Source organism: Ruegeria sp. HKCCD4315 (genome assembly GCF_013112245.1).
GTDB lineage: Bacteria > Pseudomonadota > Alphaproteobacteria > Rhodobacterales > Rhodobacteraceae > Ruegeria.
Genome location: NZ_WVRN01000001.1, coordinates 619,356 through 672,186, shown reverse-complemented (window position 1 = coordinate 672,186; position 52,831 = coordinate 619,356). Strand labels below are relative to the sequence as shown.

The 52,831-nt window shown below is 58.0% G+C and carries 70 protein-coding genes (2 of these 70 only partly in view); 33 read left to right on the top strand and 37 right to left on the bottom strand.

All coding sequences use genetic code 11. The annotated features are described in order from the left end of the window. A protein-coding gene (locus GS646_RS03345; protein ID WP_171188938.1) for a multicopper oxidase family protein crosses the window boundary here: on the top strand, window positions 1-1,067 show its 3' portion. 316 nt of this gene lie to the left of the window's left edge; 1,067 of the gene's 1,383 nt are visible here — the last part of the coding sequence; its start codon lies beyond the left edge, outside the window; the stop codon is at window positions 1,065-1,067. 121 nt (window positions 1,068-1,188) lie between these two features. Here GS646_RS03345 and rnc read toward each other — a convergent pair whose 3' ends face one another. From rnc to folK, 9 genes are all read right to left on the bottom strand, one after another. After that, a complete protein-coding gene (gene rnc / locus GS646_RS03340) occupies window positions 1,189-1,869 on the bottom strand; it encodes a ribonuclease III (RefSeq protein ID WP_171096099.1) in 681 nt (226 codons plus the stop codon). Further along, window positions 1,866-2,705: a signal peptidase I gene (gene lepB, locus GS646_RS03335; protein WP_171188936.1), complete on the bottom strand. Its 840-nt coding sequence runs from the start codon at window positions 2,703-2,705 to the stop codon at window positions 1,866-1,868. Before lepB ends, rnc begins: the two co-directional genes overlap by 4 nt. Before the next feature lie 65 nt (window positions 2,706-2,770). Then, a complete protein-coding gene (acpS, locus tag GS646_RS03330; protein ID WP_171188934.1) occupies window positions 2,771-3,184 on the bottom strand; it encodes a holo-ACP synthase in 414 nt (137 codons plus the stop codon). After that, a complete protein-coding gene (locus GS646_RS03325; protein WP_171188932.1) occupies window positions 3,181-3,804 on the bottom strand; it encodes a LysE family translocator in 624 nt (207 codons plus the stop codon). Before GS646_RS03325 ends, acpS begins: the two co-directional genes overlap by 4 nt. Beyond that, window positions 3,801-4,547 carry a pyridoxine 5'-phosphate synthase gene (locus tag GS646_RS03320; RefSeq protein WP_171188930.1) on the bottom strand — a complete coding sequence of 249 codons (747 nt, stop codon included), beginning with the start codon at window positions 4,545-4,547 and terminating at the stop codon, window positions 3,801-3,803. Before GS646_RS03320 ends, GS646_RS03325 begins: the two co-directional genes overlap by 4 nt. Continuing rightward, window positions 4,540-5,238, bottom strand: a complete 699-nt coding sequence (locus GS646_RS03315; protein ID WP_171096108.1) for a DUF2062 domain-containing protein — start codon at window positions 5,236-5,238, stop codon at window positions 4,540-4,542. The genes GS646_RS03320 and GS646_RS03315 overlap by 8 nt, the downstream gene beginning before the upstream one ends. 16 nt (window positions 5,239-5,254) lie before the next feature. Further along, on the bottom strand, window positions 5,255-7,387 hold the full coding sequence (locus tag GS646_RS03310) for a bifunctional (p)ppGpp synthetase/guanosine-3',5'-bis(diphosphate) 3'-pyrophosphohydrolase (protein ID WP_171188928.1): 2,133 nt from the start codon (window positions 7,385-7,387) through the stop codon (window positions 5,255-5,257). Between the two features lie 26 nt (window positions 7,388-7,413). Beyond that, entirely contained in the window at window positions 7,414-7,767 is a 354-nt protein-coding gene (gene rpoZ, locus GS646_RS03305; protein ID WP_171096112.1) for a DNA-directed RNA polymerase subunit omega, read from the bottom strand. Between the two features lie 94 nt (window positions 7,768-7,861). Continuing rightward, window positions 7,862-8,431, bottom strand: a complete 570-nt coding sequence (folK, locus tag GS646_RS03300) for a 2-amino-4-hydroxy-6-hydroxymethyldihydropteridine diphosphokinase (RefSeq protein WP_171188927.1) — start codon at window positions 8,429-8,431, stop codon at window positions 7,862-7,864. Between the two features lie 138 nt (window positions 8,432-8,569). Between folK and GS646_RS03295 the strand changes: the two genes are divergently transcribed. The 7 genes from GS646_RS03295 (at window position 8,570) to GS646_RS03265 (ending at window position 13,070) form a co-directional block, all read left to right on the top strand. After that, on the top strand, window positions 8,570-9,145 hold the full coding sequence (locus GS646_RS03295; RefSeq protein WP_171096116.1) for an NYN domain-containing protein: 576 nt from the start codon (window positions 8,570-8,572) through the stop codon (window positions 9,143-9,145). Window positions 9,146-9,335: 190 nt separating this feature from the next. Continuing rightward, window positions 9,336-10,286: a 4-hydroxy-3-methylbut-2-enyl diphosphate reductase gene (gene ispH / locus GS646_RS03290; RefSeq protein ID WP_171188925.1), complete on the top strand. Its 951-nt coding sequence runs from the start codon at window positions 9,336-9,338 to the stop codon at window positions 10,284-10,286. Next, on the top strand, window positions 10,283-10,735 hold the full coding sequence (locus tag GS646_RS03285) for a DUF3429 domain-containing protein (protein ID WP_171188923.1): 453 nt from the start codon (window positions 10,283-10,285) through the stop codon (window positions 10,733-10,735). Before ispH ends, GS646_RS03285 begins: the two co-directional genes overlap by 4 nt. Next, the gene (locus GS646_RS03280) at window positions 10,732-11,319 is read left to right on the top strand and encodes a methyltransferase domain-containing protein (RefSeq protein WP_171648468.1); all 588 of its coding nucleotides are present in this window, start codon (window positions 10,732-10,734) and stop codon (window positions 11,317-11,319) included. Before GS646_RS03285 ends, GS646_RS03280 begins: the two co-directional genes overlap by 4 nt. After that, a complete protein-coding gene (gene rnhA, locus GS646_RS03275; protein WP_171648471.1) occupies window positions 11,312-11,779 on the top strand; it encodes a ribonuclease HI in 468 nt (155 codons plus the stop codon). Before GS646_RS03280 ends, rnhA begins: the two co-directional genes overlap by 8 nt. After that, entirely contained in the window at window positions 11,776-12,399 is a 624-nt protein-coding gene (locus GS646_RS03270) for a trimeric intracellular cation channel family protein (RefSeq protein WP_171096126.1), read from the top strand. The genes rnhA and GS646_RS03270 overlap by 4 nt, the downstream gene beginning before the upstream one ends. A 68-nt stretch (window positions 12,400-12,467) precedes the next feature. Then, window positions 12,468-13,070: an alpha/beta hydrolase gene (locus tag GS646_RS03265; RefSeq protein WP_171648473.1), complete on the top strand. Its 603-nt coding sequence runs from the start codon at window positions 12,468-12,470 to the stop codon at window positions 13,068-13,070. Between the two features lies 1 nt (window position 13,071). Here GS646_RS03265 and speB read toward each other — a convergent pair whose 3' ends face one another. From speB to def (GS646_RS03235), 6 genes are all read right to left on the bottom strand, one after another. Continuing rightward, window positions 13,072-13,893: an agmatinase gene (gene speB, locus GS646_RS03260; protein WP_171648475.1), complete on the bottom strand. Its 822-nt coding sequence runs from the start codon at window positions 13,891-13,893 to the stop codon at window positions 13,072-13,074. Window positions 13,894-13,954: 61 nt separating this feature from the next. Continuing rightward, window positions 13,955-14,191 (bottom strand): GlsB/YeaQ/YmgE family stress response membrane protein, encoded by a 237-nt coding sequence (locus tag GS646_RS03255; protein WP_171096132.1) that lies wholly within the window; start codon window positions 14,189-14,191, stop codon window positions 13,955-13,957. 1 nt (window position 14,192) lies between these two features. Beyond that, window positions 14,193-14,429, bottom strand: coding sequence for a hypothetical protein (locus GS646_RS03250; RefSeq protein ID WP_171096133.1), 237 nt, complete (start codon window positions 14,427-14,429; stop codon window positions 14,193-14,195). A 6-nt stretch (window positions 14,430-14,435) separates the two neighbouring features. After that, window positions 14,436-15,350, bottom strand: coding sequence for a methionyl-tRNA formyltransferase (gene fmt / locus GS646_RS03245; protein WP_171188913.1), 915 nt, complete (start codon window positions 15,348-15,350; stop codon window positions 14,436-14,438). A gap of 42 nt (window positions 15,351-15,392) precedes the next feature. Then, entirely contained in the window at window positions 15,393-15,887 is a 495-nt protein-coding gene (gene def / locus GS646_RS03240; RefSeq protein WP_171648477.1) for a peptide deformylase, read from the bottom strand. Continuing rightward, window positions 15,884-16,402, bottom strand: a complete 519-nt coding sequence (gene def, locus GS646_RS03235; RefSeq protein WP_171096140.1) for a peptide deformylase — start codon at window positions 16,400-16,402, stop codon at window positions 15,884-15,886. Before def (GS646_RS03235) ends, def (GS646_RS03240) begins: the two co-directional genes overlap by 4 nt. 94 nt (window positions 16,403-16,496) lie before the next feature. On the opposite strand from def (GS646_RS03235), the gene GS646_RS03230 reads away from it, so the two are divergent. Then, window positions 16,497-17,669, top strand: coding sequence for a MalY/PatB family protein (locus tag GS646_RS03230; protein ID WP_171188910.1), 1,173 nt, complete (start codon window positions 16,497-16,499; stop codon window positions 17,667-17,669). A 3-nt stretch (window positions 17,670-17,672) separates the two neighbouring features. Continuing rightward, complete coding sequence (locus GS646_RS03225; protein ID WP_171188908.1) at window positions 17,673-18,200, top strand: murein L,D-transpeptidase family protein; 528 nt, start codon at window positions 17,673-17,675, stop codon at window positions 18,198-18,200. On the opposite strand, the gene GS646_RS03220 is transcribed toward GS646_RS03225, so the two are convergent. Continuing rightward, window positions 18,197-18,550, bottom strand: coding sequence for a hypothetical protein (locus GS646_RS03220; RefSeq protein ID WP_171648479.1), 354 nt, complete (start codon window positions 18,548-18,550; stop codon window positions 18,197-18,199). The genes GS646_RS03225 and GS646_RS03220 overlap by 4 nt on opposite strands. Before the next feature lie 212 nt (window positions 18,551-18,762). Here GS646_RS03220 and GS646_RS03215 point away from each other — a divergent pair, with 212 nt between their 5' ends. Beyond that, window positions 18,763-19,752: a glutathione S-transferase family protein gene (locus tag GS646_RS03215; protein WP_171188904.1), complete on the top strand. Its 990-nt coding sequence runs from the start codon at window positions 18,763-18,765 to the stop codon at window positions 19,750-19,752. Here GS646_RS03215 and GS646_RS03210 read toward each other — a convergent pair. After that, a complete protein-coding gene (locus GS646_RS03210) occupies window positions 19,734-20,096 on the bottom strand; it encodes a response regulator transcription factor (RefSeq protein ID WP_171096153.1) in 363 nt (120 codons plus the stop codon). The genes GS646_RS03215 and GS646_RS03210 overlap by 19 nt on opposite strands. Window positions 20,097-20,281: 185 nt before the next feature. Here GS646_RS03210 and GS646_RS03205 point away from each other — a divergent pair, with 185 nt between their 5' ends. The 3 genes from GS646_RS03205 to GS646_RS03195 are packed head-to-tail and all read left to right on the top strand — an operon-like array spanning window position 20,282 to window position 23,339. Beyond that, window positions 20,282-21,247 carry a threonine-phosphate decarboxylase gene (locus GS646_RS03205; RefSeq protein ID WP_171648481.1) on the top strand — a complete coding sequence of 322 codons (966 nt, stop codon included), beginning with the start codon at window positions 20,282-20,284 and terminating at the stop codon, window positions 21,245-21,247. Then, window positions 21,244-22,164: an adenosylcobinamide-phosphate synthase CbiB gene (gene cbiB, locus GS646_RS03200; RefSeq protein ID WP_171188900.1), complete on the top strand. Its 921-nt coding sequence runs from the start codon at window positions 21,244-21,246 to the stop codon at window positions 22,162-22,164. The genes GS646_RS03205 and cbiB overlap by 4 nt, the downstream gene beginning before the upstream one ends. An 11-nt stretch (window positions 22,165-22,175) precedes the next feature. Further along, window positions 22,176-23,339, top strand: a complete 1,164-nt coding sequence (locus tag GS646_RS03195; protein WP_171188898.1) for a lytic murein transglycosylase — start codon at window positions 22,176-22,178, stop codon at window positions 23,337-23,339. 15 nt (window positions 23,340-23,354) lie between these two features. Here the strand turns inward: GS646_RS03195 and GS646_RS03190 are convergent, their stop codons facing one another. The 5 genes from GS646_RS03190 to GS646_RS03170 form a co-directional block, all read right to left on the bottom strand. Beyond that, entirely contained in the window at window positions 23,355-23,693 is a 339-nt protein-coding gene (locus GS646_RS03190; protein ID WP_171188978.1) for an acyl-CoA thioesterase, read from the bottom strand. A gap of 223 nt (window positions 23,694-23,916) precedes the next feature. Continuing rightward, window positions 23,917-24,267 carry a hypothetical protein gene (locus GS646_RS03185; RefSeq protein ID WP_171188896.1) on the bottom strand — a complete coding sequence of 117 codons (351 nt, stop codon included), beginning with the start codon at window positions 24,265-24,267 and terminating at the stop codon, window positions 23,917-23,919. A 53-nt stretch (window positions 24,268-24,320) separates the two neighbouring features. Continuing rightward, window positions 24,321-27,776, bottom strand: a complete 3,456-nt coding sequence (locus GS646_RS03180; protein WP_171648483.1) for a chromosome segregation SMC family protein — start codon at window positions 27,774-27,776, stop codon at window positions 24,321-24,323. Between the two features lie 140 nt (window positions 27,777-27,916). Continuing rightward, complete coding sequence (locus GS646_RS03175; protein WP_253746761.1) at window positions 27,917-28,342, bottom strand: hypothetical protein; 426 nt, start codon at window positions 28,340-28,342, stop codon at window positions 27,917-27,919. Window positions 28,343-28,368: 26 nt separating this feature from the next. Next, window positions 28,369-29,562: a PLP-dependent aminotransferase family protein gene (locus GS646_RS03170; RefSeq protein WP_171188893.1), complete on the bottom strand. Its 1,194-nt coding sequence runs from the start codon at window positions 29,560-29,562 to the stop codon at window positions 28,369-28,371. Between the two features lie 149 nt (window positions 29,563-29,711). Here GS646_RS03170 and GS646_RS03165 point away from each other — a divergent pair, with 149 nt between their 5' ends. Then, window positions 29,712-30,482 carry a FadR/GntR family transcriptional regulator gene (locus GS646_RS03165; protein ID WP_171096168.1) on the top strand — a complete coding sequence of 257 codons (771 nt, stop codon included), beginning with the start codon at window positions 29,712-29,714 and terminating at the stop codon, window positions 30,480-30,482. Between the two features lie 42 nt (window positions 30,483-30,524). Here GS646_RS03165 and GS646_RS03160 read toward each other — a convergent pair whose 3' ends face one another. From GS646_RS03160 to GS646_RS03130, 7 genes are all read right to left on the bottom strand, one after another. After that, window positions 30,525-31,379 carry a hypothetical protein gene (locus GS646_RS03160; RefSeq protein WP_171188891.1) on the bottom strand — a complete coding sequence of 285 codons (855 nt, stop codon included), beginning with the start codon at window positions 31,377-31,379 and terminating at the stop codon, window positions 30,525-30,527. Between the two features lie 176 nt (window positions 31,380-31,555). Beyond that, window positions 31,556-32,116 (bottom strand): F0F1 ATP synthase subunit B, encoded by a 561-nt coding sequence (locus GS646_RS03155; protein ID WP_171096173.1) that lies wholly within the window; start codon window positions 32,114-32,116, stop codon window positions 31,556-31,558. A gap of 5 nt (window positions 32,117-32,121) precedes the next feature. After that, a complete protein-coding gene (locus GS646_RS03150; protein WP_171188889.1) occupies window positions 32,122-32,673 on the bottom strand; it encodes a F0F1 ATP synthase subunit B' in 552 nt (183 codons plus the stop codon). Window positions 32,674-32,759: 86 nt separating this feature from the next. Next, the gene (locus GS646_RS03145; RefSeq protein WP_005981269.1) at window positions 32,760-32,984 is read right to left on the bottom strand and encodes a F0F1 ATP synthase subunit C; all 225 of its coding nucleotides are present in this window, start codon (window positions 32,982-32,984) and stop codon (window positions 32,760-32,762) included. A gap of 48 nt (window positions 32,985-33,032) precedes the next feature. Beyond that, window positions 33,033-33,791, bottom strand: a complete 759-nt coding sequence (locus tag GS646_RS03140) for a F0F1 ATP synthase subunit A (RefSeq protein ID WP_171188887.1) — start codon at window positions 33,789-33,791, stop codon at window positions 33,033-33,035. Window positions 33,792-33,793: 2 nt separating this feature from the next. After that, window positions 33,794-34,126 (bottom strand): AtpZ/AtpI family protein, encoded by a 333-nt coding sequence (locus tag GS646_RS03135; protein ID WP_152457046.1) that lies wholly within the window; start codon window positions 34,124-34,126, stop codon window positions 33,794-33,796. Window positions 34,127-34,326: 200 nt separating this feature from the next. Further along, the gene (locus tag GS646_RS03130) at window positions 34,327-35,226 is read right to left on the bottom strand and encodes a LysR substrate-binding domain-containing protein (protein WP_171188885.1); all 900 of its coding nucleotides are present in this window, start codon (window positions 35,224-35,226) and stop codon (window positions 34,327-34,329) included. 357 nt (window positions 35,227-35,583) lie between these two features. Between GS646_RS03130 and GS646_RS03125 the strand changes: the two genes are divergently transcribed. Further along, a complete protein-coding gene (locus GS646_RS03125; RefSeq protein WP_171188883.1) occupies window positions 35,584-35,919 on the top strand; it encodes a metalloregulator ArsR/SmtB family transcription factor in 336 nt (111 codons plus the stop codon). Here GS646_RS03125 and GS646_RS03120 read toward each other — a convergent pair. The 3 genes from GS646_RS03120 to GS646_RS03110 form a co-directional block, all read right to left on the bottom strand. Continuing rightward, window positions 35,916-36,329: a universal stress protein gene (locus GS646_RS03120; RefSeq protein WP_171096183.1), complete on the bottom strand. Its 414-nt coding sequence runs from the start codon at window positions 36,327-36,329 to the stop codon at window positions 35,916-35,918. The genes GS646_RS03125 and GS646_RS03120 overlap by 4 nt on opposite strands. 126 nt (window positions 36,330-36,455) lie before the next feature. After that, window positions 36,456-37,370, bottom strand: coding sequence for a DMT family transporter (locus GS646_RS03115; protein ID WP_171648487.1), 915 nt, complete (start codon window positions 37,368-37,370; stop codon window positions 36,456-36,458). Further along, entirely contained in the window at window positions 37,367-38,245 is an 879-nt protein-coding gene (locus tag GS646_RS03110) for a LysR family transcriptional regulator (protein WP_171096187.1), read from the bottom strand. Before GS646_RS03110 ends, GS646_RS03115 begins: the two co-directional genes overlap by 4 nt. 120 nt (window positions 38,246-38,365) lie before the next feature. On the opposite strand from GS646_RS03110, the gene GS646_RS03105 reads away from it, so the two are divergent. Continuing rightward, entirely contained in the window at window positions 38,366-38,947 is a 582-nt protein-coding gene (locus GS646_RS03105; protein ID WP_171188879.1) for an FMN-dependent NADH-azoreductase, read from the top strand. A 71-nt stretch (window positions 38,948-39,018) separates the two neighbouring features. Then, entirely contained in the window at window positions 39,019-39,756 is a 738-nt protein-coding gene (locus GS646_RS03100) for an aspartate/glutamate racemase family protein (RefSeq protein WP_171648489.1), read from the top strand. Here the strand turns inward: GS646_RS03100 and GS646_RS03095 are convergent, their stop codons facing one another. Beyond that, the gene (locus tag GS646_RS03095; RefSeq protein ID WP_171188875.1) at window positions 39,757-40,287 is read right to left on the bottom strand and encodes a prolyl-tRNA synthetase associated domain-containing protein; all 531 of its coding nucleotides are present in this window, start codon (window positions 40,285-40,287) and stop codon (window positions 39,757-39,759) included. It abuts the gene before it with no gap. A gap of 185 nt (window positions 40,288-40,472) precedes the next feature. On the opposite strand from GS646_RS03095, the gene GS646_RS03090 reads away from it, so the two are divergent. Next, a complete protein-coding gene (locus tag GS646_RS03090) occupies window positions 40,473-40,994 on the top strand; it encodes a hypothetical protein (RefSeq protein WP_171648491.1) in 522 nt (173 codons plus the stop codon). Here GS646_RS03090 and GS646_RS03085 read toward each other — a convergent pair. Next, window positions 40,981-41,877, bottom strand: coding sequence for a sulfotransferase domain-containing protein (locus tag GS646_RS03085; RefSeq protein WP_171648493.1), 897 nt, complete (start codon window positions 41,875-41,877; stop codon window positions 40,981-40,983). The two genes, GS646_RS03090 and GS646_RS03085, sit on opposite strands and share 14 nt — an antisense overlap. Before the next feature lie 252 nt (window positions 41,878-42,129). Here GS646_RS03085 and ffh point away from each other — a divergent pair, with 252 nt between their 5' ends. The 11 genes from ffh to GS646_RS03030 all read left to right on the top strand — a co-directional run bounded on the left by ffh (window position 42,130) and on the right by GS646_RS03030 (window position 48,947). Continuing rightward, window positions 42,130-43,638: a signal recognition particle protein gene (gene ffh / locus GS646_RS03080; protein WP_171188870.1), complete on the top strand. Its 1,509-nt coding sequence runs from the start codon at window positions 42,130-42,132 to the stop codon at window positions 43,636-43,638. After that, the gene (locus tag GS646_RS03075) at window positions 43,639-44,175 is read left to right on the top strand and encodes a GNAT family N-acetyltransferase (RefSeq protein WP_171188868.1); all 537 of its coding nucleotides are present in this window, start codon (window positions 43,639-43,641) and stop codon (window positions 44,173-44,175) included. Then, complete coding sequence (locus GS646_RS03070) at window positions 44,172-44,711, top strand: GNAT family N-acetyltransferase (protein ID WP_171188866.1); 540 nt, start codon at window positions 44,172-44,174, stop codon at window positions 44,709-44,711. The genes GS646_RS03075 and GS646_RS03070 overlap by 4 nt, the downstream gene beginning before the upstream one ends. Further along, window positions 44,708-45,004: a chorismate mutase gene (locus tag GS646_RS03065; RefSeq protein WP_050605269.1), complete on the top strand. Its 297-nt coding sequence runs from the start codon at window positions 44,708-44,710 to the stop codon at window positions 45,002-45,004. Before GS646_RS03070 ends, GS646_RS03065 begins: the two co-directional genes overlap by 4 nt. Before the next feature lie 67 nt (window positions 45,005-45,071). After that, the gene (gene rpsP / locus GS646_RS03060) at window positions 45,072-45,461 is read left to right on the top strand and encodes a 30S ribosomal protein S16 (RefSeq protein ID WP_170388164.1); all 390 of its coding nucleotides are present in this window, start codon (window positions 45,072-45,074) and stop codon (window positions 45,459-45,461) included. Between the two features lie 12 nt (window positions 45,462-45,473). Further along, the gene (gene bluB / locus GS646_RS03055) at window positions 45,474-46,109 is read left to right on the top strand and encodes a 5,6-dimethylbenzimidazole synthase (RefSeq protein ID WP_171188864.1); all 636 of its coding nucleotides are present in this window, start codon (window positions 45,474-45,476) and stop codon (window positions 46,107-46,109) included. A 6-nt stretch (window positions 46,110-46,115) separates the two neighbouring features. Next, entirely contained in the window at window positions 46,116-46,265 is a 150-nt protein-coding gene (locus GS646_RS03050) for a hypothetical protein (protein ID WP_171096206.1), read from the top strand. Then, complete coding sequence (rimM, locus tag GS646_RS03045; protein WP_171096208.1) at window positions 46,258-46,761, top strand: ribosome maturation factor RimM; 504 nt, start codon at window positions 46,258-46,260, stop codon at window positions 46,759-46,761. The genes GS646_RS03050 and rimM overlap by 8 nt, the downstream gene beginning before the upstream one ends. Next, complete coding sequence (locus GS646_RS03040; protein ID WP_171648495.1) at window positions 46,761-47,576, top strand: hypothetical protein; 816 nt, start codon at window positions 46,761-46,763, stop codon at window positions 47,574-47,576. The genes rimM and GS646_RS03040 overlap by 1 nt, the downstream gene beginning before the upstream one ends. Further along, window positions 47,573-48,382 carry a tRNA (guanosine(37)-N1)-methyltransferase TrmD gene (gene trmD / locus GS646_RS03035; RefSeq protein WP_171188860.1) on the top strand — a complete coding sequence of 270 codons (810 nt, stop codon included), beginning with the start codon at window positions 47,573-47,575 and terminating at the stop codon, window positions 48,380-48,382. Before GS646_RS03040 ends, trmD begins: the two co-directional genes overlap by 4 nt. 139 nt (window positions 48,383-48,521) lie before the next feature. After that, window positions 48,522-48,947: a hypothetical protein gene (locus tag GS646_RS03030; protein ID WP_171188858.1), complete on the top strand. Its 426-nt coding sequence runs from the start codon at window positions 48,522-48,524 to the stop codon at window positions 48,945-48,947. Here GS646_RS03030 and GS646_RS03025 read toward each other — a convergent pair. Next, window positions 48,944-49,744 carry a GH25 family lysozyme gene (locus GS646_RS03025; RefSeq protein ID WP_171188856.1) on the bottom strand — a complete coding sequence of 267 codons (801 nt, stop codon included), beginning with the start codon at window positions 49,742-49,744 and terminating at the stop codon, window positions 48,944-48,946. The two genes, GS646_RS03030 and GS646_RS03025, sit on opposite strands and share 4 nt — an antisense overlap. 381 nt (window positions 49,745-50,125) lie before the next feature. Here GS646_RS03025 and rplS point away from each other — a divergent pair, with 381 nt between their 5' ends. Beyond that, window positions 50,126-50,509: a 50S ribosomal protein L19 gene (gene rplS / locus GS646_RS03020; protein WP_152457026.1), complete on the top strand. Its 384-nt coding sequence runs from the start codon at window positions 50,126-50,128 to the stop codon at window positions 50,507-50,509. 11 nt (window positions 50,510-50,520) lie between these two features. Continuing rightward, on the top strand, window positions 50,521-50,742 hold the full coding sequence (gene rpmE, locus GS646_RS03015; RefSeq protein WP_170428949.1) for a 50S ribosomal protein L31: 222 nt from the start codon (window positions 50,521-50,523) through the stop codon (window positions 50,740-50,742). Between the two features lie 72 nt (window positions 50,743-50,814). Here the strand turns inward: rpmE and GS646_RS03010 are convergent, their stop codons facing one another. Both GS646_RS03010 and GS646_RS03005 read right to left on the bottom strand, forming a co-directional pair. Beyond that, a complete protein-coding gene (locus GS646_RS03010) occupies window positions 50,815-51,186 on the bottom strand; it encodes a VOC family protein (protein WP_171188854.1) in 372 nt (123 codons plus the stop codon). 92 nt (window positions 51,187-51,278) lie between these two features. Continuing rightward, window positions 51,279-52,166: an AEC family transporter gene (locus tag GS646_RS03005; RefSeq protein WP_171188852.1), complete on the bottom strand. Its 888-nt coding sequence runs from the start codon at window positions 52,164-52,166 to the stop codon at window positions 51,279-51,281. 218 nt (window positions 52,167-52,384) lie between these two features. Here GS646_RS03005 and GS646_RS03000 point away from each other — a divergent pair, with 218 nt between their 5' ends. Further along, window positions 52,385-52,831: the 5' portion of a division plane positioning ATPase MipZ gene (locus tag GS646_RS03000; protein WP_171096222.1), read on the top strand. Its footprint extends 363 nt past the window's final position; only the first 447 of its 810 coding nucleotides appear in the window; its start codon is at window positions 52,385-52,387; its stop codon lies beyond the right edge, outside the window.

Below are 52,831 nucleotides of genomic sequence, written 5' to 3'. Positions count from 1 at the left end.
TCGGCGAGGGCGAGAACTTTGCCTATGAATTCACGCCACCGGATGCCGGGACATACTGGTATCACCCCCATTGCATGACGATGGACCAGATGGCCCACGGCCTGACCGGTGTCATGGTGATTGCCGAGCCCGAAAACCCCGGCTTTGACAGTGAGCAAGTGATCAATCTGCGCGATTTCCGGCTGGATGAAGAGGATGCGTTTCTGCCCGCTTACACCGCGCGCGGCGCGGCGCGTAGCGGTACGTTTGGCAATATACAGACTGCAAACTGGCTGACCGAAGCCGTGTATGATCATACGGCGGGCAGTCTTGTGCGGCTGCGCGTGGTCAACACTGACACGACCCGCATCTATAAACTGCATCTTGAAGGTGCCGAGGTCCGGATCATCGCATGGGACGGGCATCCGGTTGAGGTTGACCTGGCTCTACCCACAGCGGACGCGCCCCTTTGGATGGGGCCCGGACAGCGTGTGGATCTAGCGGTTCGGATGCCTGATGGAGAAGGTCGATCTGCAGCCTTGATGGCGAAGTTTCCCGGACAAAAACCCCGAGCCATGGCGCGTTTGCGGGCAACAGGGCAATCAGAAGCCCGCACCTTGAAGGAGCTGCATCCTTTGCCTGTAAACCCTGTACAACGACCCAATCTGGATCAAGCAGAGCTGCACGAGTTCGTATTCGGTTGGACGCCCGAAGGAGGTGCCCCAAACGACGGGTTTTGCGGGTCGCTGGGTTATAGCTTTTGGTCAATCAACCGCGCACCGTGGCCCGGAGATGCAGCACAGGGGACCGGACCGTTGGCCGTGCTGAAGCAGGGTAAAAGTTATGTTCTGCGAATGCGCAATGAATCACCGAACCTGCATCCGATCCACCTGCACGGGTTGGCGTTTGTGCCGTTGAAGTCGAACCTACGCAAGCTGCCGCCATTGATGACCGATACGTTTCTTCTGTTGAAAGATGAAGTGGTCGAGATTGCGCTGGTTGCCGACAATCTTGGCGACTGGGCGTTTCATTGCCATGTGATCGAGCATCAGAAAACCGGGCTGGCCGGGTTCATCCGGGTGGTTTAAAGACAGGAAAACGTTGCTACTCCGAAAGAAAAGGGGGCCAGCCCCCTCGCCCGGATTTCATCCGGGCTCACCCCTGAGATATTTTTAGCCAGATGAAGTGGATCTGGTCAGGTGCACCAGATCACTGCGGCAGGGAGGACAGCAAAGCCTTTGCCGCCGCCTGCTCGGCTTGTCGTTTGGATCCCGCAGTGGCTTGTGCCTCGGTTCCGTCCTGAAGACGGGCAGCAATGGTGAAGATCGGCGCATGGTCAGGGCCGCTGCGTTTGATCTCGACATATGAGGGCGGTTTTTGACCACGGGCCTGCGCCCATTCCTGCAACGACGTTTTGGCGTCGCGCGCGTCAGCCTCGACCGTGTGGATCCGGTCGCCCCAAAGGGCCAGGATGACATCGCGCGCGGCCTCGAACCCTGCGTCGCGGTAAATTGCGGCAATCACGGCTTCCATTGCGTCGCCCAACAGGGCCTGTTTGCGGCGGCCACCGGATAACATCTCGGACCGGCCCAGCTTCAGCACCCCGCCAAGATCGATCTGGCGGGCCACATCGGCGCAGGCCTCTTTCCGGACCAGCGCGTTGAACCGGGGGGCCAATTGGCCTTCGGATGCCGTTTTGTCGGCCTCAAGCAAAGCCGTTGCCATGACAAGGCCCAGAACGCGGTCGCCCAGAAATTCGAGCCGTTGATTATCGGGCCGAGTGGACGACGAGACCGAACCATGTGTCAGCGCACGTACCAGCAATTCAGGATTGGCGAACTCATACCCCAAACGCTGCTGGAATGCCTTTATTTCAGCCGAAAGCTTCAATTGACCGCCTTGAAGAACCGGTCACCGCGCCAGGTCCAGAAGAACAGCATCGACCGGCCAGCAGATGAGAACATGATGCGATCAGCCCGACCAATCAGGTTTTCGTAAGGCACGTAGCCTACGCCACCCGCAGATTGGGGAAGGCGGCTGTCGGCAGAGTTGTCGCGGTTGTCACCCATAAAGAAGTAGTGGCCTTCGGGCACGTTGTAGATGCCGGTGTTGTCCGACCCCTGATTCCCGATATTCAGCACGTCATACGAGACGCCGTTGGGCAAAGTTTCAATCAGGCGCGATTTTTCGCATGCGCCACCAATGCCAACGGGCCCATTTTCACAGCGCGGACGCAGACGTTGCGGGCCTTGCGGCTCGGCAACTTCAGTGAAGACGCCATCGGGCTGCTGTGGAACCGGAACATCGTTCAGTATGATCTGACCTTCCCGAACCTGGATACGATCACCCGGCAGACCAATCAGACGCTTGATATAGTCGCGGCCCGTGACCGGATGGCGGAAAACGATGACATCGCCGCGCTCGGGCTCACCGCCCCAAATGCGGCTGTCACCGTCACCCTGCATCCAACCGCAGATATCTTCGGCATCCACATTCAGACCCACGCTGGGGATGATCAAGCTGGGACAGGACGCGTAGGAATAACCATAGGTCATTTTGTTGACGAAAAGGAAATCACCGATCAGCAGCGTTTCCTTCATCGAGCCCGAGGGGATCCAGAAAGGTTGAAAGAAGAGGGTGCGGAATACGCCCGCAATCAGCAGAGCATAGACGATGGTTTTAATCGTCTCCCAAACGGGATTTCCGGTTTTGGCTTCCTCGGCCATACTGCTCTCTCCAGTCTATGCGTGGTTGGGGTGCTACATGCGGGTCAGGTGGGGGCAAGTCAAGGCTACGTGGGCGCTTCTTGAAGCGGACGGGCCTCGATCACCACAAAGGCGTGTGCCCAGGGATGGTCATCGGTCAGCGTCACGTGGATGATCGCCTCGTGCCCGTCTGGGGTCATTTCCTTAAGGCGCTCGGCGGCCCAGCCGGTGACATGCATGACCGGCTGGCCGGTACGTAGATTGGTGACAGCCATATCCTTCCATGCGATGCCCATGCGCAGTCCGGTGCCCAGCGCCTTAGAGCACGCCTCTTTCGCCGCCCATCGCTTGGCATAGGTGCCAGCTGTATCGTGGCGGCGCTCGGCTTTGCGCTGTTCGGTATCAGTAAAGACACGATTGCGGAACCGGTCGCCGAAGCGATCAAGCGTGCCCTGGATGCGGTCGATGTTTGCAAGGTCTGTGCCGATGCCGAGGATCATGAAAACCGCACCGTCAATATCTTGTAGCTCGCAACGCCAAAGAACCCGGCAAAGGCGAAATCGAACCAGCGGCGGGCGCGGCGGTAGGTGCGGACCATGCGTTCGGATGAAAACAAAAACGCGTACCCGATGAAAATCAGCAACGATCCGGCATAAAGCATGGCGAAATAGCCCAACAGCATCGACAGGCTGGCATCGTTGGGCGCGACAATGGCATAGATCGAGCCCCAGCTAAGGATCGCTTTGGGATTGGTCAGGTGGATCGCAGCGCCTTTGGCAAAGATCGTCGGCAGTGAACCCGTGACAGGTTTGCCCAGTGCAACCTCGTCCGAGGTCATCGCGCGGCGCAGGGCCTTGAAGGCCAGCCAGCCAAGATAGGCGACACCGATGTACCGGATCACCTCGAACACCCAGACATTGGCCAGCATGATTGCTGACAGTCCCAGCGCTGCGGCAATGCCCCAGGCTGCGGACCCGGCGCAGATGCCCAGCGCAAAGACCAGACCGGCGCGGCGGCCTTCGTTCATCGCAGTTCCGGCAATACCCATCGTGGCAGGCCCCGGAGAGCCGCCAGCCATCAGCCAGGCCAGCCAGATGGCGACAAAGCCGGGCGTGATCACGCCCGGGCCTCGTCCATCAGGCGGCGCATTTCCTGAATGGCAGGGGTGAGGCCCAGAAAGATCGATTCACCAATCAAGAAGTGACCGATATTCAGCTCTTTCACCTCGGGGAAGGCAGCAATCGGTTGTACGGTGTCATAGGTCAGGCCGTGACCCGCATGAACCTCAAGCCCCAGAGAATGGGCAAATGTGGACATTTGGCGCAGCGCATCAAGCTCGCGGGCGGCGTCTTCCATACGGCCTTCTGCATGCGCATCGCAATAAGCGCCTGTGTGCAGCTCAATCACCTCTGCACCAATGCGATGTGCAGCCTCGATCTGACGTTGATCGGCGGCAATAAAGATAGACACGCGGCAGCCGACGTCGCGCAGGGGCGCGATGAAATGGGCGAGTTTGTTTTCCTCGCGCGCAACTTCCAGACCGCCTTCTGTGGTGCGCTCCTCTCGCTTTTCCGGGACGATGCACACTGCATGGGGTTTGTGGCGCAGAGCAATTTTCTGCATCTCGTCTGTTGCGGCCATTTCAAAGTTCAATGGCACCGACAGAACCTCTATCAGCCCGTCGATGTCAGCGTCCGAGATATGGCGACGGTCTTCGCGCAGGTGGGCGGTGATGCCGTCGGCTCCTGCCTCTTCCGCCAGTTTGGCGGCGCGCAGCGGATCGGGATAAGCCCCACCCCGTGCATTTCGCACGGTGGCGACGTGATCGATGTTCACACCCAGACGCAGATCGTTCTCAGACATCTCTCGATTCCTTTTTCAGTTTCGCGGCGGAGCCTAGTGGCTTTGCCTCAGGAACGGCAGTCGATTTTTCAGCCAAACGTTTGATTTCCTCAAACTTCGCTTTGATCCTGGCGCGGCGGCGTTGTTGATAGGTGAGGATCAGCGGCAGGCTGAGGTAATAGCAGATCACACCGGCCACAATGCCGGGAATGATGCCGCCAATCATATAGGGGAAAAAGACGTCGTCGTAGAACTGGTCCAGCCCACGCCAATCAGCCACGCGGTCGGTGAACAAGGCCAGAAAGTTGTTCTTGAGGTCACCGATTGCATCGGCGAACTTCCCCATCAGCCCCTGAGTGTCACCCTCTTCGTATTTGGTGCCCAAAAGAAAATGCCCGGTTTGAAGGCAGATGACACCGATTGGCACGTAAGTGAGTGGATTTCCAAAAAACGTACCGCTGAGCGCGGCCAGGATATTCCCCTTGATCAGGCGCGCACCAATGGCCGCGACCAGAAAATGCAGTCCGTAGAACGGGGTAAAGGCTGCAAAGACTCCCGCGCCGATACCGCGCGCAATTCGGTCAGGGGTGTCCGGCAAACGGCGGACACGATGTTTGACATAGTGAAAAGCGCGGGTCCACCCGCCACGCGGATAGACAAACTCCGACGCGACTTGGACGGCAGAGCGTCGGTCTCGGCGCTTGAATACCACGCGTGATCACCCCTTCTCAGCCAGCCGCGGTTGCGGTCTTGGTCCGGTCTCTGTGCCGTTCGACGGCTGCAACGTCGCTTTCTGCCTCGAGCATCAGCATCAGCGAGTGCAGCTGTTCAAGGTCGCGCAGTTCGACATTGATCAACAGACGGTAAAAATCCGGTTTGCGGTCAACAAATTCCAGGTTCGAAATATTGGCCTTTTTCTCACCGATCAATGTGCAAATTCGCCCCAGAACCCCGGCATCGTTGCCGATGGTCAGATCCAGCGTTGCGCCGTACACGGCTGGGTGGGTGCCCGAATGCCAGTGCAGATCGACCCAGCGGTCGGGTTCACCTTCGAATTCGCTCAGCCGGTCGCAGTCGATGGCATGTACCACCACGCCTTTGCCCCGGTAGGTGATGCCAACGATCCGCTCGCCAGGCAGAGGCTGACAACACGGCGCACGGTCGAATTTCTGCCCCGGCTCAAGGCCGATCACGGCACGACGCAGCGGAATGGCGTCACCGTCGTCCTTGGCCAGTTCTGGATAGACGGCTTCGACCACCTCATGCGCCGTCAATTCCGCGCTGCCCAGACGGGCCAACAGCTCGTGCCGATCTTTCAGACGCAAGTGTTTGGCAGCCGTATCCAGCGCCTTGTCCGTTGCCTTGCGGCCAACATGTTCGAAGCCAGAACGGGCCAGTTCCTTGCCCAGCTTGATGAACCGCTCTCTGTCGACCTCCCGCAGAGCACGGCGGATCGCAGTACGGGCCTTGCCGGTGACAGCGATCTCAAGCCAGGTGACCTGCGGTGTCTGACCATCAGCGGTAATAATGTCCACTGACTGACCGTTCTTTAGCCGTGTCCACAGCGGCACACGAATGCCGTCTACCTTGGCCCCGACACAGGCATGGCCGATCCGGGTGTGGATGGCATAGGCAAAATCAATCGGTGTTGCCCCACGGGGCAGCTTCACCACATCCCCTTTGGGCGTGAAGCAGAACACCTGGTCGGAGTACATTTCCAGCTTGACCGCTTCGAGGAAGTCTTCGTGATCTTCCTCGTTGTCGAACTGCTCAGTCAGGTTCGAAATCCACTTGGCCGGGTCGACCGCAAAAGGGTTCTCGGTCCGTACACCGTCGCGATAGGACCAATGCGCCGCAACGCCGGTTTCAGCCACGTCGTGCATCTGGCGAGTGCGGATCTGAACTTCGACCCGTTTACCATCGCGCCCCGACACAGTGGTGTGAATCGAGCGGTAGCCATTTGATTTTGGCTGACTGATGTAATCCTTGAACCGCCCCGGCACCGCGCGCCAGCGTTGGTGGATGGCACCAAGCGTGCGATAGCAGTCCTCTTCGGTCTGGGTGATGATGCGAAAGCCGTAAATGTCCGACAGGCGTGAAAAGCCCTGATCCTTTTCCTGCATCTTACGCCAGATCGAATATGGCTTCTTGGCGCGGCCAAAGACCTCGGCCTCGATGCCCGCCTTTTCCAGCTCGTGTCGCATGTCGCCGGTGATGCGGTGGATCACGTCACCGGTTTCGCGTTGCAGCGTGATAAAACGCCGGATGATCGACTGGCGGCCTTCGGGGTTCAGCACGCGGAAGGCAAGGTCTTCCAGCTCTTCGCGCATCCATTGCATACCCATTCGGCCAGCGAGTGGAGCGTAGATGTCCATCGTCTCGCGCGCTTTGACCACCTGCTTTTCGGGGCGCATCGCCTTGATCGTGCGCATATTGTGCAGACGGTCCGCCAACTTGACCAAAATGACCCGCAGGTCCTTGGACATGGCCATGAACAACTTGCGGAAGTTTTCAGCCTGCTTGGTTTCGCGGCTGGACAGTTGCAGGTTGGTCAGCTTGGTGACGCCATCGACCAGCTTGGCGACCTCATCCCCAAACAGTTCGGCAACCTTGCCATAGTTGGCTTTGGTATCTTCGATCGTGTCGTGCAGAAGCGCTGTTATGATAGTCGCGTCATCCAAACGCTGTTCGGTCAGGATGGCGGCAACTGCAACGGGGTGGGTAAAATAAGGCTCGCCGGAATGACGGAACTGCCCCTCATGCATCTGCTGGCCGAACTCATAGGCCAGCGTAATGCGATCAGCATTTGTCTTGGGATTGTAGTTGCGGACCAGCGCAATCAGGTCGTCTTCAGAAATCATCCGGTCCGCACCTTCGTTATTAGGGCTTACCCCTGTCCCTGAGCCTCCATCAGAGCGCGCAGGAGTTTTTCTTCGGACATGTCGTCCATGGCTGGCTTGTCCGATTCGGCACCCATCAGCAGCGCCATCTGGTCTTCTTCCGGCTCATCGACCTCGATCTGGGTCTGGTTGGCCTCGATCAGACGCTCGCGCAGGTCATCCGCGCTTTGCGTTTCGTCGGCGATTTCGCGCAGGGATACGACAGGGTTTTTGTCGTTGTCACGGTCAACGGTAATCGCAGCACCAGCGGAGATTTCGCGCGCCCGATGGGCGGCAAGCATCACCAGCTCGAACCGGTTTGGAACCTTATCTACGCAATCTTCAACCGTCACGCGGGCCATGGGGCGCTCTCCGTTTCTGAATCCATGTCAGGAAGAGGTTTATCTAAGCGCGAATCCGCGCCTTGACAAGCAGGAAATGCTGCATTTGCAAGGATCACAGCGGCGTGACCGCCTCAACCTCAGCTAAAGGCAAGTCAGCGACCATCTGCGTAACCGAGCGCTCCAGAACCGGATGGCACCAATCCGGCGCGATATCTGCCATGGGAACCAATACGAAAGCACGGTCCTGCAGGCGTGGATGGGGCAGTATCAGTTGATCGGGCGCCTCATTCTGCTGTGCGTCAGAGGGTAATGTCAGCCAGCGATCAAACACAGCCTGATCTGGCAACACCAGATCGTCAAAGCACACAAGATCCAGATCCAGTGTCCGCATACCCCAGCGTTGGATCCGTTCGCGCCCGAACTCATGCTCAACTGCATGCAACACGCGCAAAAGCTCGGTCGGTGACTTTTCGGTTGCGATCAGAGCCGCCGCATTCACATAGTCAGGACCCGCACCCACGGGGAAACAGGGAGTTGCAAAAAATCGGCTGACTGACCGAATCACCACCTCCTGACGCGCAATAGCGTCAAGTGCATTTCGAAGTGTCATTGCGGGCTCATTTCCTCTCAAGTTGAGATTTGCACCCAGCGCAACAACGGCATTTGACAACGAATTGCTCATCTAGCACCCTATATTCGACACATTGCATACTTGCGATAACCGGCAAAAGTTCTAATTATAGACCGACAGAACGCGCCAATTCATCACTCACTCACTCATCTAGCGGTGCGGTCTGTATTATACCGGAAGGGACTATTTATGTTTTATAAGGACGAACGGCTAGCGCTGTTCATCGACGGCTCGAATCTTTATGCCGCGGCAAAAGCACTCGGTTTCGACATAGACTACAAACTTCTGCGGCAGGAATTCATGCGCCGCGGCAAGTTGCTTCGGGCTTTCTATTACACAGCGCTCCTGGAAAACGACGAGTATTCGCCAATACGCCCATTGGTCGACTGGCTGCATTACAACGGCTTCACCATGGTCACGAAACCGGCCAAGGAATACACCGACAGCATGGGGCGTCGGAAAGTCAAAGGAAACATGGACATCGAACTTACAGTCGATGCCATGGAACTTGCGCCGCGTGTGGATCATATCGTGCTGTTCTCGGGCGATGGGGATTTCCGCCCGTTGATCGCCAGCCTGCAACGCCAAGGCGTGCGTGTTTCCGTTGTGTCGACCATCCGCAGTCAGCCACCGATGATTTCGGACGAACTGCGTCGTCAGGCCGACAACTTCATCGAGCTGGAAGATCTGCGTGACGTGATCGGACGCCCGCCACGTGAAATGCCGGCCGAGCCGCGCAACGTTGCGATGGCTGGCAACAGCTGATCAGGCATACGCCTTTTTTGATGGGGAAAAATTAGCGCGGTCAGGACCAGGGTCCTGGCCGCGCTTCTTTAACAATGAACAGGTGCTGAAACATAACTTGGCTAGCATCGATTCGTGTCAGTTGAATGACGATCTCCTGTCTGGACCAAGGCCGGGAAAAGACTTACCTGTGCCCTAAGGAGACAGCCTAATGACAAAGCCACCACTGACACTTTACCTTGCCGCTCCCCGGGGTTTCTGCGCCGGTGTGGATCGCGCCATCAAAATCGTTGAAATGGCCCTGCAGAAATGGGGCGCTCCGGTTTACGTGCGCCACGAGATTGTCCACAACAAGTTTGTCGTCGACGGGCTGCGGGCAAAAGGGGCCGTTTTTGTCGAAGAACTGCACGAATGCCCCGATGATCGTCCGGTGATCTTTTCCGCCCATGGCGTACCGAAATCGGTTCCTGCCGAGGCCGCCAAGCGCGAAATGATCTATGTCGACGCGACCTGCCCACTGGTCTCTAAAGTGCATGTCGAAGCACAGCGCCATGCGGATGCAGGGTTGCAGATGATCATGATCGGCCACAAGGGTCATCCCGAAACCGTTGGCACTATGGGACAGTTGCCCGAAGGCGATGTTCTGTTGGTTGAAACCGTCGAAGATGTGGCCACGGTTGATGTGCGTGACCCCGAAAAGCTTGCCTTTGTCACCCAGACAACCCTGTCGGTTGATGACACCAAAGACATCATAGCTGCGCTTCAGGCCAGGTTCCCGGCCATTGTCGGGCCGCATAAGGAAGACATCTGCTATGCCACCACGAACCGGCAAGAGGCCGTCAAGGCCGTAGCCCCCAAGGCAGACGCCCTGCTGGTTGTAGGCGCGCCGAACTCATCAAACTCGCGCCGTCTGGTTGAGGTCGCCTCGCGCGAGGGCTGCAAATACGCGCAACTGGTACAGCGCGCCACCGAGATCGACTGGCGTGCGCTCAAGGGCATCTCATCCGTGGCCGTCACCGCCGGCGCATCGGCCCCCGAGCTTTTGGTTGACGAAGTGATCGACGCCTTCCGCGCGCATTACGATGTCACTGTGGAATTGGTTGAAACCGCCACCGAAAACGTCGAGTTCAAAGTGCCGCGTGTCCTGAGGCAACCAGCGTGATCGGAGTACCAAAGGCACCGCTTTATCTGGGGTTGGCAGGGCTGATCCCTTTTGTCTGGGGTGCGTTGACCTATCTGAACGGCGACCTGAACGCTTGGGGCGCACAGAACCTTGGCGCGCGGTTTGTGGGTCCATACGTGCAGCTGTTCTATGGCTCGGTGATCCTGAGTTTCATGTCCGGTGTTCTTTGGGGGTTTGCCACTAAGACCTCGGGCAGCAAGGCAGGTCTGTGTTACACACTGTCGGTCCTGCCCGCGCTTTGGGCCTTTTTCATGACGGGCGGCGGGCCGGTGCAGGCGGGCACAAACCTGATATACGGGTTTGCCGGCCTGTTGGTGCTGGATGCCCTGTTTTCTTATTGGCGGCTGACACCGGTTTGGTGGATGCGGTTACGCGTCCTGCTGACCGCCGTTGTTTTGGCCAGCCTTGCCGTCGGAGTATACCTGTGACCGATAAACGCACGATCGACGCATATACCAACAGGGTGGCCGAGTACCTGAACATTCCCCTGCCCGAAGCACAGCTTGAGGCCAGACAAGCATTTGTAGATGCAGTCGTCGCAGGTGGATATGTTCTGGATCTAGGATCCGGGCCGGGTTCAGATAGCAGTTTCCTGATGCGTCAAGGATTGACGGTAAAGGCGCTGGATGCGACGCCTGCCTTCGTGGATCACGCCCGGCAGAACGGAGTGGACGCGTATCTGGGCACGTTCGATGACGTCACCGAAACCGCTACCTTTGACGGTGTCTACGCCAGCTTTTCCCTGCTGCACGCGCCACGCGCAGATTTCCCGCGACACCTGAAGGCGATTCACTCTGCTCTGAAGCCTAAGGGGCAGCTTTTTCTCGGCATGAAGCTGGGTACAGGTGAGCATAGGGACGAGTTGGATCGGTATTACACCTATTATACCGAAGCCGAGATCGAAGACGCGCTGACCCAAACCGGCTTCACAATTGATCGCTCGGTCAAAGGGATGGGGAAAGGTCTGGCAGGCTCTTACGACGGTTTTATTCTGGTGTTCGCCCATGCCTGACTTGTTTGCCTATACCGATGGTGCCTGTTCCGGCAATCCCGGACCCGGAGGCTGGGGTGTTTTGCTACGCGCGATGGACGGGGGCACCGTTTTGAAAGAGCGTGAGCTGAATGGCGGCGAGGCCGAGACAACCAACAACCGAATGGAACTGCTGGCCGCCATTTCCGCGTTAGAGACGCTGGAGCGCCCGTCGAAAATCACCATCGTGACCGACAGCGCCTATGTGAAGAACGGCGTCACCGGCTGGATCTTTGGCTGGAAGCGTAACGGCTGGAAAACCTCGAACAAGAAGCCGGTCAAGAACGTCGATCTGTGGCAACGCCTGGACGAGGCGCAGGGGCGACATGATGTGACCTGGGAATGGGTCAAGGGTCACGCGGGTCACCCCGAGAATGAAAAGGCCGACGAACTGGCCCGTTCTGGCATGGCCCCATTCAAACCTAAAAAGGCACAGGCGTGACCGCGCTGACGCTGCTGGATTATGCCTCGGTCCTGATCTTTGCACTGACCGGAGCCTTGGTGGCAAGCCGCGCGCAGCTGGATCTGGTAGGGTTTGCCTTCATGGCCTGCCTGACGGCAGTCGGGGGCGGTACTGTGCGTGATCTGTTGTTGGACCGGCACCCAATCTTTTGGGTCGGTCAGCCGGATTACATTCTGATCGCCGTCGCCGCTGCGGTATTGGTTTTCTTTACCGCACATCTGATGGAAAGCCGTTACAACTGGCTGATCTGGCTGGACAGTTTCGCCTTGTCGGTGGCAGTCGCCGCCGGTACCGGCGCGGCACTGTCGTTGGATCAATCCGGCGTCATAGTTGTGTTGATGGGCGTGACGACCGGATGTCTGGGCGGGTTGATGCGCGATGTCGTCTGCAACGAGGTTCCGCTGGTGCTGAAACAGGGCGAGCTTTATGTTTCATGCGCATTTACCGGCGCGCTGACAGCTGTGATTGCTGTCCGGCTAGGGTTGGAACCCGCGCTCTCACTGGCTCTTTGTGCGCTGGTTTGCTGGGCGTTGCGGGCTGGTTCTTTGACGTTTGGATGGCAGCTGCCCGTCTACAAAAGCCGCCCGCCGCGCAGCTAAGCCAGCCGGTGGACGCAACAGAACTGTGCTGATACCTCTTTGGGCAGTACAGTTCGGCGAGGCACGCGATGACCTTCAGATTCACATCCATATCAGCTTGTCTGGCTCTGCTCGCCTCGTGTGGCGAGTACTATACACCTGTCAGTTTCGTTGCACAGGGCGACCAGATCATTGCGTCAGGCACGATTGATGAAACGACGCTATCGGCATTTGAGGAAGTCGTCGCCGAAAATCCCGAGGCCCGAACTCTGGTCCTGCAATACATCGAAGGATCAGTGGATGACGATGCCAATGTCATCTTCAGCCGCGAGGTGCACAAGGCCGGATTCGATACAGTCGTACCCTCAGATGGTCTGGTTGCCAGCGGGGGCACCGATCTGTTTCTGGCCGGAAACCGCCGCATCTTGCAACCGGGGGCCTGTGTCGGCGTTCACAGCTGGGCCGGATCGGGACTGGTGGCGACCGAGTTGCCCGAAGACGACCCGGAACATGACCGATACCTGGACTATTTCAAAGACATCGGCGTGGATGAGGAATTTTACTGGTACACCCTCTTCGCAGCCCCGGCTGAAAGCATGCACTGGATGACCGCCGCTGAAGCGAACCGGTACGATATGACCACAAAGGGTGCACCGGCCCTGGGTTCAGCCACGGTGTGCGACGCGCGGTGAATCAACGCGACAGCAAGCGCGCACCGATCTCTTTGACGAATTTTGCGGCCACCATTGCGGTCATACCGTATGGGTCGCGATGCGGGTTCAGTTCAACAATATCCGCGCCGACCAATTGACCCTCGAAACGATGGATCAGGTTGATGACCTCGCGGGTGCTCAGCCCGCCGGGTTCGTGATGTGAGACCCCGGGGGCAAAGGCCGGGTCCAGCGCATCGAGATCCAGTGACAGATAGACGGCGCCATCAAAAGAAATCTGCAGGTCGGCACTCCAGTTGCGCATGTCGATCACTTCGACTCCGAACCTGTCGGCTTGCGCGCGCTGATGGGCGTTCATGGTTCTGATTCCGACCTGTACCAATCGCTTGACCGGGCAGTTCTCCATCACCCGCGCAAAGGGGCAGCCATGGCCCAATGGGCCGATATCCTGCTCGTCATACAGATCGGGATGGCTGTCGATATGCAGAATGTTCAGGCCTTCGTATCGGTCCGCATGGGCTTTGATCAGCGGATAGGCTACAGAATGATCCCCGCCCAGAGACAACAGGCGCGCGCCGGTTGCGATCCGCTTGGCTGCTTCGGTTTCGATCCGGTCAATCGGCTCCTGACCGCGCATTTCGAACACGTCCAAATCGCCGGTATCACGAAACCGCTCGGTCGCGCCCAGATCAGTGCCGTCCTCGGCCGTCAGATTGGCAGCACCCGAATGCAGCGCCTCGCGAATTCGTCCGGGCGCGAAAGCCGGACCTTGCAGGAAAGAGGAATGCAGGTCCAGGGGCACACCCATCAGGGCGACATCACCCGGTTTCAGTTCGTGCAGCATCGGCATCCTCCCAAATCGTTTGGACGCGATCTGGACGGACAAAAGACCTAAGGTCAAGCGGTTATCGGCGCAGATAGGTTTGCCAGATCCAGATCACCAGTAACGCGCCAAGAACTGCGCCAACAAAGCCAGACAGCCAGCCCATGACTGTTACCAAAAACCGCAGCAGGAACCCTCCGATCAGAGCGCCAACAATCCCAATCAACATGGTCGTCGGGATATCTGCCTCGATCCGCATCAGCCGGGTGGCCAAAAACCCAGCAGCTGCTCCAATGATGATCAGGGCGACGACGGGCATCTTACTTCCTCCAATGGGTCGGCACGATGATCAAGGCCCCGACAGATGAAATCACCGCGTCCAATCCCGGCGGGCCAAAGCTGATCCCAAACATGATGCGGACAAAATAAAACAAGAACGCTCCGCCCACGCAAATGATGATCGAGGGCAGATAGCCGTTATGAGTAAAACCGGATTTCTCGGACAGGTACCCCACAATCCCGGCAATCACGACGGTGCCCATCATCACCATGAACATATGGCTTTACTCCGAAGACAGCCGAGTGCCGGTCGGTATCGCCCAGCCCCGCAGAAACGTTTCCCTATCCTGCGCGCCTTTGCCTGCCCTTTGCAAGCGCAGCAGTTCGACGGCACCCTGCCCGCAGGCCACGTGCAGATCGTCATTCAAAACTTCGCCAGGGGCGCCCTGCCCGTCTGCGACGCACGACGCAACCACCTTGATCCGCTCACCGTCCATTTCGGTCCAGGCCCCGGGAAAGGGCGACAGGCCGCGGATCTGCCGATCAACCTCGACCGCCGGGCGTTTCCAGTCAATGCGCGCCTCGGACTTGTCGATCTTAGCGGCATAAGTCACGCCGTCCTCGGGCTGAGGTTCAGGTGCAAGGTTCGGCAGATTGGCCAGTGCATCGACGATCAACGCGGCCCCCATGATCGACAGGCGATCGTGTAGCTTCGCAGTGGTTTCTTCGGGCTCGATCGCAGTTACCTGCCGCAACAGAACGGGGCCAGTGTCCAGACCTGCCTCCATCTGCATAATGCAGATCCCGGTCTCGGCGTCGCCGGACATGATCGCCCGATGGATCGGCGCGGCCCCGCGCCAACGCGGCAACAGGCTGGCATGGATGTTCAGGCAACCCTGTTTGGGCGCATCTAGTATGGGTTGCGGTAGGATCAGGCCGTAAGCCACGACAACAGCCACATCCGCGTTTAACTCGGCAAAGGCGTCTTGTTCTTCGGCTGATTTCAACGAAACCGGATGGCGGACGGGAAGGCCCAGCCCCTCGGCCCGGGCGTGAACGGGCGTGGGGCGGTCTTTCTTGCCGCGACCGGCAGGGCGCGGCGGCTGACAATAGACGGCAGCAATTTCGTGCCCAGCCTCAACCAGCGCATCCAACACCGGGACTGAGAATTCGGGGGTTCCCATGAAGATGACACGCATGCTCGTCTCCGGAGTTTTTCAGGTGCCGGGCTGAAACCCGACTTACGTCAGTTTCTTTGCTTTACGCAGCAGCATGTCGCGTTTGACCTTACTGAGCCGGTCGAAATACATCTTCCCGTTCAGATGATCGATCTGATGCTGCACGCTGGTGGCGTCGATCCCGACAAAGTCGCGACGGTCCACCATGCCCTGTTCGTTCACGTATTTCACAGTCACTGCACGCGGGCGTTTGATCTTGGCTGACACACCGGGCAAGTTCGGGCTGGCTTCTTCATGTTCGCGCAGCTCAATCGAGCTGTGCAGGATTTCCGGGTTGGCCAGACGCACGGCCTTGCCCCGCTCAGCCGATCCATCAACCACGGCCAGACGCAACATCACACCAATCTGCGTCGCAGCAAGGCCAACACCGGGCATTGCCTCCATCGTGTCGATCATATCGTCCCAGATCGTCCGAATTTCATCGGTGATTTCTGCCACCTCATCCGCTTCGGTTCGCAGACGTTTGTCAGGCCAGGGCAAGCAGGTGCGCACGGTCATGAGCGTGCTTTCTCGCGTTTCAGCTTTTGCATCTTGCGCGTGATCATCTGCCGTTTCAGCGGTTTGAGATAGTCGATGAACAGCTTGCCGTTCAAATGATCGATCTCATGTTGCACGCAAGTGGCCCAAAGCCCATCAAAGGTTTCCTGCTGCAGATTGCCATTCTGATCCATCCAGGTGACGTCCACCACCTTGGGGCGGGTCACTTCGGCGTATTGATCGGGGATGGACAGGCACCCTTCCTCATAGACATTGGTTTCATCCGATGATGCGATGACCTCGGGGTTGAACATGATCAGAGGGCGCGGGGTTTCACCTTCTTCCTTGACACAATCCAGAACAATCAAACGATCCAGCACACCGATCTGCGGCGCGGCCAGGCCGATGCCGGGCGCGTCATACATGGTTTCCAGCATGTCGTCAGCCAGTTTGCGCAGCTCGTCCGTAAGGTCGCCTACGGGCGCGCAGACCTTCTTCAGGCGGGGGTCGGGATGGATCAGGATATTGCGTTTCATGAGGCTGATTTAGGCCATCCCGCCCCGCGCCGCAACGCCCCCCTTGCACCTGCCCGATTTGCGGTTAGCTTTCGACCAACAGAACGGAGCAGACATGACTTTCAACGACCTGATCGACCGCCGGGGCACCAACAGTTCCAAATGGGACAAGATGGAGATGTTGTACGGCGTCTCACCCAATGACGGGCTGGCCATGTGGACGGCCGATTCCGATTACCAAACAGCGCCTTGCGTAATCGACGCGGTACGCAAAGCCGCTGATCATGGCGTGTTCGGGTATTCCTGGATGCACCCGGATTATCTGGCTTCCGTCCAGTGGTGGATGAAAACCCGCCATGACTGGGAAATCGATACAGATTGGATTCTGACAACCCAAGGTCTGGGCAATGCAATCGCGCTGTCGCTGGATGTCTGGACCGAACCCGACGATGGCATCGTGATTTTCACCCCCGTCTATCATGAGTTTGCGCATAAGGTGAACAAATCAGGCCGCCGGGTCGTCGAATGCCCGCTAGTGCGGGAAGGCGACAGCTATGGACTTGATCTGGACGACGCACAGTCGCGGCTGGACGGGTCCGAGAAGATGTTGCTGTGGTGTTCGCCACAGAACCCGTCGGGGCGTGTCTGGACGCCAGATGAACTGCGTGCCGTGGCCGCGTTTGCCGAGCGGAACGGTTTGATCCTTGTGTCGGACGAGATTCACCACGATCTGGTCTATCCCGGTGTCAAGTTCGTGCCGATGGACGTGGCTGCCCCGGATGCGCGACCCTGGACAGTGACGCTGACCGCTGCGTCAAAGACCTTCAACATCGCCGGGCAGCGGACCGGCAACATGATCATCCCTGATCCCAAACTGCGCGCGGCCATGAAGCATCGGTTGCAGACACTGGACTATGACCCCAGCGCTTTGGGTGTGGCGATGATCACCGCAGCCTACAGCCCTGAGGGGGCCAAATGGGTGGATGCGCAAATTACACATCTGGAAGGCAATAAGCGTTTGTTCGATCAGACCATCGCCGAAATTCCAGGTCTGTGGTCGATGCCTTTACAAGCAACCTATCTGGCCTGGGTCGATTTCTCGGGCACGGGCATGGACCACGCAGAATTTGTCCGTCGCCTGCGCGAAGACGCGCGGATCGCCACATCTTCTGGCCCCGGCTTTGGCAAAGGTGGAGAGACGTTCGAACGCTTCAACCTCGCCACGCAGCGCGCGCGGGTAGAGGAAGCTTGTACCCGACTGAAACGGGCTTTTGGCGACTTGCAGTAAGGCATGCGGCGGCTGGGGCTGATAGGTCTCGCTCTGTTGATCGCGGGTGCCGGCTGGGTTGGCTGGGACCGTTTTGGCCCTCGCCCGCCTGCGCCGCCAATGGCACCCGAAGCCACGCGCATCGACCATATCCTGATCGAGAAATCTGCCCGCCGCCTGACGGCCACGCTGGACGGGGCAGTGGTGATGCAGGCTGACATTGCACTGGGCTTTGCTCCGGATGGGAACAAAGAGATCGAAGGGGACGGTAAAACGCCCGTCGGGCTGTTCAGGATCGATCGGCGCAATCCAAACAGCGCCTTTCATCTGTCGCTGGGCATTGACTACCCACAACCCGACGACATCAAACGCGCACGCCAGCAGGGTACGGACCCCGGAGGAGACATCTTCATCCATGGCCAACCCAATGGGGTGGCCGGTTTTACGCTGCCCGGAGACTGGACCTTGGGCTGTATTGCGCTGTCAAACGCCGAAATGGCGCAGCTTTGGACTCTGACTGAAACCGGAACGACCGTCGAAATCCGGCCCTAGTCCTCGCGCCCCAACAGGGCAATCGGTGCATCCGGCGCGCGATAGAAATCCAGCGGAGCCTTGTCATGGGCCGCAGTGCTGCGCTTGAACTCATACCGCATCTCACCGCCCTCATCCTCATCCGCGACGATCAGGCATTGGTAGAGGTAGTTGGCCCCATCGTAGATATCGACCAGCCCACGCAGGCGGGGTGTCGTTTCGGCCTCAACAGTGAAGCCGTCCTTCCACAATTTGAGGATTTTATAGGTATTGTTGCCCATTTCCACCCGCAAACGGCTGGCTTTCTTCAACGTGGCGATTCGGGCCGCGTCCAACTCGGCGCGTATTTCCTTTGAAACATAGGTACTCATTAATCCGTTCCCCCGTGAATGACATCTATTGTGCGGGAACAGTTGTAAAAATCCAGTGAACCACATCACAGAATTCAGCGCGGTTGCGAATTGTTGCACAGAAATCCCAGCCCCGATTGTGCGCGAATGCAGAGCAGTTGCGCGGGCGTTCGGATAGGCACAGGGCAGGCTTGGACCTATCTTTGGTCAAACGCCTACGCGGAGGAAAAGAAATGGGCCTGCTGGTCGACGGAACATGGCATGACACTTGGTATGACACAAAGTCTACGGGAGGCGCGTTCAAACGCAGCGCGGCGCAATTTCGCAACTGGTTATCGGCTGATGGAAGCGCGGGGCCGTCCGGCAAGGGCGGATTCAAGGCTGAACCCGGGCGCTATCATCTCTATGTCAGTCACGCCTGCCCCTGGGCGCACCGCACCCTGATCTTTCGCGAATTGAAAGAGCTAACTGACCTGATCTCTGTCTCAGTTGTGCACCCTGACATGCTGGACAAAGGCTGGACCTTTGTGACCGACGATCATGGCGCAACAGGTGACGATCTTTACGGCATGGACTTCGCGCATCAAATCTATACCAAGGCCGATCCGTCGTATTCCGGTCGGGTCACGGTGCCGATCCTGTGGGACAAGCAGCAGGAAACCATTGTCTCGAACGAGAGTTCGGAAATCATCCGCATGTTCAATTCGGCCTTCAACGGGATCACCGGCAACACCGATGACTACTGGCCCGAGGCGATGCGGGACGAGATCGAAGAGGTCAACGCCCGCATCTATTCAGACGTGAACAACGGCGTCTACAAATCGGGCTTTGCCACCTCGCAAGAAGCCTATGACGCAGCGGTGGGCCCGCTGTTCAACACACTGGACTGGCTGGAGGACCGCCTGTCCCGCAATCGGTATTTGATGGGAGACCGGATCACCGAGGCTGACTGGCGTCTGTTCACGACATTGATCCGCTTTGATCCGGTCTATCACTTGCATTTCAAGTGCAACAAACGTCGCCTTATCGATTACCCCAATCTTTGGGCCTATACCCGCGAGTTGTATCAATGGCCGAGTGTCGCGCCCACGGTCAACATGAACCATATCGTGCGCCACTATCACTACAGCCATGACAGCATCAATCCGCACCGGATCATCCCGACCAATCCGGTTCTGGAATACATGGAACCGCACGGACGCGGTCAACGCCCTGCTGCGTAATGCTCCACCATCGCCGCCAGATCTTCTGGCGGCGTTTCACTTTGTACATAGGCACAGGCATTCGGGCTGTGGGCAAAGATCGAGCCGTCCGAAAAGAAGGTGGTGTTGGTGACAAAGATCACCCGCGCCTCGGGGCGACGATAGCTGGCAAAATCAGCCACAGCCAACGCACTGCCGCTTTCCAAAACCAGATCCAGCACGATGATTTCAAAATCCGTGCCATACAGCGCCAGAATGGCGGCCTCCTGCGTCTCGACCAGCGTGACCTCGGCGCCTTGCCGCTCCAGATGCCTTTTCCAGACCCGACCAAGGTCGGGGTTACTCTCAACAATCAGAACTTTCATTTGCAACAACCTCGGCACTTGATATGGTGAGTGGTGCCGACCCCCGTGGTCCGTGATCTCGTTATTTCCTTAACAAAGTGTTAACAGCGGCCCCACAGGTCCGTGATCACACGGATTTGCTTGTGTAAGAGGCGAAAATCCGCTTGAAACGCGCCAAAACCGGTCATTTCCCACAGAGAGAACAGATGAGCACATTGGATCACGGTCTGGACCCTCGCGCCGTGCGCGACCACGGCGGCGGACTGGACAGGGCGATTGTCAAATATGGCGGTCAACGCGCCAACTGGATCGATCTGTCGACCGGCATCAACCCGCACCCGTATGAGATATCTGGGCTTACAGCAGAGGATTGGACGGAACTGCCAGACCACGGGGCTTTTGAACGCCTGAGCGAGGCCGCGCGCCGGTTTTGGAACGTGCCAAAGGGCGCGGCGATCCTTCCCGCACCAGGAGCATCCGCCATCATCGCCCGTATCCCAGCGCTGGCCACATCCGGCACGGTTCAGATCACGCCACCCACCTATAACGAACACGCGGCCGCCTTTTCAGCTCAGGGTTGGAATGTTCAGGCCGACACAGCTGGAGACGCCCGTGTGATCGTGCATCCGAACAACCCCGACGGACGGATCTGGCGGGAAAGCGATGTCACTGCGCCGTTAACCGTAATTGATGAAAGCTTCTGCGACGTCACGCCGGATGCGTCTCTGATACATCTGGCGGACCGCCCCGGTGTGATCGTGCTAAAAAGCTTTGGCAAGTTCTGGGGACTGGCTGGAATGCGTCTGGGATTTGCCATCGGACGGCCAGACCTGATCAACCGGCTAAACGATTTGACCGGTCCGTGGTCCGTGTCGGGCCCTGCCCTGCGCATTGGAACCCAAGCCTTGTCAGACAACGGTTGGGCTGACGCCACACGCGAGCGTCTGACTCAAGAGGCCGCGCGGCTGGATGCGCTGGTTACTACCAAGGGTGCTCAGATCGTTGGTGGCACCAGCCTGTTTCGCCTGTACAAAGTCGACGACGCCGCCAATTGGCAGGACAGGCTGGCACAGAACCATATCTGGAGCCGCATTTTCCCCTATTCAACCATCTATCTGCGCCTGGGCCTGCCACCCAAGGACGGATGGGACAGATTGGAGGCCGCGCTGTGAGCGTTGGCCTGATGCTGGTCTGCGCCATGTGCCTGGACGCCGCACTGGGAGAGCCTGACTGGCTCTGGTCTCGCGTCAAACACCCCGCAGTGATGATCGGCAATCTGATTGGCTGGTTGGACAAACGGCTGAATCACGGAAATACGCGACGATTGAAAGGCGTTTTCGTGCTGATCCTGTTGCTTTGCGGCGCATGGGGGCTTGGCTGGGCGCTTTCGTTGCTGGGACCGGTGGTCGAGATTCTGGTTTGCGCGATCCTGCTGGCACAGAAATCTCTGGTCACGCATGTGCGTGCTGTGGGTGACGGGCTGTTGACTTCGCTGACCGAGGGGCGGGCACAGGTGGCGATGATCGTCTCACGCGATACCCGCGACATGACCGAGGCGCAGGTGGCACGGTCGGCCATCGAAAGCGCGGCAGAAAACCTCAGCGACGGGGTCATTGCGCCTGCTTTCTGGTTTCTCGTCGCCGGGTTGCCGGGGCTCTTGGTCTACAAAGCCGCGAACACTGCCGACAGCATGATCGGGTATCGCAATGAAAAGTACAGCGAATTTGGCTGGGCTTCGGCCCGGTTCGATGACTTGCTGAACCTGATCCCCGCCCGGCTGACTTGTGTGCTGGTCGTGGCGCTCTCAGGCCAACGGTCGCGCTGGCGCGAAATTGTTGGGGATGCGCGCCGCCATATCTCACCCAATGCAGGCTGGCCCGAGGCCGCGATGGCCCGCGCGCTGAACGTCGCCCTTGCCGGGCCACGCAGCTATGATGGAAAGCTGCGGGACCTGGCCTGGGTCAATGGCGACGCGCCGCGCGAGATCGGGGCGGCGGAGGTTTTCCGCGCATGTCACATGTTGTGGAGCGTTTGGGGGCTTGCGCTTGGGCTCGTGTCGGTGTGGGTTGGGGTCAATCTGGTTTTCTGACGGGTCCCTTCATGCGTTTTCTTTCCGGCCTAGTTGCCGCCGCTTTGCTTGCTTCTCCTGCCTTTGCCCAATGTGGGGGTGGGTTCAATTCCTTTGTCAAAGGCTTGAAGACCGAAGCCATGCAACAAGGCTTTGACAAATCCACCGTGAACGCATTTTTCAAAGGTGTGCAGCAAGACAATGCGGTGCTCAGGGCCGACCGGGCGCAAGGGGTGTTTCAGAAACCGTTCATTGAGTTTTCGCGCCGCCTGATTTCAGCCAACCGGATAGAGCGCGGGCAAGCCATGTCGCGTAAATATGATGCGGTCTTTGACCGGATCGAACAGGAATACGGTATCTCACGCGGGGTGCTGCTGGCCTTCTGGGCGTTCGAGACTGACTATGGCTCGTTCCAGGGGGACTTCAACACCCGCAACGCGCTGGTGACTTTGGCGCACGACTGCCGCAGGCCCGAATTGTTTCGCCCGCAAATCTTCGCCGCTATCGAACTGTATCAAAACGGCGATTTCGACCCGGCCCGCACGACTGGTGCATGGGCCGGAGAGATTGGCATGGTCCAAATGCTGCCGCGCGACATTTTGGAAAACGGCGTCGATGGTGATGGTGACGGGCATGTCCGTCTGAAAACCTCGGCCGCTGATGCGCTGATGTCCGGGGGCAAAATGCTGTCGCATCTGGGCTGGCGCGCGGGCGAGCCATGGTTGCAAGAGGTCACGGTGCCCGCTCAAATGGACTGGTCCCTGTCCGGCCCGGGTAAACCCCGCTCGGTGGCCGATTGGCAAGCCATGGGCGTACAGGCGCGTAGCGGGTCGTTGGCCAACCTGCCAGCCTCGCTAATCCTGCCGCAAGGGCGCAATGGTCCGGCATTTTTAGCCTACCCGAATTTCGACGTCTATTTCGAATGGAATCAAAGCTTTGTCTACGTTCTGACCGCCGCCTATTTTGGTACAAGACTGGAAGGCGCGCAGATCTATGACGTAGGCAATCCGGCGCAAGGTTTGAACGGAGCGCAGATGAAAGAGCTGCAAACCAAACTGCAAGCCAAAGGGTATAATGTGGGCAAGATCGACGGGATTCTGGGGGCCGGAACACGCGCTGCGGTGCAGGCCGAACAGGTCCGCTTGGGCCTGCCCGCCGATGCCTGGCCAACGGTCGACTTACTGAACCGGCTTTAGCCTGACACGCCGCGCTTAACTGTCGTCGAACACCGGGCGCGGCGCACCGTTTTCGTCCAAAGCGACGAACACGAACTCGGCTTCTGTAACCTTTTTTCCATTCTGCGATTGCCTCGGGCGTGCCCAGACATCCACGTGAACACGAATGGATGTGCGCCCAACATGCGTCAGCGTCGTATACAGCGTCACTTCGTCCCCAACCTTGACCGGGTGCAGGAACTGCATCGCCTCGACGGAAACGGTCGCTGTTCGCCCCTGCGCCACGCGCGCCGCCATATTGCCTGCCGCCAAATCCATTTGCGACATCAGCCAACCGCCAAAAATGTCACCGGCCGGATTGGTGTCTGCAGGCATCGCTATCGTGCGAATAACCAGAACACCCTCGTCCTGTTGGCGGCCATGCGACCCGCGGTTTTTACCCAAAGCGAGCCGGTCGTCGGTGTCTTCTGCCACAGGTTCAATCCCCTCCTAAGCCATTGACTGGAATGGTCGTCGGTTCAGTGTGGCAAGATTTCCCACCAAAATGAAGAGAACACCAGCTTTGCGCTTAGGTTATGTATCTCAATTCAGAAAAGATTTACTCAGGCCGGACGGGATAGCGGTCTCCTTTCTGATCAATCAGGATCAGCCGCTCACCGCTTCTTACATAAAGATCACACCGGCTGAATCCGTTGCGATAGGCGATACAGACGCTGCCGTCCTCGGCGATGGAATATGTGCCAAAAGCCGAGTCTCCGCTGGCATACGTGTAGGAATAGGCCCCACCGGCCGAGAATTTGGCCTGACCGTCATCGTAGAAGGTGAATGTTTGGCCTGCCAAAGCGTCAAGCTCTGCTGATGTCAGGGGAATGTCCCCGGACTTTAAAGGCCAGTCTGCAGCATAAGCTGAACTGGCTACGAACAGGGCGGGGATTAGAAATCGTGTCATGCGCCCAAGTTAGCGCGATCCAAGCGCAAACGTCATAAACTTGCAGTGAACGGTCACGCGACCATCTGTTCGGCCTTTTTCAGATCAACCGAGACCAACTGGCTTACGCCTTGTTCCTGCATCGTGACACCGAACAATCGGTCCATCCGCGCCATTGTCACTGCGTGGTGCGTGATGATCAGGAACCGCGTATCGGTCTGGCGGCACATCTCGTCCAGCAGATCGCAGAAGCGCGTGACGTTGGCGTCGTCCAGCGGCGCGTCGACCTCGTCCAAAACACAGATCGGTGCGGGATTGGCCAAGAACACACCAAAGATCAACGCGGTCGCGGTAAGGGTCTGTTCCCCGCCAGATAACAGGCTGAGGGTCGACAGTTTCTTGCCCGGCGGCTGGCACATGATCTCAAGACCCGCATCCAGCGGATCGTCGCTTTCGACCATGACCAGATTGGCCTCACCACCCCCAAACAGGTGCTTGAACAACATAGCGAAGTTCGAATTCACCTGTTCAAAAGCGGTCAACAACCGTTCGCGTCCTTCGCGGTTGAGGCTGGCGATGCCGCTGCGCAGGGCTTTGATCGCCTCTTCCAGATCGGCCTTTTCGCTGCTGAGCGTGTCGAACTCTTCCTGAACTTCTTTGCTGTCTTCTTCCGCCCGCAGGTTCACCGCACCCATGGCGTCGCGTTGGCGCTTGTGGCGGTTCACCTCGGATTCCAGAGCATCTGCAGCAGGCATCTGGTCGGGGTTCACATCCAGCTGATTCAGCAACTGGTTCGGGGTTAGCTGTTGATCCTCGGCGATCCGTTCTGCTGCAGCGACCACACTTTCCTTTGCCGCATCACAGCGCGCCTCGGCCGCCGCGCGGCTTTCGCGCGCTTCCGACGCAAGGCGTTCCGCTTCACGTTCAGCCAGAACAACCTCACGCTGCTGGGTCTCAGCCTCGGCCAGCTTGTCTGCAGCCTCTGCCCGGCGCGCTTCGGCGGCTTCGATCAATTCGTTCAGCTCTTCCCGCGCTTCAGCAATCTCACCGGGGGCGGCCATGGCGTCGGCCAGCTCCTCTTCCGAGCTTTCCTTGCGCTCAGCCAGTTCCGAGATCCGTTTTTCAGCGGTTTCCAATCTATGCCGCCACCCGCTGAGGTCTTTTGTGACCTCCTGCGAGCGGCGGGTGCGCGCGTCCCCCTCACGACGCAGCTCATCATGGGTCGAGCGGTGGGTCAGCATCGTGATCCGGGCCGCCTCGACAGTTTGTTTGATGTCCTCGACCTCAGCACGTGCACTGTCGAGATCGCCCAAGCCGCTCAATGCGCCCTCGGCTTCGCGCAGTTGTGCGCGGGCCGCCATAGCGTCTTCTTTGTGGCGATCTACGGCAAGGGTCAGGGTCTCCAGTTTACCCTGCGCCAGATTACGATCCGCTTCGGCGCGGCTAAGCAAGCGCGCAGTTTCGGCCATGCGCTGATCCGCAGCACGGCGGGCTTCTCGCGCACGGCGGTCTGCCTCGGTCACATCCGCCAATTGCCTGGACAGCGCTTCATGCGCGGCACGGGCGCCATCTGCCTGCGCCTCGGTGCGTGTCAGTTCCTGCTTGAGTGCTTCCAGCTTGTTGAGTTGCTCTAAACGCAGTGCAGCTGCGCTTGGGGCATCCTCGGCCCATGCACGGAAGCCGTCCCAGCGCCACAAATCACCCGAACGGGACACCAACCGTTGGCCCGGTTTCAGCGCTGCTTGCAAACGCGCGCCCTGATCGGCATCCACAAGACCGATCTGTGCAATCCGACGGCTGAGACGATCCGGACCCGAGACGTGAAGCGCCAGCGGTTCGACCCCATCCGACAAAGGCTGATCGCTGTCATATCCTGCCACCTGCACCCAGCCAGAAGGGCCATCGCCCTCAACCAAGGGCGCGCGTAGATCATCGGCCAGGGCCGCGCCCAGAGCCTTTTCAAAGCCCGGCGCGACGCGCAGCAGATCCAGCACTTGACCACCTTCGGCAGTGTCACGTTCCACCAGCTTGGCCAGCGCCGTGGTTTCAGCCCGGATCGCGCCAAGCTCACCTTCGGCCTCAGAACGCTGCGCGCGTGCTTCGGCCTCGCGCGCTTGCGTTTCATTGCGCAGCTCATCCGCAGCTGCCAGAGCCTCTTCGGCGGCTTCCGCGGCTTCGCGGGCTTTTTCCTCACCTTCCTGGGCGGCTTCAAACGCCTCGCTTGCGCGGGTCAAGGCAGTTTTGGCCTCATCCACTGCCTGCCGTGCCTTTTCCTCCTCACCCTCAGACCGGGCCAATGTCTTACGGCTGTCTTCGACCAAACGTTGGGCTGACTGGTGCCGGGCGACCAGACGGGCCATGTCCTCGGTTTGTTGTGACAGGTGGTCTTCGCGGTTTTGCAGGATCGAGGCTGCCTCACGCGCGATTTCTGCCGCCTCAGCCACTTTCTCGTCATGGCCTTCAGCGGCCTTTGCCAGCTCGCGCGCTTCCCATTCCAGGCGCTCAATCATTTGACCTGCGTCTCGGTTCAGACCGGCTTCACGCTCAATATCGTGGCCAAGCTGCTGAATACGGTTTGTCAGCGTCTCAATGGTCTGCCGCGCGCGGGTTTCCTGATCCGATAGTTGATCGCGCTGCACCTGCTGACGTTGCAGAACCGCAGCTGCGATTGCCTCTTCTTCACGGAGTGGCGGCAAAGTTTCTTCGATCTCGGCACGTTTTGCAGCGGCAGCGCGCGCCTCGGCCTCGGCACGGGAAGCTTCGGTTATACGTTCGCGCAGCTTTTCCTCTGCCTGCTGGCGGGCCATATCAGCCTCTTTCCAGCGTCGATACAGCAGCATCCCTTCGGCCTGACGCAGTTGTTCGCCGATTTCACGGTATCGCGCGGCCTGACGGGCTTGGCGCGCCAGTTGAGCCAATTGCCCACCAAGCTGTTCCAGAACGTCATCGACGCGGGTCAGGTTCGCCTCGGTGCCTTTCAGCTTTAGCTCGGCTTCGTGCCGACGCTGATACAGGCCCGAGATCCCAGCAGCTTCTTCCAGAATGCGGCGGCGAGCGCGGGGTTTGGCGTTGATCAATTCGGCGATGCGGTTCTGCCCGACCAGCGCAGGCGAATGCGCCCCCGTCGAAGCATCGGCGAACAGCATCTGTACATCGCGCGCGCGCACATCCTTGCCGTTGGTCTTGTATGCGCTGCCAACGTCGCGGGTGATGCGCCTTACGATCTCCAACTGATCGCTGTCGTTGAACCCAGATGGCGCAAGACGTTCCGAGTTGTCCATGGTCAGGACGACCTCGGCAAAATTGCGTGCAGGACGCGTGGCCGCACCCGCGAAGATCACGTCTTCCATCGCGCCACCACGCATGGATTTGGGCCGGTTTTCACCCATCACCCAACGCAATGCTTCCAGAAGATTGGACTTGCCACAGCCATTAGGCCCCACCACACCGGTCAGCCCGTCTGCGATGATCAGATCGGTCGGATCAACAAAGCTTTTGAAGCCGGTCAGTTTGAGCTTGCTGAAACGCAATGGCAGCGTGTCCCTTGATTCCTATGAGTTCAAAGTCTGCGCAAGGGATAGGGTCCGAGTCAACGGAGTTGCGCAGGATATGGGATATCATTTTGACTTATCCACAATATCTTGCCGAAATACCCAAGAACACGCGTATATCAATATGGGGTGCACTCAAAGACCTGATAGCCGTAGTCATCCCCAACGTTTTCGTAGATGCCATAGTCGATGCATTCATAGTTGGGCGTAGAAACAGCAGTCAGCAGCAACCGCTCGCCCGCGTCTCGATCACAGCCCAAAACACCAACCGTTACCGCCGCATCGCCCAGCACATCCAGAATCGGACAACCCGAAACCTGAGCCATCGCAAGGGCGGCCCGGTCTCGGACCGGACCCAGCCGTGGTGCGTATTGCGCGTTGACCCGAACCGCTTCGGCCAGCTCACCGCGCACGCGCACGTCGAATACGCTGCCATTCACCGCCACCCGCGTGGCAGGCACTTCGCGGAAATGAGGGGTTCCGGCCGCACATGCGGCCAACAACAAAGGGGCAAGACACCGGATCATGCCGCAGAGTTGCAGCATTTTGGTTAACAGATCCTTTCTGCGTATCAGGCCCGCAGTACTTCACCCAACCGACGAATACCTTCGCGGATTGCTGCCTCGTCAGAATTTGAAAAGCTAAGTCGAATGGTATTGGCGCCGCTGCCATCCGGGAAGAATGCCTGACCCGGCACAAACGCCACTTTCACCGTGTCCAACGCACGCGCCAGCAATTCAGACCCACTGACCCCTGCAGGCAGCGTGACCCAGATGAACATACCGCCCTCGGGCCGGGTCCACTCGACCCCGTTGGGCATATGCTGTTCCAACGCGTCCAGCATCACATCGCGACGGTTTTGATAAACCGCACGCACTTGGGGAATATGGCTGTCAAAACACGCTTGCGCCACGTCATGAACGGCCATTTGGTTTATGGTCGCCGAATGCAGGTCCGCCGCCTGCTTCAACAAAACCAACTGAGATATGATCGGCTTGGGCGCCACGACCCAGCCCATGCGCAGCCCAGGAGACAGGGTTTTTGAAAAGCTGCCACAATAGATCGTCCGGCAGTCTTCAATTGATCCTTTGCGGGCCAGCTCCAAAGACAGGATCGGTGGGATCGGATCCCCGTCATAGCGCAACGCCTGATAGGCCCCGTCTTCGATTATGGCGCAATCCAACTCTTCTGCCAGATCCAACAAAGCCTCCCTGCCTTGCAGATCCAGAGTTTCGCCGGTTGGGTTGGCAAAATCCGCCGACAGGTAAGCGAATTTCACCGCCCCGTCCCCGGCTGCTGCCTTGTATTCTGCGGCCCCGCTGTTGCCGTTCAGCCGATCAAACCGGGGTTCATACGCATTGAACGCTGCAAGCGCGCCCAGATAGGTGGGCCAACCAACCAGGGCGGTGTCGCCGGGCGACAAAAACAGCTTGCCAAGATAATCCAGCGCCTGCTGCGATCCCGACGTGATCAGAATGTTGTCGATGTCACACGCCACTCCGATTTCACGCATGTGCTGCGCCAGCCATTTGCGCAGCGGGACATAACCTTCGCTGACCGAATATTGCAGTGCCTGCGCTTGTGTCTCTGGCCCCAGCGCTGCCTGAAACGCCTGTGCAAACGCGTCGGCTGGGAAAAATGCTGGATCCGGAATGCCGCCCGCAAACGAAATGATCCCTGGTTGGTCGAGCAGTTTCAGCAGCTCTCGGATTTCTGATGCCTTCATCCGGGAAGCCCGGGTGGCAAACAAGGGATGTTGGGACATGAGGCTCCTCCGATCTCAGTTTCGGGCAGCCTATTGCCAGATGATTTAAAGTCAATAATGCTGACCTATTATTTCAGCCGATGTGAACAGGTGTTCTTGAACGTGCCCCATGTCCGTGGTCAAATGACTTGACCAATTGCGGAAACAACATGCCCTTTCACAAAGTTGAAACCGAAAAACTCTCGCTTGCCGTCGTTCGCCAGATCGAGCTTCTGATCCTGCGCGGCATCCTGCGCCCTGGCGAACGTCTACCCTCGGAACGTGAACTGGCCGAGCGGATGGGTGTGTCCCGCCCGTCCCTACGCGACGCAATATCTGAGCTTCAGGCGCAAGGATTGCTGACCGCCAAGGCTGGATCTGGGATCTACGTGGCCGAGGTTCTGGGATCGGCCTTTTCCCCTGCGCTGATCCGTTTGTTCGGCAGTCATGACGAAGCGGTGTTTGATTACCTGTCTTTTCGCCGCGACATGGAAGGGTTGGCAGCGGAAAGGGCTGCGCGCCAAGGATCCGAAAGCGACCTGAAAGTGGTACAGGCGATCTTTGACAAGATGCAAGCGGCCCACGACCGGAATGCAGCGGATGACGAGGCGCAACTGGATGCTGAATTCCATATGGCCATCATCGAGGCCAGCCATAATGTCATCATGTTGCATATGATGCGCTCGATGTATGATTTGTTGGTGCAGGGCGTGTTCTACAACCGTCAGACGATGTTCCAACAGCGCGCCACGCGCGAAGCGATTTTGGACCAGCATCGGGCCATCAATGACGCGTTACAGGCGCGCAGTCCTTTAGCCGCGCGCACCGCAATTGAACAGCACCTTGATTTTGTCGAACGTTGCATGGCCGATCAAAGGAAGACGGATCGAAACGAATCTATTGCGCAGCAACGTTTGCAACATGAAACCGGGCGGGCCTAAGCGCCACCATTATTTGCCGGTCGAATGTGGAAAACGCCGCGACTAAGCGGCCCCTGTTGCAGCGGGGAGCAGGTGGCGCGGAAAGGGTTTTCCACTGCCTTCTCCCAAATGACGATCAAGGGCCACTGTTGTCAGGGCCGGGTCAATGAACAGCCTTGCGCCACGGTCCCGAAGCCGTTTGTGAAGCATCACATGTTCGCACACCCGCTGCCCCTTTTCGTCGCGGCAAGAATAGCGCAAGCCCCGGAGCGCACGGGTTTTGTACAACCCGGCACCTCCAAACGCGCTGTCGACCGGTATAAGCGGGGTTTCGGTTGGAATATGGAATTGGCGGTCATAAACCGCTGACTTCAGCAACGCCCGGCGCCATTTCCGGCGCCCGAACAAAGGCCTGCGCGTGCTCTGAATGCGCTGCCAGACGTCTTCATCACACCAGCCGGGGCAGCGCAGAGCATAAATGTCGTAATATGCAGGTTTGGAATTGGCAAAGACGCCTTCCCACAAAGGAGTGACCCTTTTTGCGGCGGTCAGAACCGCCTGAACGTCCAGGCACGTATTCGGACCATTCAGATCCAGCACCAGGGTCAACTCGTTGTCATCGTCTTTTGCTTCCAGCCTGTTGAGTATGGCATTTCTTGCCGCAGTGATGCGCTCAATCCGGTCAGGAAATCTAGAAACAAGCCCGTCCAGCTGAATGATGTCGACATGCCGGTTTCTTTCGGCGTAGTCGTTCAATACACGGTTCGTATCGTCCGAATTGTCGTTGGTCGCAATGATGACCGAATACCGGTGCAACTGAGCAGACAGGTTTTGAACCCTGTTGATCGTGTCGATCAACGCCGCGCCACCATTTCTGACCACGCCTACAATATTCATCGAAACTGCGTCGCCCGACACGGTCTGTCTTTCCCTGTATTTTCACGCTAGCTGCAAAGTTTCCCTGTCGACCAGTTCCCCAACGGTTGGCAGGATTCGGAGTATGCTTCAAATCAAGCAGAACTCGCCACAAAACAAAAGACCCGAAAGCGAAACGCCCCCGGGTCAACTGTATCATTTGTCTGGCGGGTCAACCGTCAGTGCAGCTTGGTGCCTACATCTGCAATCGACGCGTCGATCAGTTTGTTGGCTTGTGCTGCGGTCATTTGCTTGGCCAGAACCGAACCCGCCGCAGCAACTGCGACCGAAACGGCCTGATCACGCACTTCTTTCACAGCAGACGCTTCAGCCGAAGCGATCTGATCCTGAGCTGCAGCCAGGCGGCGTTCAATCGACTTTTCAAGGTCAACCTTCGCCTGTTCCGCTGCCAGAGCCGCGTCTTCCTTGGCCGCGGCAACGATGGCATCGGCCTGCCCCTGAACTTCGCGCTGCTTGCGCTCGTACGATGCTAGCAAACTGCGTGCTTCTTCGTGCAGGGCGCGTGCTTCGTCCAGCTCGGACTTGATGCCTTCGGCACGATTGTCCAGCGCCCCACCGATCATGCCGGGGACCTTGAAGTAGAACAGAACCGCAATGAAGACGATGAAGCCCAGAAGGACGACAAAGTCCGTGTTGCCAAGCGAGAAGAACGGGCCTTTGGCCGCAAAGGCCGGGCTGGCCGCACCAAATGTCAGGATAAGAGCAAGAGTGTTCCGCATGTCACTTATCCTTTCGTCTGCGCATCTACGGCACCGGCAATGGCATCCGCATCCGCTTCGCCGCCAAGTGCTGTGACCAGTTCGGCAGCCGTGTCCTTGGCAACCACTTGAATGCTTTCCAGCGCACCGGCTCGGATTTCGGCAATTGCCTTTTCCGATTCAGCCGCTTTTGCAGCGATTTCCGCGTCCGCCTTTGCAATCGCGTCATCCAGACCAGCCTGAATTTCGGCGCGGGCTTCCGCTGCGATACGCTGTGCCTCAGAACGGGCATCGGCCAGGGATTTGTTGTAGGCTTCTTCAGCCTCGACCGCCTTGGCCTTCAGATCTTCGGCCGCAGCCAGGTCGTTGGTAATGGTCCCCTGACGTTCAGCCAGGATTGCCGCGATGCGAGGCAGAGCCACGCGGGACAGGACCAGAAAGATGACGACCAGCGTAATGACCAGCCAGAAAATCTGGTTGGGGAACCAATCGAAGCAGAGCTGCGGCATACCGATGGCAGAGCCATAGGAGTCAACGCACGAGCCAGCTACTTCTTTCGTAATGGGTTCAGTCGCCATGATGTCCTCCGTCGGAACGTTGTCTTTACAACAGGTGGGCCGCTATGGCTTGGGCCCACCTGCGCGTAAGGATCAGGTTCCGCAGATTAGACGGCGAACATCAGCAGCAGCGAGACCAGGAATGCGAAGATCCCCAGGGCTTCTGCGAACGCGATACCGATGAAGAGGGTTGCGGTCTGCGAAGCAGCCGCCGAAGGGTTGCGCAGGGCGCCGGCCAGGAAGTTGCCTGCAACGTTGCCCACCCCGATTGCGGCTGCGCCGGAACCGATTGCTGCCAGGCCTGCGCCGATGTGTGCGAGATCGCCTTCCATGATGTATCTCCTTACGAATTGGAAGTTTCGATGTTTGGGTATCGGACCTTAGTGCGAAGGATGCAGCGCATCTTTCAGGTAAACACAGGTCAGAATGGTGAAAACGTAGGCCTGAATGAAGGACACAAGGACCTCAAGACCATACATTGCAGTAATCGCCAGAACGGACACGGGCGAGATCACGGCAATCGCAGCAAAGCCTGCGAAAACCTTGATAACCGCGTGGCCCGCCATGACGTTACCGGCAAGACGAATAGAGTGGCTGACAGGACGTACGAAGTACGAGATCAGCTCGATGATCGCCAGGATCGGACGCAGTGCCATCGGTGCGCTGGACACCCAGAACAGACCCAGGAACGCGGCGCCGTTTTTGACGAAGCCCAGAACCGTCACGGTCAGGAACACGGCCAACGCCAGCGGGATGGTCACGGCGAAATGCGATGTGGTGGTGAACGATGTCGGGATCAGGCCCAGGAAGTTCGCGCAGACGATGAACATGAACAGAGTCATGACATAAGGGAAGAACTTAACGCCTTCCTTGCCGCAGATGTCTTCCAGCATTTTGTAGATGAAGCCATAAGTCAGCTCTGCAACAGACTGCATCCGCGTGGGGACAATCGCGCGTTTGGACGTCGGCAGCACCAGCAGGGCGATTACCGCCAGGATCGCGAAGAACAGCCACAGGGTCACGTTGGTCACAGTGAACATGCCGACCGCACCGTCGCCGAACAACGGTTTCACGATGAACTGATCCATCGGGTGGAAAACCAGGCTGCTGCCTTCTGCTGCGGTGGTCTCAGTTGCCACGTTCAGTCCCTCTCGTCCTTCTCGGCAGCCGTTGCCGCCGTTTGTTTCTCTTGAACCTCCTTCGCGCTGCGGAGCATAACCTTCACGCCCGCGACAAGGCCCAGCAATGTGAACAGCACCAGAAAGATCGGGATCGTCCCGAGCAGGCTGTCCAGCCCGTATCCGATGCCAAATCCGATCCCCAGACCGGATACCATTTCGATGACCATCCTCCAGGCAAGCTCGCCCCCGGACACGTCAGCATCTGCACGAGGCTTGGGCGCTTTGGCCTTTTTCGCCGCTTCGATCTTGGCCTCCAGCTGCGCCATACGCTGCTTTTGGTCGTCATCGGTCACGGGCGTTTCCCTCGTACAGTCTTGGGCATGGTGCTAAGGCGCGACGGGCGCAGAGTCAACGCTCTTGAACGCGCCGATTGACGCATTTTAAGATATTGTTTTTAAATTACTTTTTCGACACCGACATGATGTCGGAGAGACACCGAAACCTTCCGAAGCCTCAAAATGCATTGAATCTGCATATTCAACCAAAGAGTTGATTATTCCCGCAGGATGGGTTGGCCGCGCAGGTTTGCACTTTCATCCAGCAACCACGTTCGGAACGCCTGTACCGTTCTGCGGCGCACCGCACCAGCGCCCAGAACCAGCCGGAAACTGCCCTCTCGGAATCCGATGGGAAAGCACCGGATCAAGCGCCCAGCTTGCAGATCACTCAGAACGCAGTCCTCTGATCCGAGAAAAACGCCCAGCCCGCTAACGGCTGCCGTCAGAGACAGATCCGTTTCCATCCGCCAACCGTTCATGCCGGACTGTGGCATTTCAAACCCGGCCACTTCTGCCCAGCGCGGCCAGACTTCTCCGATCCGATCGCGATACAAACGATAGTTCAGCACCTGTTCGGGGCTGTCCCATCCCTCGGGCCTCAGATCCGGCGTGGCATAGGTAAAAAGTGGTTCATCACTGATCAGGTCGGACGGAATATCCAGCACACCGCGATGCGCAAACCGGATCGCCAGATCCGCATCATGTCGTTCGACATCCGCCAGCGCGCGTGAGGCCTCCAGCCTTAGCTGGACCCCTGGGAAGGCTGAATAGAAACCCGGCAGCCGGGGGATAAGGTATTTCATGGCGAACAGCGGCTCACAACTGATGGTGAGTGTGCCTTCTGGCCTTTGACGAACGATCTCAGTGGCCTCGGCGATTTCATCAAGCGCACTCATCACCCGCAACAGCAAGCCTCGCCCTTCCAAGGTCAGTTCGACCCCACGGGGCAAATCCCGAAACAACGAGACGCCAAGCCGGTCCTCTAACCCACGCACATGGCGGCTAATGGCCGAATGGCTGACGTTCAACTCGTCGGCTGCACGGCTGAAGCTTTCGTGCCGTCCGGCCGCTTCAAATGCTTTCAGTGCGTTCAGTGGAGGTAATACACGGGCCATCCCAAATATGTGCTTTTTTAGCACATAATAAGTCAAGTAATTGATTTTGATTGGCTGCTCGAATTCACGCATTTTTTCGTAAATACAGTGACAAAGGAGCAATCATGGAAAAGACTCAAAGAAGTTTCTCCATAGTTTCGCATCAGTTTATTAAACGTATACTGCAGAAGTGTCGCCCAGCTTCGCGCTCTCGTACTAATGCGACACCTTTGCCCCCAAACGCGCGTATGGCCCGCGACATCGGCCTGACCGCAAGCGCGACAGAGCAGCTAAACCTGCGGTTCCCCACCTACGACTATCGCCATCCGATGCTGTAACGCCCTTTCCGCCCTTGCCCCAAGCGGTTATGACAGGGCAATGACTGATCCGCTCGACATTGTGTTTGCTGCCCTGGCCGACCCCACGCGCCGTGCAATTCTGGCAATGCTGCTAGAGGACGACATGGCCGTGACAGATGTCGCCGAACCTTTTGAGATGTCATTGGCCGCGATCTCAAAACATTTGGTTATCCTGACCAAGGCCGGATTGATTTCTCAGGAAAAACGCGGACGGGTGAAATGGTGCAAGCTGGAGCCCGACGCCCTGCGCGCCGCTTCGGTTTGGATGCAGGGGTTCGGACAATTCGAACCCGTCAATCTGGACGCGTTCGAACGGTTTTTGGAAGTTGAGCTTCCGACGTCGGACGACGCTTAACGCACCACAAAAACCGACATGCTGGCATGTTTGGCCAGATAACCCGCGTGACTTGAAAAGATATAGTCGGTGATCCGAGGAGCGTGGGTTCCCACGATGATCAGATCAGCGCCCAGCTCTTCTGCGGCCCGGGTCAGGTCGCTGTCCACTTCGGCGGCGACGTCGACAGAATGAATTTTGCGAGTGGCAACTTTAGCACCGCTTTCGGCGGCGAGCGTTTCAGTAAACTTCGCAAGATCCTTGTCGATCTCGGCTTCGGTTGTTGTGGATTCACCCAAATGGGCGCCGGTGACGCTGACCAGAGTGATTTTAGCACCTTGCCATTTCGCAACTTGCGCCGCGATATCAGCAGCTTTACGGACTTCGGGCGGCAGGTGCCGGTCTATCGGCAGCATGATATGCTTAAACATAATCTCCTCCTCTCACCTAAATCTCAGTGTATTGGAGGGACCTGCCCCGAACCTTGATCTGGCTCAACAAATTCTACATTTGGAATGCATTTGAGGCTGGAAGCACCTTCTAGCGAAAGTGCAGCGCTATTCTGCGGTCCTTCGCACCGGCATTGCACGCGGCGCTTCCTCTTTCAACAGCATCAGCAGAGCGATGACTGTCAGCGCAACACCGCCCAATATCAAGCCTGTGGGTACAGCTTTGCCCAAAGCGATTTCCCAAAGAATTACCCAACTTGGTACCAAGTAGGTATAAGCCATGACCTTCGCTGACGGCAGCCTCAAAGACGAGAACTGCACCAATACAAAGCTGGCAGCCGTTGCAAAGAACGAGATGTAAAGCAAACCAATCCAAACGATGGCCGGCAGCGCACTCCAGTGGGTTGCCTTCAGATCAGACCAACCAAACACGGTCAGAAGCAGGCATCCGGCGACCAAAGTGCCAAAGGTGAACACCACGGCCGGTTCACCACGATTCAGTTTGCGAACCATCGGCGTATAGATTGCGTGGGCGACACATCCCCAGAAATAGATGATCTCACCACCCCCTATCTCAAAGGCGCGGAACATCTGCCAGTCGGCTCGAAAGATCACCCAAAGTGCCCCTACGGCCCCAATGGTTAAAGCCAGCGCCATACGCGGCGTGGTGATCTGTCGTAACAAAACCCATCCCGCGACCGCTGAAACAACCGGTGTAAGGGTGAACACCGCAGCAGCGCTGACCGGTGGGGCAGTTTGCAATCCGTAGAACATCAGGACGAAATAGGTGGCAAATAACCCACCTAACACCAGGTAACGCCACGGGGCTTGCGCAGCGCTGCGCGGCAAACCAGTTGTGGCCAAAGCCGCCACGCCGATCACCACAGCGGCAATCGCAAATCGGACTGCATTCAGCGCGGCAGGCGCAATCTCGTTCGCGATCATGGATCCCAGCGAAAAGCTGCCCGCAACAAGGGCTGAAAAGGTCAGCATGGCCAGATGACCACGGGCCTGAGGGCTCATGGCTGCCAACCTTTGGCTTCTTCTTTGAGATAACTGAGGAACGCCTGCACCTTGGTAGTGCGGTGTAAATCCACGTGGGTCACGAGCCACAGGTTCCCGAACCACTCAGGAAGCGGGTCCATCACCTCGACCAGATTGTCGTGGCGGGCCGCTTCCCAGCGGGCCATGAAACCTATACCCGCCCCGGCCAGGACAGCCTCGCGCATACAGAAGTTGTTTGTACAGCGGAAGGTTATGCGACCCGCGGGAACAGTCGCACGCAGCCAACGGGTGAACGGCGCGCGGCTGCTTTCGTCGTCAGAACTGACGAAGTGATGGTTGCCGAAATCCTCAATACCTGACGGTTTACCAAAGCGTTCGACATATGCGGTGCTGGCGTAAAGGCCCACTTCTTCTTGTCGAAATGGTTGTACAACGTTGTCCGGCTGATCCGGGGCTGATCCCGCGCGGATCGCCACATGCGCCTCGCCGTATTCCAGTCGGAAAAGCCGGTCGCCGGTCAGGTAGCGCACGATAAGATCCGGGTGCATCTTTTGAAACGCTGTGAGTGTGGGCACAACCAACGGCGCAAGTGATCCAAGCGATGTCACCACCAATTCGCCTGAAACGTCATCGCCCCGGCCCTTCATCCGACCAACAAGCTGGTTGAACTGATCTTCGGTGGCCTGTGCGACGCGCAACAGATCGTCGCCCGCCTCGGTCGGTGTGTATCCGCGTGCGTGACGCTGGAACAATTTTACACCCAGCCGAGCCTCGATCGCATCAATATGGCGGATCACGGTGGCGTGGTGAACACCAAGAACCTCGGCCGCGCCGCTGACTGTCCCCATACGCGCCACCTGATAGGCGGTCCTCACTTCGTCCCAATTGTCCATGGTAATAACGTCACTGTGCAATTTCCAACAATAACTGTTGATGTATCCGAGTTTTGTTCACAAACGCAATATTCATATTGGGAGCAGGACAAGATTTCCCTGACCCAAAGGACCTGAACAATGCCCAAAACTATCCTTCACATCGACTCATCCGCCCGCCGCGTAGACTCGACGACCCGCGATCTGTCGGGCCGTGTGGTCCAGCAGCTGGGTGCAGAGCGCATCATCCGCCGCGACCTGGCCACACCCCTGCCGCTTTTGACCGAGGACTGGATCGCCGCCAACTTCACCCCGGCCGATCAGCGCGACGATGTACAGCGTGACCGACTGGCCCTGTCCGACGAACTGGTGTCCGAACTGCAAGACGCTGACACCATCGTCATTGGGCTTCCGATCTACAACTTTTCGGTTCCTGCTGCATTCAAAGCCTGGGTAGACTTGGTTGCGCGCGCGGGTTTGACCTTTTCCTATACTGAAAACGGCCCCAAAGGTTTGCTGGAAGGCAAACGCGCCATTCTGGCGATTGCCTCTGGTGGTGTCCCCGTCGGGTCCGAGGCGGATTTTGCCACCAACTATGCCCGCCACGTTCTGGGCTTTATCGGCATTCATGACGTAGAGGTCATCGCTGCGGATCAGATGGCGGTGAACCCCGAAGCTGCATTGGAAAGCGCCCGCAAGGCCGTTGCCGAGCTCGCAGCCTGATTGGCTCTGGTCAAAAAGAATAGAAACGTCCAGTCTGCCGTTCATGCAAATGAGCAGGCTGGGCGTTACTTATGAAGAAAATCGGCATTCTGGGCGGTGTGGGCTGGGCTTCGACCGTCGATTATTACCGGGCCATTGCGGAAGGCGCAGGGCGCCACTTCGCGCAACTGGGTCACAGCTCTCCTTTACCAGTCCCGCCGATAACCATTGAATCCGTCACTCAGGCCAAGACACGCGCTTTGCGCGGCGTTGCCGGCGATGAGGCAAGCTGGGCGGAATTTGACAACGTGTTCCGCGATGCTCTGCTGACTTTGGAACGCGCGGGCTGCGACTTCGGAATCATCGCCTCAAATACGCCGCACGCCCGGCTGCACGCAATCCGGCAAGGCGTTTCCATGCCTATTCTCAGTATCTTTGACGCAACCGCCGACGCCACGGCGAGCACCGGCGCATCCGAGGCTCTGGTCTTGGGAACTTCTGTGACGATGCAGGCCACGAACTACGCAGATCGGTTGGCTGCCGAGGGTATCACTGCAAATAATCGCCTGCCCGAACCTGAAATAACCGAGATGCAGGCCATGATTGACAGCGACTTTTATGGCGGCGCGTCCGATACAGCGCGTACGAGATTGCTTGCTTTTTGCAACAAACACGCAGCCAACGGAACGGCAATTCTGTTGGCCTGTACCGAGCTGCCATTGGCGTTTCCGGCTCATCTTGATGATCCGGTTTTCGAGGCGGAAGGGCACCTGTTCGTCAACCCATCAGCCGCACATGTCTCTGCCGCGCTGAAAGAGGCGCTCGGGTGATCAGGGCAGCCAGGTCACCTCACATCCGATGTGATCAAAGAAGGCCATCACGTCGGCCCGCTTCAGGGCCACCGTGCGGTCATTGACCAGCGGATGCATGTAGATCACTTCGGCTTGCTTGGCCGCTGCGTCCATGAAGAACCGGACATTGTTTTGAACCCCGTTGATCATCGCCAGCGGACTGACCGCCCCGGGACGAATGCCGAGATTCTGCATCAGCCGGTCTGCCGACCCGAAAGACAGGTTTCCGACACCCAGTTCCGCACCCAGCGCCTTGAGATCGATTTCGCGGTTCTGCTCGAGCGTTACTAAGTAGTTGCGCTTTTTCTTGTCGCGCAAATACAGGTTCTTAACCCGTAACGCATTTTCGCCGGGAACCATGAACTGATCTTCGACTGCTTTCGAGTCCTCGACCGTGCGCAGCGGCACATGTGTATGAAGACGATAGGCCAAACCCCAATCATCCAGCTGCGCCAGCAACGCATCAGAGGTCAAAGGCAACGTGCCCTGAAAAGCAGATGAGGCGTCCATCCCGGTCTCCTTGCACTGAATTTTCCGCGCTGTGCCACAGAACGCCCCTGCCTGCAATCAGCGATCGGGAAGACCACATATATCCATTGCCGCAGGAATTGTTTGTCGCGTGCGCGCACTTTTATTAAAGGCGCAAGCGTTGCGCTTTGCTTCAACAGCGCCGGAAAGTGCTGTAGCGTTCCGCCATGAAAGTCACGCGCAACACCCCTGACCTACTGATCCTGTCGAACACGCCATGGTTTATCAGCATCACACTGGTCCTCTTCATACTCGCCTTTGTAGGTGCCGGCCTGTTCATGGCCAGTGAAGGCGGTGAGGGCATCTGGTTTGGCCTCTTCTTCGCTGTTTTTGGGGGCGGAATGGGCCTGGGTGCTTTCTGCGCGTTTGTTCGACGCGTTCAGGTCGTGTTGGATCGTCGTGACAACAGCATCCTGATCCGCCGCCAATCCGTATTTGGCTATGAGGCCGTCGAGCATAAGCTGTCCAGCCTGTCTCATGCCGAGGTCGAAAGCACAAAGTCCAGAAACGGCAAGCGCACGTCGACGATGTATCGCCCAGTGCTGATCCTGGACGAGGGAATGAGCGCTGGCCGCCATCCCATTGTTGAGGCATATGTCAGCGGGTCAGGCTCACATCGGCTGGCTGAAGCTGTGAATGGTTGGCTGCCCGCGTCCAACCAAGGCGACCAAGACGTCAGCGTGGGCTAGAGGCTAAACCACGTTCCAACCACAGACGTTCTTCAGGTGAAACCAGCTCGGACATGCGGGCGGCGTACCTGGCCATGTCATCAGACGTCAGCTTGCCTTCCCACTTGTTGCTGGTGCCCGAAGAAAAGAACTGTGCAAAGTCGTGAAACCCACTGGTGAACCCGGGTGTTTGCTCCAGACGCTGCGCATTGTTCTTCATCGACCCGAAACTGCCCGCCTCGGCGATGTCATTGATCAGCTGCGGGCTGATCTCGGTGTCCATGATGTTGGCCAGGCACGAGACTTGTCCGGGTAGATCGCGGCTAAGCTCTGCGTAGTGCAGGAAATGAATATTGGGCAATTCACGGAAGGTCCAAAAGGATCGGAAGTGATGGATAAATGATCCAAGTGTCAGATCGTCGGTACCTTTTGATGAAGCCGGTCGGTCCAGAAACATTGCAAAAGCTTCCGAAAGATCTTCAGGGAACAGGTGATCCAGCCAATCGTCCTTCATGTTTTCAACATGACGGCGCATTGAGAAATGCACGTCGACAGGATGGCGGTGCACAACCAGATACTGCGCATCAGGCGAGAAGGTAATTCCGTCCAGCGGCGTATGTGTCTTGATGCAGCGCCGATGGCTTTGCGCGTTCAGCGTTTTTGCCTGCTCTTCCCTGTCGCGAAAGCCGCAATCCAGCCATGGTGAAATCTTGTTGTCGTATACGCCGGGATCAGCGGTTTGCGTGATCAACATTCGCACCAAGGTCTGCGTCCACGTCGTGCCGCATTTAGGCGGCGTGCACACAAAGATATCGTCCGGCCGTATCTCGAAACCAGACCAGATATCGGTGTTGGTCACTTCACCAACATAATCCGTTGTCTTTTGCGGAAGATCGTCCTTCATTGCCCCCTCCCCAAGCTTGTTTTGATCAGAGTACCCTACACCAGCCACCTTGATACAGCTTATCTTGACTCACCCGCCTCCAAGGCGTAAATGACCGCCAAACATCCGGAAGCCTTTCGATCTTCCGGTCCCTTGAGTCGTTCAGGGATCGCCCCCCACCAGCGAGTTTCGCCCGTGGGGGCGTTTGTGCATTTAACCGGCGCATCCTATGTAGGGCACGCCATCAGATAACCGGCTAAGGAGGCCGAAGGCATGTTTGAAAATCTATCCGAACGCCTCTCTGGCGTCTTTGACCGGCTGACCAAACAGGGCGCTCTGTCCGAAGAAGACGTCAAGACCGCCCTGCGCGAGGTCCGGGTTGCGCTGCTTGAGGCCGACGTCTCGCTGCCAGTAGCCCGCGCTTTCGTCAAAAAGGTTCAGGAACAGGCGACAGGTCAGGCTGTTACTAAGTCGATTACCCCCGGCCAGCAGGTCGTCAAGATCGTGCATGACGCGCTGGTCGATACCCTGCGCGGCGAAGAAGACCCCGGCAAGCTGAAGATCGACAACCCGCCTGCCCCGATCCTGATGGTGGGTCTGCAGGGCTCGGGTAAGACGACCACCACCGGTAAGCTGGCGAAACGCCTGAAAGAGAAAGAGGGCAAGAAGGTCCTGATGGCCTCGCTCGACGTTTATCGTCCGGCGGCGATGGATCAGCTGGCTGTTCTGGGCACGCAGGTCGGCGTCGATACGCTGCCGATCGTGCCCGGTCAGAAACCCGTCGATATCGCCAAGCGTGCCAAGCAACAAGCGACGCTGGGTGGATATGACGTCTACATGCTCGACACCGCGGGCCGTCTGCATATCGACGAAGTCCTGATGGACGAGGTCGAGCAGGTCCGCAACGCGGTCGACCCGCGCGAGACTCTGCTGGTCGTCGACGGCCTGACCGGTCAGGTCGCCGTTGAAGTGGCCGAGGAATTCGACGCCAAGGTCGGCATCTCCGGCGTGGTCCTGACGCGGATGGACGGCGACGGGCGCGGTGGTGCGGCGCTGTCGATGCGCGCGGTCACCGGCAAGCCCATTCGCTTTGTCGGTCTGGGCGAAAAGATGGACGCGCTCGAAACCTTCGAGCCGGACCGGATCGCCGGTCGTATTCTGGGCATGGGCGACATTGTTGCCTTGGTCGAAAAGGCCCAGGAAACGATGGAGATGGAACAGACCGAGCGCATGATGAAGCGCATGGTCAAAGGTCAGTTCAACATGAACGACCTGAAAATGCAGCTGGAACAGATGATCCAGATGGGCGGTATGCAGGGCATGATGGGCATGATGCCCGGCATGGGCAAAATGGCCAAACAGATGGACCAGGCAGGACTGGACGACAAAATCCTGCGTCAGCAGATCGCCATGATCCAGTCGATGACCAAACGCGAACGCGCCAACCCTCAGCTATTGCAGGCGAGCCGTAAAAAGCGGATCGCGGCAGGCTCGGGCATGGAGGTCAGCGACCTGAACAAGCTGCTCAAGATGCACCGACAGATGTCGGACATGATGAAAAAGATGGGCAAGATGGGCAAAGGCAAGATGCTGAAACAGGCCATGAAAGGCATGTTCGGCAAAGGCGGCCCCTCGCCCGAGGAAATGGCTGCAGGCATGGACCCCAAGGCGTTGGAACAAGCGGCTAAGGCGATGGGCGGCAAGATGCCCGGCGGCCTGCCCGGATTAGGCGGCGGCATGGGCCTGCCTCAGGGCCTCAGCGGGTTCGGCAAGAAAAAGTAAATGAGCACCGCGCCCACCATAACCACAACGCGCCTTACACTGCGCCATCACCGGCTCGAAGACTTCGAGCCGATGGCAGCGCTTTTTGCGACGGAGTGGGCGAAATATATGGATGGGCCGTACTCGGCGCAGGACCTGTGGTCAATGCTGGGCTCGGACGTAGCCAGTTGGCAGTTTCTCGGATTTGGTGCATGGGCCGTCGACTTGACGGAAACCGGTGAGTTCATTGGCCAGGTCGGGATCAACAAACCCCCGAAATTCCCCGAGACGGAAATCGGCTGGTGCATCTTCCCCGACTATGAGGGCAAGGGTTTTGCATTCGAAGCGGCATGCGCCGCGCGCGACTGGGCTTTTCAAAACGCCGGTTTGGCAACACTGGTCAGCTATATTGATGCGCCCAACACGCGTTCAATCGCCTTGGCACAGAGGCTCGGCGCAATTGAGGATCAAAACGCAGCGCGCCCGTCTCCCGAGGATGTCGTTTATCGCCACCCGCACCCAGATGAACTACAAGGCGGGATGGAGGCATACGCATGACCTCGTTCACCATCCCTACCATCGAGACCGAGCGTCTGATCTTGCGCGCGCCACATCTGGACGATCTACCTGCGATGACAGCATTCTTCGCGACTGAGCGCAGCCATATGGTCGGCGGACCCAAGGATGAGCTTGGCAGCTGGGACTCGCTCGTGAAACGCCTTGGACATTGGGCTCTGAAGGGCTTTGGCCTGTGGCACCTGACCGAAATGTCCAGCGGCGCGTTTGTTGGATGGGCCGGTATGATCGATGCCCCCGGCTGGGCCGAGCCCGAGCTGGGCTGGACCCTTATGGCCGAGGCCGAAGGCAAAGGGCTGGGATTTGAGGCGGCGCAAGCGGCACGCCACTATGCAGCGCGGCAACAGGGGCTGAACGGCGTGATCTCGTACATCGCCCATGCCAACGACCGCTCGCGCGCTTTGGCAGAACGCCTTGGAGCCACGCTGGAGCTTGAAAATGCCGAGCTACTGGGCAAGCACGCTCAAATCTGGCGCCACCCGCAGATTGACCTGACCACCGAAAGGACCGGCCAATGACCAACCCCGTGACACAGGCTGCCACGCTGTTGAAAGAGCATCGCGAAAGCATCGATCGGCTGGATGCGATCCTTGTCTATACGCTGGGCGAGCGGTTCAAGCACACGCAAGCCGTTGGCAAGCTCAAGGCCGAACACGACCTTCCCCCGTCCGATCCATCGCGCGAAGCGGCGCAGATCGCACGGCTAGAAGACCTGGCGAAAGAGGCCGATCTGGACCCCGATTTCGCCAAGGCTTTCCTGAATTTCATCATTCAGGAAGTCATCCGACACCATAAGAAACACCAGAACTAACCGGCACCTACGCCGGCTCAACAAAAGACACGCCTCCGGCGTGATGCCATTCAAAGGAGATACCACCATGGCAATGAAAATTCGTCTCGCCCGCGGCGGCTCGAAAAAGCGTCCCTTCTATCGCATCGTGGCTGCTGACAGCCGCATGCCCCGTGACGGCCGTTTCATCGAGAAACTGGGCACCTACAACCCGCTGCTGCCGAAAGACAGCGAAGAGCGCGTGAAAATGAACATGGAGCGCATCCAGTACTGGCTGGATCAGGGCGCTCAGCCCACCGACCGTATCGCGCGTATGCTGGAAGCTGCCGGCACCCGTGAAAAAGCCGAGCGTAACAACCCCAACAAGGGCACCCCGGGCAAGAAAGCTCAGGAACGCGCAGAAGAAAAAGCGGCCAAGGCTGCTGAAGCTGCCGAAGCGGCGGCTGCACCGGCTGAAGAAGCGGCTGCAGAAGAGTAAGAAGGGTAACGCGTGCGGGATCAGACTTTCACCGACGATTTTCGCACGCAGTTTGACCTGTTGTTGCGGCTCCGGCGTGATGTGCGCCGGTTCCGCACCGACACCGTGGACGAGGCAGTGCTGTTGCGCTGCCTCGACGCATTTCAACTGGCCCCTTCGGTGGGGCTCAGCGAACCCTGGCGCGTGATCCGCGTCGAAAGCGAAGCAGCCCGCGCTGCCGCGCTGAAGAATTTCCAAACTGCCAACGATGATGCGCTGGCGGGGTATTCCGGCGACAAGGCGCAGCTTTACAGCCGCCTGAAACTGTCCGGGATGCAAGAGGCCCCCGTGCAACTGGCTGTATTCTGCGACGACAGCACCGACAAAGGCATGGGGCTGGGTGCGGGCACAATGCCCGAGATGCGGCGTTACTCTGTTGTTTCGGCAATCACACTGTTCTGGCTGGCCTTGCGGGCCGAGGGGTTGGGACTGGGTTGGGTGTCGATCCTGGATCCCGAGCAAATGATACGCGATCTGAGCGTGCCGGAAGACTGGCGACTGATCGGATACTTCTGCGTCGGATGGCCTGAACAGGTATCAGACACACCGGAACTGGAACAGGTAGGCTGGGAAAACCGTGCCCAATCCCTGGCGGTCGAAACACGGTAAGGTCCCATGTTCGGATTGATTCGACTTCCCATTTTGCTGCTGATCGCCTTTATTGTCGGCGTGTTCTTCGAACGCAACAATCAACGCGAAGCCTGCGAAGGCCTTGGCGAATGGAGAAACGGGATTTGTTTGACAACAGGCGCGTCCAATGAGTGATCTGATCTGCGTCGGCAGCGTTGCGGGGTCTTACGGCGTACGCGGCGAAGTGCGCCTGAAAAGCTTTTGCGCCGTGCCCGAAGATATTGAACACTACTCTCCACTGACAGATGAGACCGGCGAACAGCGCTTTCCGGTTGTTTTGACGCGCACCATCAAAAACGGGTTTGCGGCACGTCTGGGCGGGGTCGAAACCAAGGAAGAAGCCGATGCGCTGAACGGTCTGCGCCTGTTTGCGCGGCGCGATCAGTTGCCTTCGCTTCCCGATGATGAGTTTTATCACACCGACCTGATCGGACTGGATGTCTATGACACCGGCGGCACGCTGCTGGGCAAAGTCAAATCCGTACAGAACCATGGCGCTGCGGACTTGCTGGAACTGCATGGGCCGGGTTTGAAATCCACCGTTCTGCTGCCTTTTACGCTGCAAGTGGTGCCAACGGTGGATCTTGAGCAAGGCCGTATCGTGGCTGACCCGCCCGAAGGTCTGATCTGATGCGGCGCATATTGCTGCATCTGGGCCTGCACAAGACAGGCATGACCGCAGTACAGTCGTTTCTGCATGAAAACCGTGAATTGATCTGGCCCCGCTTTGCATTGGTTCTACCCTACAAAACCCGCAAGTCCGGGCTGAGCGAGGTCGCAACGCGCCATTCAATCTATCGGCTGGACGCGACGCTGGCCGGGTTTGGCGGACAAGTTCAAACCTTTTTGGACGGTTTGGATTTTGGCGAACGCCGGGGCCTGATCCTGAGCGAAGAAAACTTCCTGGGCCTGCGCCCCAGCAGAAACCGCGAGGAAGGTTATGGGGCCGCACCCGAACTGGCCGAGACGCTGGTCAGTGTGCTGCGCCGACGATTTCTGGGCGACGAGGTCGATATCACTGTCTACCTGTCTCTGCGCCAGCGCGAGGCGTGGCTGCGCAGCCTGTGGGCTCATGATCTGCACCAAACTCGGATCGTGCAGGATCTGGACGGTTTCTGCTCTGATTTGGCGCATCTGCCCACGTTGCAAGAAACTGCAGACACGATCAGGGATCGGCTACCGACCATCACCGTCCAGACTGCGTTTTTGGAACAGGTGCAGAACCATCCCCTCGGAGCAGGTGCGCCGTTTGCCAATTTCCTGGATCTGCCGCCCGAGAAAGCTGCGCTGCTTCGAGGTCCTGCACGCGTAAGCCCCAGCTTTTCTGACGAGGTGTTGCAGGAAATGCTGTCTTTGAACCGTTCATCACTGGACGAAGCCGCTTTGATCACCCAGAAGAAGGCTTTGATTCAAACTGCCCAGACCGAACTGGCCCGCCAGACATGACAGACAAACCCAGCAAATCCCACGGCCGAAAAGCGATCCGGCCGACTTTGAAACCGCGTGAACTGATGACGCCGACGCCGGATTTGCACGGGGTCTGGAAATCAAAGATCATCACGCTGTTTCCGACAGCCTTTCCCGGAGTGCTGGGCGAAAGCCTGACTGGCAAGGCTTTGCAGGAAGGCTTGTGGCAGCTCGAGACGGTGGACCTGCGGCAGTTCGGCGTTGGCAAGCACCGCAACGTCGATGACACGCCAGCCGGTGGCGGTGCTGGCATGGTGCTGCGCGCGGATGTTCTTGGTGAAGCTATTGAACATACGATGGCGGGTGTTCATGGCAATTGGCCTCTTATCTACCTTAGTCCGCGCGGGCGACGCATGGACCAGCGCATGATGCAGAACCTCGCTCGATGCGATGGCATGACCTTGTTGTGCGGCCGCTTCGAAGGTGTGGACGAGCGGGTATTGGAGCACTACGGGGTACAGGAAGTATCGCTGGGTGACTTTGTAATGACCGGCGGGGAAATCGCGGCGCAAGCTCTGATCGACGCGACCGTTCGTCTGATCCCCGGCGTTCTGGGCAATCAGGCTTCTACCGAGGAAGAAAGCTTTTCCTCGGGCCTGCTGGAACACCCGCAATACACACGCCCCGCAGACTGGAAAGGGCACCCAATCCCTGAGGTTTTGATGTCAGGTCACCATGGTCGCATTGCGGAATGGCGTCACAAAATGGCAGAAGATATCACCCGCGATCGACGTCCCGACATCTGGGCAGAGTATGTAAAATCCAAGCCCGGAAAACAGGACTAAAGGACAGGGATGTGGCGGCGATGCCGCAGACTAATTCTTTGTCGGATTGCCATTTGAAGTTGAGCGCGCCTCAATTTATTCACTTTCTAGGCCCATAGGATTCGTGGGCGAGAAAGATTGAAGTGAGACTGACTACATTATGAAAAAGCTATTGCTTGGCACGTTGTTGGCTGCTTCGGCCTGCACCACAAAACCACTTGGGATGTCTGTTCCCACACAAGCGGGCCATAATCTGCACTCTGCGCGGGTTGCGGTAGATTCCTGTTCTCAAGAAGCAGACGAAGGTGGTAGCAGCGCGGTCATCGGCGGCTATGCGACCAATATTCTTCTTTGGGGAATCATTATCGGGCCAGCCGTAACCGCCCCGTTTCAAGACGAACTGCGTGTGCAGGGCGAAATTGATCAGGTGGACCGCTGCCTGCGTGAACGCGGCTTTGAACGTCGCGAGCTTAGCACGGGTGAGTCCTTTTGGCTGCGCAACGCATTTGGGGAAGAACGCGAGCGGCGATTGGATCATCTGGTCAGCGGCGGTACGATTGAAACTTACGGAACGCCGAAGATCTAAGGCCTGGCCTTCCATCTGGCCCAGTTTTCCGGCGTGCCGTTGAAGGCGTTGATGTCCACCCTGCCCTGAACCCCCGGCACCAACCCTGTGCCGGTATACTGCCAAAACCGCCATACGGTGCGCGGATAAACCTCACGCGGATGACCGGCGACCGAACGCAACCAGAACTCGGTCTTTGGCAGGCGAGCGATGTCGGTATCTTCAAAGAAGTCTACTGTTGTATAGACAATGGGACGACGACCATAGTGCCGTTCTAAAATGTCCAGGAACCGTTGCGCCTCGGCGCGAACGGTTTTGCCGTCGGGACGCAAGGTGCAGGTCTTCGAATGCGGCGTCCATTCCATGTCCAACACATGCGGTAAGTCCGCGCCTTTGGGAACGTTGCGGATGAACCAACGGGCCTGTTCGCGGGCCGAACGACAGAAATAGTAGTAGTGGTAAGCCCCCCAAGGCACACCGGCGGCCTGTGCGCCGCGTCGATGGTCATCGAACATCGGATCGGCCACATCCCCGCCCTCGGTTGCTTTCATGAACACAAAGCTCACACCCGAAGCTTTGGCCCTGCGCCAGTCTATTGCCCCCTGCCAACGAGAAACGTCAAGACCATGGATAGGATACAGGCCGGGATGACGGCCCTCCCAATCATGCGGATCAGCGTCACCAAAATCGGGGTAAATCACCGACGGCGCTGTCCGGTCCACGCCCGGCACAGGCTCGACCGCCTGAGGCTTCGGGCCACCGCGTCCGCATGACACAAGCAAAGCAGCCGAAACTGCCAGCACAAATGCAATTCGCATCCTTGAAGTCCTGTCTTAAATTCTGCTCTTTCAATTTGCCTCAGAATGCCTGATCTGAGAGGCAAGGCAACGCTGCAGTTTGCGACTGGCGGAATCCCACCAGTATTGCCCGGTAATTCGATGCGATTTGCTCTTGATCCCTGCGTACAATCCCCTTAAACGACCGCAATCCGGTGCCGCAATCTGCGACTCCGGTGTTTTGGTTTGCATCATGGCGTAACGCCCAGCTTTCTTCGGCAGGGAGGTGTCAGATGGAACCGGACTTAAGGAACAGTCGATCTGACCTCTGGCGGGCTGCGTGCAGGACCCGATGAAGACCAAGAGCTCTCAGGCCGTGCCCAAACTTCGTGGACCAACCACGAGCAGATAGGAGTACCTGCGATGGACCTGATCGCACAGCTTGAGGCGGAACAGATTGCCGCCCTGGGGAAAGACATCCCCGACTTCAAAGCCGGTGACACCATCCGTGTCGGCTATAAGGTGACCGAAGGGTCGCGCACCCGTGTGCAGAACTATGAAGGCGTCTGCATCGCGCGCAACAACGGCAATGGCATTGCCGGTTCGTTCACCGTTCGCAAAATTTCGTTTGGCGAAGGCGTGGAACGTGTGTTCCCGCTGTACTCGACCAACATTGACAGCATCACCGTTGTCCGCCGTGGCCGCGTCCGTCGCGCCAAACTGTACTATCTGCGCACCCGTCGCGGTAAATCTGCACGTATCGCAGAAGTCACCAACTACAAGCCCAAGGCTGGCGCCGAGGCGTAAGGAGCGGAAAGATGAAAAAAGACATCCATCCCGATTATCACGTCATCAACGTCAAAATGACCGATGGCACCGTGGTTCAGATGAAATCCACCTGGGGCGCAGAAGGCGACCAGCTGGCTCTGGAAATCGACCCCTCTTCGCACCCGGCATGGACCGGTGGCTCGTCGCGCCTGATGGACGCCGGCGGCCGTGTGTCGAAGTTCAAAAAGAAATACGAAGGTCTGGGCTTCTAAGCTTGACCGAAATGAAATGCGAAAGGCCGCCCCATCGGGCGGCCTTTTTTCTTGCCTGGGCTTAATCCGGCTTCAACCGAAGACATAAAAACAAAGCTTGTTGCCGTCAGGGTCCCGCACATATGCACCATAAAACCGGTCCGGCACGCGTTGCCCGGGCTCGCCTTCGTCTGTCGCGCCAAGGCTGATCGCTTTGTCATACATTGCGGAAACGGACTCTTTGGTGTCGGCAGGAAAAGATATCATATTGCCATTTCCGGACGCGCAGTCATTGCCATCATATGGTTCGCATACGGCCAGCATCGGTGCCGTCGGGTCATTTCCGATAAATACGATACGGCCCGCATCGATCAGAACCTGCGCGCCTATGTCTTCGAACAGTGAAGTGTAAAATGTTTTGGCGGCGTCCATGTTGGAAACGCCGATGGTTACATATCCGATCATAAGTGGAGCCCTTTTGAATACTGTATGATTTACCGGGCATAGTCGGTCAGGCGTCAAAGGGTTACAAGTCACGAAAATGGCATTGCCGAGTGTCAGATCCAGTAGGACAGCGCCACCGGAAGCACCAGTATTGTCGCCAATGTCGAGACCAGAATGAAGCCTGCCACATCTGGCCCGTATTCCGGTACATGCTGATCGATGAAGAGATAGGTCGCCACAGACGACGGCATCAGGCAGCACAGAATCAAAGCGCCCCGTTCCGATCCCGTAAACCCGAACAGCCAGATCAAAGAGCTGGCGATGACAACGGCCATCACTAGGTGCATCAGCGTTAATGTGATCGCCCGTCCCAGGCTTTTGACCTGCAATGTCGCCAAGGTATGACCCAATGTCAGCAACATCAGCGGAATCGACAGTCCTCCCAGAATATCAAAAGATTTTGCAATCGGCTGCGGCAGGCTGGTTCCTGTCGCCATCAGGATCAGTGAAAGCGCTACGGCATAAATAATCGGTGAAGAAACCAGTTTCCGGGGCGAGAACTCTCCGGCCGGGATCCACATCCCAACGGTAAAGATGCTGATCAGCACAACCACCACAAACGCCATCGTGTAAGCCATACCTGCATCACCCAGTGCCAACAGGGTGATTGGCAAACCTATGTTGCCAACATTTCCGTGCATCAACGGCGTCAGAAACGCCCTGACCGGCAGGCGCAGGGCCTTTAGGGCGACGAAACCCAACACACCGAACCCTGCCACCGCCAAAGCAGCAGCGGTCATCATGTCCAGAAAAGTACCTACAGCTAAATTGGTCGTCGAAAGGTGCGAAATAATCAGCGTAGGATAGCCCACCTTTGAGACGATCCCACCGATCACCTTGTTGTCAAAGGGCGCGTGAATCAGCGCAAGGCCATAGCCAATCCCGGCGCAGATCAGGACCGGCAAAACCACGTTCAAGACGTTCAGGAACAGGTGTTCCAAGCTGCTTTCTCCCTGCTCAACCAGCATGCTGACTGTGAATCAGGTCCGGCACATTGGCAAGCGCGCGCCCGTAACCCGCGCACCGCGCAGGGTTTTCCAAAATAGGGTCTGATATTGCCCGAAACCGCCGCTTGAGGTTCTTTCCTTCCAACGCGACACAACATATAGTGGGTGCCAACAACGTGTAGCGAAGCACGGCGGGACTTGGGAATACAAGCATGGCACATATCATCGTGGTCGGGAACGAAAAGGGTGGCGCAGGCAAATCGACCGTGTCGATGCATGTGGCAACCGCGCTGGCCCGATTGGGGCACAAGGTCAGCACGCTGGATCTGGACTTGCGCCAGCGCAGTCTGGGGCGCTATTTCGAGAACCGGAACAACTTCCTCAAAAGCTCGGACCTGACCCTGCCCAGCCCGCGTCATCACGACCTGCCCGAGATCGATGCCGCCACGCTGAAACCCGGCGAGAACATCTATGACCACCGCCTGTCCGCCGCTGTATCGCAACTGGAAAGCGACAGCGACTTCATCCTGATCGACTGCCCGGGCTCTCACACCCGTCTCAGCCAGGTGGCGCACTCGTTGGCCGACACGCTGATCACGCCGCTGAACGACAGCTTCATCGACTTCGACCTTTTGGCGCGGATCGACTCGAAGGGGGAA

Coding starts and splice junctions, on each gene's coding strand:
- GS646_RS03310 (WP_171188928.1), bottom strand. CDS start 7,387: ATGATTTCTGAAGACGACCTGATTGCGCTGGTCCGCAACTACAATCCC.
- rpsP (WP_170388164.1), top strand. CDS start 45,072: ATGGCAATGAAAATTCGTCTCGCCCGCGGCGGCTCGAAAAAGCGTCCC.
- GS646_RS03120 (WP_171096183.1), bottom strand. CDS start 36,329: ATGTTTAAGCATATCATGCTGCCGATAGACCGGCACCTGCCGCCCGAA.
- def (WP_171096140.1), bottom strand. CDS start 16,402: ATGAAACGCAATATCCTGATCCATCCCGACCCCCGCCTGAAGAAGGTC.
- GS646_RS03130 (WP_171188885.1), bottom strand. CDS start 35,226: ATGGCCCGTGTATTACCTCCACTGAACGCACTGAAAGCATTTGAAGCG.
- GS646_RS03095 (WP_171188875.1), bottom strand. CDS start 40,287: ATGGACGCCTCATCTGCTTTTCAGGGCACGTTGCCTTTGACCTCTGAT.
- ffh (WP_171188870.1), top strand. CDS start 42,130: ATGTTTGAAAATCTATCCGAACGCCTCTCTGGCGTCTTTGACCGGCTG.
- GS646_RS03155 (WP_171096173.1), bottom strand. CDS start 32,116: ATGCGGAACACTCTTGCTCTTATCCTGACATTTGGTGCGGCCAGCCCG.
- GS646_RS03125 (WP_171188883.1), top strand. CDS start 35,584: ATGACTGATCCGCTCGACATTGTGTTTGCTGCCCTGGCCGACCCCACG.
- GS646_RS03225 (WP_171188908.1), top strand. CDS start 17,673: ATGCGGCGGCTGGGGCTGATAGGTCTCGCTCTGTTGATCGCGGGTGCC.
- GS646_RS03100 (WP_171648489.1), top strand. CDS start 39,019: ATGAAGAAAATCGGCATTCTGGGCGGTGTGGGCTGGGCTTCGACCGTC.
- GS646_RS03105 (WP_171188879.1), top strand. CDS start 38,366: ATGCCCAAAACTATCCTTCACATCGACTCATCCGCCCGCCGCGTAGAC.
- rpoZ (WP_171096112.1), bottom strand. CDS start 7,767: ATGGCCCGCGTGACGGTTGAAGATTGCGTAGATAAGGTTCCAAACCGG.
- GS646_RS03050 (WP_171096206.1), top strand. CDS start 46,116: ATGTTCGGATTGATTCGACTTCCCATTTTGCTGCTGATCGCCTTTATT.
- fmt (WP_171188913.1), bottom strand. CDS start 15,350: ATGCGTGTCATCTTCATGGGAACCCCCGAATTCTCAGTCCCGGTGTTG.
- def (WP_171648477.1), bottom strand. CDS start 15,887: ATGACCGTGCGCACCTGCTTGCCCTGGCCTGACAAACGTCTGCGAACC.
- GS646_RS03065 (WP_050605269.1), top strand. CDS start 44,708: ATGACCAACCCCGTGACACAGGCTGCCACGCTGTTGAAAGAGCATCGC.
- lepB (WP_171188936.1), bottom strand. CDS start 2,705: ATGGCCGAGGAAGCCAAAACCGGAAATCCCGTTTGGGAGACGATTAAA.
- rnhA (WP_171648471.1), top strand. CDS start 11,312: ATGCCTGACTTGTTTGCCTATACCGATGGTGCCTGTTCCGGCAATCCC.
- GS646_RS03190 (WP_171188978.1), bottom strand. CDS start 23,693: ATGCCTGCAGACACCAATCCGGCCGGTGACATTTTTGGCGGTTGGCTG.
- folK (WP_171188927.1), bottom strand. CDS start 8,431: ATGAGCAATTCGTTGTCAAATGCCGTTGTTGCGCTGGGTGCAAATCTC.
- rplS (WP_152457026.1), top strand. CDS start 50,126: ATGGACCTGATCGCACAGCTTGAGGCGGAACAGATTGCCGCCCTGGGG.
- GS646_RS03210 (WP_171096153.1), bottom strand. CDS start 20,096: ATGAAAGTTCTGATTGTTGAGAGTAACCCCGACCTTGGTCGGGTCTGG.
- GS646_RS03175 (WP_253746761.1), bottom strand. CDS start 28,342: ATGCTGCAACTCTGCGGCATGATCCGGTGTCTTGCCCCTTTGTTGTTG.
- GS646_RS03185 (WP_171188896.1), bottom strand. CDS start 24,267: ATGACACGATTTCTAATCCCCGCCCTGTTCGTAGCCAGTTCAGCTTAT.
- GS646_RS03205 (WP_171648481.1), top strand. CDS start 20,282: ATGAGCACATTGGATCACGGTCTGGACCCTCGCGCCGTGCGCGACCAC.
- acpS (WP_171188934.1), bottom strand. CDS start 3,184: ATGATCCTCGGCATCGGCACAGACCTTGCAAACATCGACCGCATCCAG.
- GS646_RS03250 (WP_171096133.1), bottom strand. CDS start 14,429: ATGTTCATGGTGATGATGGGCACCGTCGTGATTGCCGGGATTGTGGGG.
- GS646_RS03145 (WP_005981269.1), bottom strand. CDS start 32,984: ATGGAAGGCGATCTCGCACACATCGGCGCAGGCCTGGCAGCAATCGGT.
- GS646_RS03165 (WP_171096168.1), top strand. CDS start 29,712: ATGCCCTTTCACAAAGTTGAAACCGAAAAACTCTCGCTTGCCGTCGTT.
- GS646_RS03030 (WP_171188858.1), top strand. CDS start 48,522: ATGAAAAAGCTATTGCTTGGCACGTTGTTGGCTGCTTCGGCCTGCACC.
- GS646_RS03075 (WP_171188868.1), top strand. CDS start 43,639: ATGAGCACCGCGCCCACCATAACCACAACGCGCCTTACACTGCGCCAT.
- rpmE (WP_170428949.1), top strand. CDS start 50,521: ATGAAAAAAGACATCCATCCCGATTATCACGTCATCAACGTCAAAATG.
- GS646_RS03215 (WP_171188904.1), top strand. CDS start 18,763: ATGGGCCTGCTGGTCGACGGAACATGGCATGACACTTGGTATGACACA.
- rimM (WP_171096208.1), top strand. CDS start 46,258: ATGAGTGATCTGATCTGCGTCGGCAGCGTTGCGGGGTCTTACGGCGTA.
- GS646_RS03010 (WP_171188854.1), bottom strand. CDS start 51,186: ATGATCGGATATGTAACCATCGGCGTTTCCAACATGGACGCCGCCAAA.
- GS646_RS03320 (WP_171188930.1), bottom strand. CDS start 4,547: ATGTCTGAGAACGATCTGCGTCTGGGTGTGAACATCGATCACGTCGCC.
- GS646_RS03150 (WP_171188889.1), bottom strand. CDS start 32,673: ATGGCGACTGAACCCATTACGAAAGAAGTAGCTGGCTCGTGCGTTGAC.
- GS646_RS03265 (WP_171648473.1), top strand. CDS start 12,468: ATGACCTTCAGATTCACATCCATATCAGCTTGTCTGGCTCTGCTCGCC.
- trmD (WP_171188860.1), top strand. CDS start 47,573: ATGACAGACAAACCCAGCAAATCCCACGGCCGAAAAGCGATCCGGCCG.
- GS646_RS03040 (WP_171648495.1), top strand. CDS start 46,761: ATGCGGCGCATATTGCTGCATCTGGGCCTGCACAAGACAGGCATGACC.
- GS646_RS03070 (WP_171188866.1), top strand. CDS start 44,172: ATGACCTCGTTCACCATCCCTACCATCGAGACCGAGCGTCTGATCTTG.
- GS646_RS03090 (WP_171648491.1), top strand. CDS start 40,473: ATGAAAGTCACGCGCAACACCCCTGACCTACTGATCCTGTCGAACACG.
- ispH (WP_171188925.1), top strand. CDS start 9,336: ATGACAAAGCCACCACTGACACTTTACCTTGCCGCTCCCCGGGGTTTC.
- GS646_RS03085 (WP_171648493.1), bottom strand. CDS start 41,877: ATGAAGGACGATCTTCCGCAAAAGACAACGGATTATGTTGGTGAAGTG.
- GS646_RS03170 (WP_171188893.1), bottom strand. CDS start 29,562: ATGTCCCAACATCCCTTGTTTGCCACCCGGGCTTCCCGGATGAAGGCA.
- GS646_RS03195 (WP_171188898.1), top strand. CDS start 22,176: ATGCGTTTTCTTTCCGGCCTAGTTGCCGCCGCTTTGCTTGCTTCTCCT.
- GS646_RS03110 (WP_171096187.1), bottom strand. CDS start 38,245: ATGGACAATTGGGACGAAGTGAGGACCGCCTATCAGGTGGCGCGTATG.
- speB (WP_171648475.1), bottom strand. CDS start 13,893: ATGCTGCACGAACTGAAACCGGGTGATGTCGCCCTGATGGGTGTGCCC.
- GS646_RS03220 (WP_171648479.1), bottom strand. CDS start 18,550: ATGAGTACCTATGTTTCAAAGGAAATACGCGCCGAGTTGGACGCGGCC.
- GS646_RS03230 (WP_171188910.1), top strand. CDS start 16,497: ATGACTTTCAACGACCTGATCGACCGCCGGGGCACCAACAGTTCCAAA.
- GS646_RS03025 (WP_171188856.1), bottom strand. CDS start 49,744: ATGCGAATTGCATTTGTGCTGGCAGTTTCGGCTGCTTTGCTTGTGTCA.
- GS646_RS03115 (WP_171648487.1), bottom strand. CDS start 37,370: ATGAGCCCTCAGGCCCGTGGTCATCTGGCCATGCTGACCTTTTCAGCC.
- GS646_RS03295 (WP_171096116.1), top strand. CDS start 8,570: ATGTTTTATAAGGACGAACGGCTAGCGCTGTTCATCGACGGCTCGAAT.
- GS646_RS03255 (WP_171096132.1), bottom strand. CDS start 14,191: ATGCCCGTCGTCGCCCTGATCATCATTGGAGCAGCTGCTGGGTTTTTG.